Annotated in this window: 35 protein-coding genes and 1 rRNA gene; 35 read left to right on the top strand and 1 reads right to left on the bottom strand. The window is 52.8% G+C overall.

What is annotated here, in order from left to right; genetic code table 11:
* The 3 genes from rrf to ACTUHY_RS09315 all read left to right on the top strand — a co-directional run.
* A 5S ribosomal RNA gene (gene rrf / locus ACTUHY_RS09325) occupies nt 1-96 on the top strand; the annotation flags it as partial.
* A 236-nt stretch (nt 97-332) separates the two neighbouring features.
* On the top strand, nt 333-2,213 hold the full coding sequence (gene ftsH / locus ACTUHY_RS09320; protein WP_278675899.1) for an ATP-dependent zinc metalloprotease FtsH: 1,881 nt from the start codon (nt 333-335) through the stop codon (nt 2,211-2,213).
* Between the two features lie 112 nt (nt 2,214-2,325).
* A complete protein-coding gene (locus ACTUHY_RS09315) occupies nt 2,326-3,921 on the top strand; it encodes a hypothetical protein (protein WP_278675902.1) in 1,596 nt (531 codons plus the stop codon).
* A 48-nt stretch (nt 3,922-3,969) separates the two neighbouring features.
* On the opposite strand, the gene ACTUHY_RS09310 is transcribed toward ACTUHY_RS09315, so the two are convergent.
* Nucleotides 3,970-4,542, bottom strand: coding sequence for a HutD/Ves family protein (locus ACTUHY_RS09310; RefSeq protein WP_442827520.1), 573 nt, complete (start codon nt 4,540-4,542; stop codon nt 3,970-3,972).
* A 205-nt stretch (nt 4,543-4,747) separates the two neighbouring features.
* Here ACTUHY_RS09310 and ftcD point away from each other — a divergent pair, with 205 nt between their 5' ends.
* From ftcD to gcdB, 32 genes are all read left to right on the top strand, one after another.
* Nucleotides 4,748-5,653 (top strand): glutamate formimidoyltransferase, encoded by a 906-nt coding sequence (gene ftcD / locus ACTUHY_RS09305; RefSeq protein WP_297862494.1) that lies wholly within the window; start codon nt 4,748-4,750, stop codon nt 5,651-5,653.
* 26 nt (nt 5,654-5,679) lie between these two features.
* Entirely contained in the window at nt 5,680-7,350 is a 1,671-nt protein-coding gene (locus ACTUHY_RS09300; protein ID WP_442827519.1) for a formate--tetrahydrofolate ligase, read from the top strand.
* Nucleotides 7,351-7,368: 18 nt separating this feature from the next.
* Nucleotides 7,369-7,989 (top strand): cyclodeaminase/cyclohydrolase family protein, encoded by a 621-nt coding sequence (locus tag ACTUHY_RS09295; RefSeq protein ID WP_442827518.1) that lies wholly within the window; start codon nt 7,369-7,371, stop codon nt 7,987-7,989.
* Between the two features lie 111 nt (nt 7,990-8,100).
* Complete coding sequence (locus tag ACTUHY_RS09290) at nt 8,101-9,630, top strand: HAL/PAL/TAL family ammonia-lyase (protein ID WP_442827517.1); 1,530 nt, start codon at nt 8,101-8,103, stop codon at nt 9,628-9,630.
* A gap of 253 nt (nt 9,631-9,883) precedes the next feature.
* The gene (locus tag ACTUHY_RS09285) at nt 9,884-10,345 is read left to right on the top strand and encodes a (2Fe-2S)-binding protein (RefSeq protein ID WP_442827516.1); all 462 of its coding nucleotides are present in this window, start codon (nt 9,884-9,886) and stop codon (nt 10,343-10,345) included.
* On the top strand, nt 10,342-11,178 hold the full coding sequence (locus tag ACTUHY_RS09280) for an FAD binding domain-containing protein (protein ID WP_442827515.1): 837 nt from the start codon (nt 10,342-10,344) through the stop codon (nt 11,176-11,178). The genes ACTUHY_RS09285 and ACTUHY_RS09280 overlap by 4 nt, the downstream gene beginning before the upstream one ends.
* A complete protein-coding gene (locus ACTUHY_RS09275; protein ID WP_442827514.1) occupies nt 11,175-13,427 on the top strand; it encodes a xanthine dehydrogenase family protein molybdopterin-binding subunit in 2,253 nt (750 codons plus the stop codon). The genes ACTUHY_RS09280 and ACTUHY_RS09275 overlap by 4 nt, the downstream gene beginning before the upstream one ends.
* 6 nt (nt 13,428-13,433) lie before the next feature.
* Nucleotides 13,434-14,957, top strand: coding sequence for an HAL/PAL/TAL family ammonia-lyase (locus tag ACTUHY_RS09270; RefSeq protein WP_442827513.1), 1,524 nt, complete (start codon nt 13,434-13,436; stop codon nt 14,955-14,957).
* Nucleotides 14,954-16,504, top strand: coding sequence for a BCCT family transporter (locus tag ACTUHY_RS09265; RefSeq protein WP_442827512.1), 1,551 nt, complete (start codon nt 14,954-14,956; stop codon nt 16,502-16,504). Before ACTUHY_RS09270 ends, ACTUHY_RS09265 begins: the two co-directional genes overlap by 4 nt.
* 156 nt (nt 16,505-16,660) lie before the next feature.
* Nucleotides 16,661-17,620: an XdhC family protein gene (locus tag ACTUHY_RS09260; protein WP_442827511.1), complete on the top strand. Its 960-nt coding sequence runs from the start codon at nt 16,661-16,663 to the stop codon at nt 17,618-17,620.
* Nucleotides 17,620-18,600 carry a molybdopterin-binding protein gene (locus ACTUHY_RS09255; protein ID WP_442827510.1) on the top strand — a complete coding sequence of 327 codons (981 nt, stop codon included), beginning with the start codon at nt 17,620-17,622 and terminating at the stop codon, nt 18,598-18,600. Before ACTUHY_RS09260 ends, ACTUHY_RS09255 begins: the two co-directional genes overlap by 1 nt.
* Complete coding sequence (gene moaC, locus ACTUHY_RS09250; RefSeq protein WP_442827509.1) at nt 18,600-19,079, top strand: cyclic pyranopterin monophosphate synthase MoaC; 480 nt, start codon at nt 18,600-18,602, stop codon at nt 19,077-19,079. The genes ACTUHY_RS09255 and moaC overlap by 1 nt, the downstream gene beginning before the upstream one ends.
* A 1-nt stretch (nt 19,080) precedes the next feature.
* Complete coding sequence (locus tag ACTUHY_RS09245) at nt 19,081-20,034, top strand: GTP 3',8-cyclase MoaA (RefSeq protein WP_442827508.1); 954 nt, start codon at nt 19,081-19,083, stop codon at nt 20,032-20,034.
* Nucleotides 20,035-20,472, top strand: coding sequence for an MOSC domain-containing protein (locus ACTUHY_RS09240; RefSeq protein ID WP_442827507.1), 438 nt, complete (start codon nt 20,035-20,037; stop codon nt 20,470-20,472).
* Nucleotides 20,454-20,957 carry a MogA/MoaB family molybdenum cofactor biosynthesis protein gene (locus ACTUHY_RS09235; protein WP_442827506.1) on the top strand — a complete coding sequence of 168 codons (504 nt, stop codon included), beginning with the start codon at nt 20,454-20,456 and terminating at the stop codon, nt 20,955-20,957. The genes ACTUHY_RS09240 and ACTUHY_RS09235 overlap by 19 nt, the downstream gene beginning before the upstream one ends.
* Before the next feature lie 14 nt (nt 20,958-20,971).
* Complete coding sequence (gene modA, locus ACTUHY_RS09230; RefSeq protein ID WP_442827505.1) at nt 20,972-21,763, top strand: molybdate ABC transporter substrate-binding protein; 792 nt, start codon at nt 20,972-20,974, stop codon at nt 21,761-21,763.
* Nucleotides 21,760-22,410 carry a molybdate ABC transporter permease subunit gene (gene modB, locus ACTUHY_RS09225; protein ID WP_442827504.1) on the top strand — a complete coding sequence of 217 codons (651 nt, stop codon included), beginning with the start codon at nt 21,760-21,762 and terminating at the stop codon, nt 22,408-22,410. Before modA ends, modB begins: the two co-directional genes overlap by 4 nt.
* A gap of 1 nt (nt 22,411) precedes the next feature.
* Entirely contained in the window at nt 22,412-23,425 is a 1,014-nt protein-coding gene (locus tag ACTUHY_RS09220) for a sulfate/molybdate ABC transporter ATP-binding protein (protein ID WP_442827503.1), read from the top strand.
* 13 nt (nt 23,426-23,438) lie between these two features.
* Nucleotides 23,439-24,029, top strand: a complete 591-nt coding sequence (locus ACTUHY_RS09215; RefSeq protein WP_442827502.1) for a nucleotidyltransferase family protein — start codon at nt 23,439-23,441, stop codon at nt 24,027-24,029.
* Nucleotides 24,030-24,509: 480 nt separating this feature from the next.
* Entirely contained in the window at nt 24,510-25,814 is a 1,305-nt protein-coding gene (locus ACTUHY_RS09210; RefSeq protein ID WP_442827501.1) for a Na+/H+ antiporter family protein, read from the top strand.
* Between the two features lie 69 nt (nt 25,815-25,883).
* Nucleotides 25,884-27,443 (top strand): histidine ammonia-lyase, encoded by a 1,560-nt coding sequence (gene hutH, locus ACTUHY_RS09205; protein WP_442827500.1) that lies wholly within the window; start codon nt 25,884-25,886, stop codon nt 27,441-27,443.
* A 242-nt stretch (nt 27,444-27,685) separates the two neighbouring features.
* Nucleotides 27,686-29,734: a urocanate hydratase gene (locus tag ACTUHY_RS09200; RefSeq protein WP_442827521.1), complete on the top strand. Its 2,049-nt coding sequence runs from the start codon at nt 27,686-27,688 to the stop codon at nt 29,732-29,734.
* Between the two features lie 84 nt (nt 29,735-29,818).
* Entirely contained in the window at nt 29,819-31,060 is a 1,242-nt protein-coding gene (hutI, locus tag ACTUHY_RS09195) for an imidazolonepropionase (protein ID WP_442827499.1), read from the top strand.
* Between the two features lie 151 nt (nt 31,061-31,211).
* Nucleotides 31,212-34,241: an ATP-binding protein gene (locus tag ACTUHY_RS09190; RefSeq protein ID WP_442827498.1), complete on the top strand. Its 3,030-nt coding sequence runs from the start codon at nt 31,212-31,214 to the stop codon at nt 34,239-34,241.
* Between the two features lie 21 nt (nt 34,242-34,262).
* Complete coding sequence (locus ACTUHY_RS09185) at nt 34,263-34,625, top strand: DRTGG domain-containing protein (protein WP_442827497.1); 363 nt, start codon at nt 34,263-34,265, stop codon at nt 34,623-34,625.
* A 6-nt stretch (nt 34,626-34,631) separates the two neighbouring features.
* Entirely contained in the window at nt 34,632-35,048 is a 417-nt protein-coding gene (locus ACTUHY_RS09180; RefSeq protein WP_442827496.1) for an ATP-binding protein, read from the top strand.
* Nucleotides 35,049-35,083: 35 nt separating this feature from the next.
* Nucleotides 35,084-36,370: a [Fe-Fe] hydrogenase large subunit C-terminal domain-containing protein gene (locus ACTUHY_RS09175; RefSeq protein ID WP_442827495.1), complete on the top strand. Its 1,287-nt coding sequence runs from the start codon at nt 35,084-35,086 to the stop codon at nt 36,368-36,370.
* Between the two features lie 132 nt (nt 36,371-36,502).
* Nucleotides 36,503-38,026 (top strand): succinate CoA transferase, encoded by a 1,524-nt coding sequence (locus ACTUHY_RS09170; RefSeq protein WP_442827494.1) that lies wholly within the window; start codon nt 36,503-36,505, stop codon nt 38,024-38,026.
* A 137-nt stretch (nt 38,027-38,163) separates the two neighbouring features.
* On the top strand, nt 38,164-39,663 hold the full coding sequence (mmdA, locus tag ACTUHY_RS09165) for a methylmalonyl-CoA decarboxylase subunit alpha (protein ID WP_347567759.1): 1,500 nt from the start codon (nt 38,164-38,166) through the stop codon (nt 39,661-39,663).
* 47 nt (nt 39,664-39,710) lie between these two features.
* Nucleotides 39,711-40,034, top strand: coding sequence for a sodium ion-translocating glutaconyl-CoA decarboxylase subunit delta (gcdD, locus tag ACTUHY_RS09160; RefSeq protein ID WP_278673720.1), 324 nt, complete (start codon nt 39,711-39,713; stop codon nt 40,032-40,034).
* Nucleotides 40,035-40,103: 69 nt separating this feature from the next.
* A complete protein-coding gene (gene gcdC, locus ACTUHY_RS09155) occupies nt 40,104-40,547 on the top strand; it encodes a sodium ion-translocating glutaconyl-CoA decarboxylase subunit gamma (RefSeq protein WP_442827493.1) in 444 nt (147 codons plus the stop codon).
* Nucleotides 40,548-40,580: 33 nt separating this feature from the next.
* A complete protein-coding gene (gene gcdB, locus ACTUHY_RS09150; protein WP_442827492.1) occupies nt 40,581-41,708 on the top strand; it encodes a sodium ion-translocating glutaconyl-CoA decarboxylase subunit beta in 1,128 nt (375 codons plus the stop codon).
* Nucleotides 41,709-41,882 lie beyond the last annotated feature (174 nt).

Below are 41,882 nucleotides of genomic sequence, written 5' to 3'. Positions count from 1 at the left end.
GATCCACCTGTTCCCATGCCGAACACAGCAGTTAAGCCCTTATACGCCGAAAGTACTCGACTGGAAACGGTCCGGGAGGATAGGGAGCTGCCGGTTAAGAAAAAGGCCTGCATCGAAAGATGCAGGCCTTTTTTGTGTATGTCAGCGGCCAAAGGAGGAAACCTGCGGTTTGCATTTTTTTTGAGCACGAGTTCGGAGCCATTCAACTTATGGTTGTTGTGTTGGCAATACTTTTTTCACAGAATGTGTTAAAATCCTTCATGTCATTTTGTTGATATATGTTATAATGTTAATTAAACAGTTACAATTTCATCGCAGAAAGGATGGATACTATGGAAAATAAAGATCCGGACAAGCAGTCGAAACGAGTCCGCTTGTATTACATCGCGGCCATTTTGCTGATCCTGGTTATCAATACAATCATCAGCCCTATGTTTTTCCAGCCAAAGGTCCATGAAGTCAGCTATACCAACTTCTTGAACATGGTGGACGAAGGGAAAGCCTCCAAGGTGGAAATCACCAAGGATCGGATCGCTCTTCTCTGCAACCAGGATGGTAAGGAACAGATCTACGTTACGGGGCGGGTGGATGATCCGGAGCTCGTCAGCCGTCTGGTCAAAGCCAAGGTTGAATTCTCCCAGGTCATTCCCAAGCAGGAATCCCCTATTATGAGTTTCTTTAATAACTGGATCCTGCCTTTCCTGCTCTTTATGGTCATCGGTCAGTTGATCATGCGCTATCTGGGACCTAAAATGGGCGGGGGCAACATGATGAGCTTCGGCAAGAGCAATGCCAAGGTATACATTGCTGCTCAGACAGGCAAAACCTTCAAAGATGTGGCCGGCCAAGATGAAGCCAAGGAAGCGCTCCAGGAAATCGTCAACTACCTCCACAATCCAGCCAAATATAAGGCCATCGGTGCAGTGATGCCCAAAGGCGTACTGCTGGTAGGCCCTCCCGGCACTGGGAAGACCCTGTTGGCCAAGGCTGTTGCTGGGGAAGCCAAGGTACCCTTCTTCTCTATCTCCGGTTCCGAATTCATTGAAATGTTCGTAGGGATGGGAGCGGCCCGAGTCCGGGATCTGTTCAAGCAGGCCCAGGAAAAGGCTCCTTGCATCGTGTTCATCGACGAAATCGATGCCATCGGCAAAAAGCGTGACAGTGGTTCTTTTGGCAGCAACGATGAACGAGAACAGACATTGAACCAACTGCTGTCTGAAATGGATGGGTTCGATGGCAGTAAAGGCGTAATCATCTTAGCAGCTACCAACCGTCCGGAAGTCCTGGACAAGGCTCTCCTGCGGCCGGGGCGGTTCGACCGCCGGGTACCAGTGGAGCTGCCGGATCTCCAGGGACGGGAAGCCATCCTGAAAGTCCATTCCCATGATGTGAAGATCGATCCTCATGTGGACTTCCATACCATTGCCCTTGCCACTAGTGGGGCTTCCGGGGCAGAACTGGCCAATATCGTCAATGAAGCTGCTTTGCGGGCGGTCCGGATGGGCCGGACAGAAGTGATCCAGGAAGACTTGGAAGAAAGCGTGGAAGTGGTCATTGCCGGGGCCCAGAGAAAGGGGGCAGTAATCTCCCCTGAAGAGAAAAAAGTCATTGCCTACCATGAAATCGGCCATGCCCTGGTGGCAGCCAGTCAGAAGGATTCTGCGCCTGTCCACAAGATCACCATCATCCCTCGGACTTCCGGAGCCCTGGGGTACACCATGCAGGTGGATACCCAGGAAAAGGTGCTCATGAGCCGGGAAGAATTGTATAACAAGATTGTGACCCTGACCGGAGGACGGTCGGCGGAAGAAGTGGTGTTCCATCTGGTGACCAGCGGCGCCTCCAACGATATCGAACAGGCCACCAAGCTGGCCCGGGCCATGATCACCCGGTTCGGGATGACGGATGAATTCGATATGGTAGCTTTGGAAACGGTGAACAACGCTTACTTGAGCGGGGACACTTCCCTGTCCTGTGCGCCGGAAACAGCGGCCCGGATCGATGAGGCGGTCTTTGCTTTGGTGAAGAAAGCTCATAAGGAAGCCAGGGAAATCCTGGAAGCCCATCGGGAAAAGATGGATGAGCTGGCCCAGTACCTGTTGAAGAAAGAGACCATTACCGGAGATGAATTCATGGCTATCCTCCATGGGACTATGCAAGAGGAAGCACCGGAGACGGCAGAAGCGGAACAAAGTCAGGAGCCGGAAGCCTGAAGCCGGGAGTCCAGACTTAAAAGAGGCTGTTGCGTGTGCAGCAGCCCCTTTTCTATGATATAATGGACTCCCTATGGAATCCACAATCAGTTTTAGAAACAGGATGAGAAATATGGAAATACGTACAAAACCTTGGAAGCAGGGAAAAAGCATATTCGATTATGTCAAGAATAATCTGGATTCGGACGGGTTCTTTACCAAAGAGAATCTGGAAGACCGGTCGGTGGTGGAGAAAGAGAATGGAGAGCTGATGGAACCGGGAGCTGCCGATGCGTTTCTGGCCAGCAGCGATCAGGCCGGTGAAACGGCTGATGTGGTAGGACCTCAGATCTATCAGGTCTTGGAAGCCTATGCAGAGGACCCGACTCCGGAAAATGCTACCATGCTCTATATGGGGATTTCTTCCACTCCCTGCATCCTTTACTATGAATCCCTGGTGGATGCCTTGAGTGAAGAACGCATCCCCCAGCCTTTGTGGGAATTGGCCCGGGAGTGGCTTTATGAGGCTTCCAGCCGGGAAACTGTGAAGCTGGCCATTGTAATCTGCGGCCTTTACATGCTGAATGAACAGGATCTTGTAATCAATTGGCAGCTGAAACGGGATCTCCTGCTCTTGGCACGGTGTGAAGAATTTACCAGCTTTGTCATCTATGCGCTGGAGCTTTCCCATCAGTTGGAACAAAAAGATATGGAGGACATCCTTCGGCATACGTCCGGCTGGGGAAAACTGTGTGCTATACAGGGCTACGATTTTCCGACACCGGAAGAGCAGGCTTGGCTGGTGATCCATGGGTGTGAACTGACCATTACCTATCCGTCGGTCTCTGTACTGATCTTTTCCAAGGTCAATATCCCGGCACTGTTGGATGAACCTCATCTGGAACAGCCACAGTTCGAAGGGATTTGCCGTCTCCTCTTGAATTATCTGGCATTCCTCCTGGGATTCCAGCAGCTGCAGCTCCCCGATGATGACAAACTTCCCGTTATCGATCTGTTTTCTGTCATGCAAAAATTCCTGAAGCATGCGAAGGAATACCAGCGGGATTTGATGGCCGCCGCAGCTCTGACCAATCTGGCAGAAGGATTCCAAACCATGGTGGATGATGAATGCTGGGACTATCTGACGATGAACCAGTGCCATATCCTGATCAGTGAGTTGGAATCTTTGGTCCTTTCTATTGACTGGCTGCCAGAAATCAAAAAAAATCTGGTAGAAGAAGATGGACGGACCAATCTGGTGGTAATCCATATGGCGTATGCACTGGATCTGGACCTCCATAAGGAATTATGGAACCTTCTCAAGAAAGAACCCATGCGGACAGAGCTCTACGAGTTCCTTCTGGATACCCAGGACAAGCGGCGGTTCAATCGGGTCATGAAGTTCGCTCGGGAGCATGCCGATGGATATCTGCAGGAGGAACATGCCATAGAACCCCTCCTGGAGGCTTTGACGGATCATCCGGGAGAAGGGGAAGACCTGCTGGAAAAAGCCCTGACATCTATCTATGATTCCTGTCGGAGTACGGCTTTAGGAGTGCTGGATACTTGGCCGGACAAGAACTGGTCACCCCAGATGCGCCTGGCTCTCCTGAAAGCCAGGGAAATGAGTCAGCACCCCCTGCTGAAACTGCGGGTGGATGTGCTCCTCAAGAAAAGGAGTATGGATTTCGCCAGTTTCCTGGATGTAATCCATGAACATCAAAAGTAAACAAAGGGGATGTGAAAAAATGAAGAATCATTTTTTCACATCCCCTTTTCAATCCGTTATTTCTACGAAAATCACTTCCACTCCGGCAGGCAGCTGGACCGGGACAGGGCCTTCATCTGGAGATAGGACGTACAGGGTGTCCCGTTCCAGGGGAAGGTTTCCGATGGAGGCTCCCTTGAGCTGTCCTTCCGGCAGCAGGGGAACATAGAGAAACCGATGGCCTTGGGAAGGCGGCAGAGTCTGGGATCCTTTCAGCCGTTTGTAGACAGCAGACATCCCCTTTTGATACATTACGTTGAAGTCGACGGCCTTCCCCACCGAATGGGTATGCCAGCTTCCGTCAAAGAAAGCTTCTTCTAAGGGAGCCAGGGTTACCTGCCGGCTGCCATCTTCCGGAAATGTCAGGGTAAATCCACCCTGGAGAGGCGTGATGATCCTATTGTAGCCCTGGACCAAGGTGAAATCGGATTCCGCCAGATCCACTGTGGCAGAACTGATCCGGATGGCAAAATCCCTGTTGGCATAGCTCTTGTCCGGAGGATCGATATAGAATTCCGTCGTGGTTCCCCCTGACCAGTGGGACGTGGATGCTGCAGAACGGGAAATTTTCTGTATACTCATAAAGACCACCTCTCCGTAGGAAGATATCAATTCAAAACTATCCTAGGGAATGAACGTCCAGAAAGTGTCAAAAAATAAAAAAGTCGGAAAAAATTGATTTCAGACGTTTTTTAGGCGAAGAATTCATACTATAATAGCAACTAAGGGCATAGCGATATGCCTTTCAGCTGCTACTAAACTAGAACAGATTGATGGAGGTGCCATTATGGCAAAGAAGTTAGTTGAATTTGTACCGAATTTCAGTGAAGGCCGGGATAAGGATAAGGTTGAAAAGATCGTTGACGAAGCCCGCAAGATCAAAGGGCTGAAGATTCTGGACTATTCCAGCGATGCGGACCACAACCGTTCTGTAGTGACCATCATCGGCTCTCCTGAAGCTGTTACGGAAGCAGCCATCAATATGGCTAAGGTAGCCATCCAGCTGATCGATATGCGGACCCACCATGGGGCACATCCTCGGTTCGGTGCAGTGGACGTGGTTCCTTTCACTCCGGTCATGGGCGTGACCATGGACGAATGTGTAGCCATTGCCAATGCAGTGGGCAAAGCCTATGGGGATATGGGCATCCCTGTCTATCTGTATGAAGATGCCTGCACCAAGGAAGCCCGCCGGAATCTGGCATCCGTCCGGAAGGGACAGTATGAAGGCTTCTTTGAAAAAATCAAGGATCCGGAATGGAAACCTGATTATGGCCCGGCTGTCATGAATGAAAAATCCGGATGCTCCGCAGTAGGGGCCCGTGTACCGCTGGTGGCTTTCAACGTAAACCTGGACTGCAGCGACAAGGCTGTGGCAGACGCTATCGCCAAAAAAGTGCGGAACATCGGAGGCGGCCTCCATTACGTAAAAGCCATGGGAGTCAAACTGGAAGAACGGAATCAGGTACAAGTTTCCATGAACCTGGTCAATTATGAAAAATCCGCTGTTTACCAGGCTTTTGAAATGATCAAGATGGAAGCCCGCCGGTATGGGGTCAATGTGGTAGGCAGCGAAGTCATCGGGACGGTTCCTATGAAAGCCCTGCTGATGGCTGCGGAATATTATCTGCAGATCGAAAACTTCAACATGGATGAAATCCTGGAAAAACGCCTGCTGGAATTGGAAGAATAAGCACTGCCCACAGAGGAGGAAAAGCAATGCTGAGCGATATCGAGATTGCACAAAAAAATGTCATGGAACCCATCAGCAAGATTGCGGATAAAATGGGGATCCTGCCGGAAGAACTGGAACAGTATGGCCATTATAAAGCAAAAGTTTCCCTGGATGTGCTGAAACGCCTGGAAAAGAAACCCAACGGGAAATTGGTCCTGGTGACCGCCATCACTCCCACTCCTGCCGGAGAAGGGAAATCTACCACCAGCATCGGTCTCGCACAGGCTTTGAACCGGATCGGGAAAAATGCTGTGGTCGCCCTGCGGGAACCGTCTTTGGGGCCTGTGTTCGGAATCAAAGGGGGCGCTGCTGGAGGCGGTTATGCCCAAGTAGTTCCTATGGACGATATCAACCTGCATTTCACGGGAGATATGCATGCAATCACCGCTGCCAACAACCTGCTGTCGGCGATGATCGACAACCATATCCACCATGGCAACGAACTGCGGCTGGATGCCCGGCAGATCACCTGGCGCCGGGTCATGGACATGAATGACCGTGCCCTGCGGAATGTGGTAGTGGGCCTAGGGGGCAAAGTCTGCGGCTTCCCCCGTCAGGATGCCTTTACCATTACGGTGGCTTCTGAAATCATGGCCATCTTGTGCCTGGCCAAAGACCTGGAAGACCTGAAGGAACGGTTCGGCCGCATCGTCATCGGCTGCGATCTGGATGGGAATCCAGTCCATGTCCATCAGCTGGGCTGTGAAGGGGCTATGGCCATGCTGATGAAGGATGCCATCAAACCGAATCTGGTCCAGACCCTGGAACATACGCCGGCCATCATCCATGGCGGGCCCTTTGCCAATATCGCCCATGGATGCAACTCCCTGCTGGCCACCAAGATGGCTCTGAAACTGGGAGATATCGCTATTACGGAAGCCGGCTTCGGTGCTGATCTGGGCGCAGAAAAATTCATGGACATCAAATGCCATTATGGCAACCTGTATCCGGATGCCGTTGTGCTGGTTGCCACCATCCGGGCCCTGAAGATGCATGGAGGTGTCGCCAAAGCAGATCTGAGCCAGGAAAATGTCCAGGCTGTCAGCGATGGTTTCTCCAACCTGGCCAAACAGGTTGAAAACATGCGGACCTTTGGCCTGCCGGTACTGGTGGCCATCAACAAGTTCGCTTCCGATACTCCGGCAGAAATCGATATGCTGCTCCAAAAATGCGCCAGCTACGGTGTGGAAGTCAGCTTGAACGAATGCTGGGAAAAAGGCGGCGAAGGCGGCATCGATATGGCCCACAAACTGGTGGGGATGCTGGAAGAACAGAAACCTCAGAAAGTGGAACTGTACGATGTGAACGATTCCATCCCCAACAAACTGAAGGCCATCGTGACCAAGATCTATGGCGGTGACGGCGTGACCTTTACACCCAATGCCAGGAAACAGATCAAACAGCTGGAAGACTGGGGGTTGGATAAGCTGCCGGTCTGTGTGGCCAAGACCCAGTATTCCCTCAGTGATAACCCGGCTCTTTTGGGAGCTCCCAAAGGCTTCAAGATCAATGTCCAGGATGTACGGGTATCCAATGGAGCAGGCTTCATCGTCTGCCAGACCAGCAATATCATGGTCATGCCCGGCCTGCCGAAGAAACCGGCTGCCCTGAAGATGGACATCGACAACAACGGCAAGATTTACGGCCTGTTCTGACAGGGAGGAATGGATCCAATGGAATTACGGAAACTGACTGTAGAAGGTTTCATCAATGAAACCGCTTCTTCTTCACCGGCTCCTGGGGGTGGCAGCATTGCAGCGCTCAATGCTGCTTCTTCAGCAGCCCTGATCACCATGGTTGCCAACCTGACCTTGGGGAAAGAAAAATATGCGGCTGTGGAAGAAGACATGAAAGAAGTGGCAGCCAAGGCCGGAGCTCTGAAAGATGATTTCCTGGCGCTCATCGACGAGGACAGCAATGCTTTTAACAAAATCATGGCTGCCTTCAAGCTGCCCAAGGATACGGATGAAGCCAAGAAGGCTCGGAGTGCAGCCATCCAGGAGGCCACCAAGGGCGCTGCCTTGGTTCCCTTCAAAGTAGGCCAGAAGGCCAATGAACTATTTGCCCTGGCAGAAGAAGTCATCACCAAGGGAAACCAGAACGCCATTACCGATGGTGCCGTAGCGGCCATGAATGCAAGAGCCGCTGTACGAGGGGCTTTCCTGAATGTAAAGATCAACCTGGGCAGCATCAAGGATGGGCTGTTCGTGGAAGACCTGCAGAAAAAGATGGCTGAAATCGAAAACGAAGTGGATGCCCGGGAACAGGCACTGCTGGGTCAAGTGAAACTGTAAGCAAATAGAAGGATAATCCTCAAGGGGTTGCTGTACGTCACCAAGAGAAATGATACGTGCAGCAACCCCATTGTCATATCAAACAGGCGCAGAAAGGAAAGGGATTGGATGATGGCACGGACAATTGGATTGGGATCGCATATGGATCTGCATGATTTTATGGATATAGTCCGGAATCATGCGAAGGTGGAATTTTCTTCCGATTATTGCAAGCGGGTCAATCGTTCCCGCTCTTTGGTGGAAAAATGGGTGGAGGAAGAAAAGGTCATGTATGGAGTCACCACTGGCTTTGGAGCCCTGTGCACCAAAGCTATCAGCCGGGAAGAAACGGCGCAGCTCCAGGAAAACATCATCCTTTCCCATTCGGTTTCTGTAGGAGAACCCTTATCAGAGGAGGCTGTCCGGGGAACTTTGCTGATGATCCTCCAGAATCTGGGGCAGGGGTACAGCGGCGTCCGCCTGGAAGTGCTGGAGCAGCTCCGGCAGTTCTTGAACCGAGATTTGACTCCCTGGGCTCCGGGGGATGGCAGCGTAGGGTATCTCAGTCCGGAAGCTCATATGGCACTGGTGATCACTGGCCGTGGCAGAGCTTATTATCAAGGGAAACTCCTGGCAGGAAAAGAAGCCTTAGAACAGGCAGGACTGCAGCCCCTGTCTCTTGCTTCTAAAGAAGGCCTGGCGCTTGTGTCAGGAACGACTTCTGCCACGGCATTGGCAGCAATAGGGCTCTATGACATGCTCCAGGCTGCCCGGACGGCGGATGTGATCGGGGCCATGAGCCTGGAAATCCTCCAGGGAGTCATGAATGCCTTCGATCCTCGGGTCATGGCGGTCCGTCCTCATCCGGATCAGGCCAAAGTGGCGGAAAACGTCCGGAATCTTCTGGCCGATTCCCAGGTCATTGCAGCTGCTCGGGGCAAACGAGTCCAGGATGCCCTGTCCCTCCGCTGCATCCCCCAGCTCCATGGGGCTGCCCGGAAAACATTGGGAGATGCTTTGCAGACCCTTGAAACAGAGATGAATTCCTGCTGTGACAACCCCATCCTATGGCCGGAACAGGGAAACGAAGCTGTGATTTCTGCCTGCAATGCAGATTCTTCCTATGTGGGAGTGGCTATGGATGCGTCCTGTATGGCAACCACCATGCTGGCCAAGATGTCGGAACGGCGGAACAATCGGCTGATCGATGGGAGCCTTTCCGGTTATCCCTGGTTCCTGATCCAGAATCCAGGTCTCAATTCCGGGGTGATGATCCCCCAGTATACCCAGGCTGGGCTGTTGAACCAGATGCGGATCCTCTGCACTCCGGCGGTGATTGACAATACGCCGACCTGTGGAAACCAGGAAGATTATGTGGCCATGGGCTACAATGCAGCCAAAAAATCCCTAGCCGTGGCAGAAAAACTGGAATACATCCTGGCTATCGAACTGCTTTCCGTCTTTGAAGCCCAGCCTTTTGTGGATCAGAAATTGCAGCGGAGCGGTGCCAGCCGGCAGGTGCTGGAAGAAATCGCCAAAGAAGTGCCGGAAATGAAAGAGGACATGTACCTGTATCCTCACATCGAATTCCTGAAAGGATGCATCCACAGCGGGAAAATCTTGGAATGGGCCGAAAAAGGAATGCAGAAAAAGCTCCTGTAGAGAATAAAAAAGAAAGCATTAGACGATATTTTTCTTAGCTGGGAATTTGGTATACAGTCTAAAAAAAAGAACAACAAAAATCTTCTTTGGGTGTAAGGAATTGACGCTTTATGGACGATAATCCAGTACAATAAAGTCATATTTTCACAATATAAGAGTAATTATAACGAATGACAAAAGCAAATTATATATAAAATATTCAAATATAAATCATAGGAAAATATGATGGAACCTACTGCAGGGAGGGAAACAAGTGAAGCTCAAAGCTGTGATCAACGGGACTGCCGTGGAAAAAGAAACAGACGGGAGCAAGCGTCTGATAGATTTCTTGCGAGAAGATCTGGGATTGACTGGGACCAAGGAAGGCTGTTCGGAGGGAGAATGCGGAGCCTGTACGGTCATCCTGAACGGGGAAGCTGTCCCTTCCTGCCTGGTCCTGGCTGGGCAGATCCAGGGCGGGGAGGTCCTGACCATCGAAGGTCTGGAAAAAAACGGGGAACTGGATCTCCTCCAAAAAAAGTTCATTGCCCATGGGGCCATCCAGTGCGGCTTTTGCACGCCGGGTTTCCTCATGAGCGCCAAAGCTCTTTTCATGAAGGATCCCCATCCTTCCTCAGAAGAAATCCGCCGGGCCATTGAAGGGAATATCTGCCGCTGCACAGGCTACATTAAAATCGTCGAAGCCATCGAGGATGCAGCAAAGGAGATGGAATGATGTTTACTGCTCCTGCTGATGAAAAAGAACTGCAGGCTGCCTTGAACCGGGCGGATGGACGGACTTACTTGATTGCCGGAGGGACGGATCTATTGATCCATCTCCAGAACCGCAAAGAAACCGACTGCAGTTTCATCGATTTGACCAAGGTGAAGGAGTTCCAGGGGATCCGGGAAGAAAAAGACTGGATCGATGTGGGGGCCCTTGTCACCATGACGGAGCTTTGTGCTTCCCCTCTTGTGAAAGAAGAACTCCGGGCCTTGTACCTGGCGGCTTACCATCTGGGATCGGAACAGATCCGGAATCGAGCGACCCTGGGAGGAGCCATTGCCAATGCTTCCCAATCCTCTGACTGCAGCGTTGTACTGTTTGCCTACGGAGCGTTGGTCGAAATCTTATCGGCCCAGGGAGAACGCCGGAAGATCTCCATGGACCAGTTCATCACAGACAGGGAAAAGACCTGTTTGAAACCGGGAGAAGCCGTCAGCCGGATCTTGATTCCCCGCCGGAAAAGAAGCAGTATGTTTGGCAAAGTGGGGGCCCGGAAAGCGGTCACCATTGCCAAGATCAACTGTGCCATGGATTTCCAGTTGGAAGCAGGGTTGATTCAGAAGGCCAGCATCTATCTGGGAGCAGTTGGGGTAAAGCCGGTGGAGGCCGGACTCCTGGAAAATTATTTCCAAGGGAAATCTTTTAAGCAGATTGTTTTGCAGGACGTGGAGGAGTTGGGAAAAGAAGAAGTGGAGAAAGCCATCCCCACCCGTCCTTCCCGTTTTTATAAACGGGTAGCGGTACAAGGATTGCTGGAAGACATGATAGGGGCGTTGCCATGAAACAGTTCAAATATATCGGGAGACGGTTCCAGCGGGAAGACAGTCTGGAACGGGCAGAAGGAAAAACAAAATTCCTGGCAGACTGCAAACGGCTCAATATGCTTTATGGGAAATTGATCCTCAGTGAACATGCCCATGCGGATTTCCAATTGGATACAGAAGAGGCCCTGAAAGTCCCAGGTGTCTACAAGATTTTGACTTATGAAGATATTCCCCATGTTGCCTATAATTCCATGGAATGGTTCACAGGGATCCAGGCCCAAAGGGATGAATACATCCTGAACGAACGGGCTCGCTTTGTGGGGGACCGGATCGGGCTGATTCTGGCGGAATCCAAGGAAGCCTGTGAAAAAGCCTGGTGCAAAGTCAAAGTGCAGTATCAGGATCTGCCTGTGGTTGTCAATCTCCAAACGGCCCAGGAGGATCGGGTCCTGGTCAGAGGGAAGACCAACCTGGCGTATGAAAAAAATATCGGGTATGGAAATCTTTCCAAAGCGGAAGCCGAAGCCGATTTCATTGTGGAAGACCGAGGTTCTACACCCCGGACTCACCATCTGGCCATCGAACCCCATATTGCCATGGCGGAAGTGGATGATTTTGGAAATCTGATTGTATACAGTCCTGGACAAGTGGTCTTTGCGGCCCAGATGCAGCTTTCTCGGATTTTGCATCTGCCCTATGCCCGGATCCGGGTCATCAAGTGCAATATGGGGGGATCCTTCGGCGGGAAACAGCAGCCTCTGCTGGAATTGACTGCAGGGGTCGCCGCTTGGCTGACTCGGCGGCCGGTCCAGGTTTACATGAATCGGCGGGAAAGCATGATCGGTACTTTTACCCGGAACGGTACGGAGGCAAAGGTCGTCACAGCTGTCCGGAAAGATGGAAAGATCCTGGGACGCAAAGTGGACACTTGTTTTGATGGCGGAGCTTACGACACCAATAACACCAGCATCGTGAATGCCTATGCCAAGAAACTGTTCCGGCTGTATCGGATCCCGGCCCAGGAGTTCCATGGTCGTGCCTATTATACGGATAAGACACCGGGGGGCGCCTGCCGAGCCTATGGAGGACCCCAGAACCATGCCGTCACGGAAGTCAATATGGACCACGTGGCCCGGGTCATCGGCATGGATCCCTGTGAATTCCGCCTGAAGAATTTGGTAGAACCCTATGATGCAGACCCGGTGGGAGGCCCGAATCTGGGGAAAGCGGCGGTGAAGGAATGCCTCCGGAAAGGGATGGAAGCCTTCCAGTGGAAAGAAAAATATGCCCACATCCGGGAACAGAATGATGACCGCTATGCCTATGGAGTCGGAGTCGCCTGTGCCGATCACGGCAATGGTTATTTTGGGGCTTTTCCAGAATTCACCAATGTGGAGATGATCCTCCATCCGGACGGGACGGCTCTGGTCAAGATCGCTGTCCATGAACAGGGCTGCGGGACGCTGGATTCCCTGCGGTTGGCAGCGGCGGAGGCCTTGGATCTGGACCCGGAGAAAATCACCATCACGGAAGCGGATACGCTCCTGACCCCTTATGATTCAGCGGGGACCCAGGCCAGCCGGGTGACCTTTGTTTCCAGCGGAGCCATCTTGCAGGCGGGGACCCAGCTGCGGGAAAAAATCTTCCAGACCCTCCATGCTGTGGAGAAAATCGAGCCAGATCTCCTTTATACGGATAATGGGACTGTCAAAGTCAAAGGGTCTGATAAGACTTATACCTATGGAGAGATTGCCACCCTGCGGGAGAAAAAATTGTTCGATCCGCTGAGTGTCTATATCCATTATGAACCTCATTCCAATCCGGCTGCTTATGCCGTTTCCTTCGCCCAGGTGAAAGTGGACAAGAAAACCGGACTGGTGGAGGTCCAAAAATTGCTGGCCGTCCATGATATCGGCCAGGCCGTGAATCCCACCTTGGTAGAGGGACAGATCCAGGGCGGGGCCCAGTTCATCCTGGGTATGGCACTCAGTGAAGAAATGCTCTATGACAGCCAAGGAAATGTGAAGAACAGCAGCCTGTCCAAGTACCATACCCTCAACGTGCAGGATATGCCGCCAGTGGATATCATCTTGGTGGAAAGCCATGACGAAAGTTCTCCTTTCGGCGTCAAGAGCGTAGGGGAAATGTCTGCAGTAGCGCCAGGACCGGCGGTGGTCAATGCTATCAATCATGCTTTGGGGACAGAACTGACAGATTATCCTCTGACCCCAGAGCGGATCATAGAAGCCTTAGAACAGAGAGGATGAAGAGTCATGGAAAGCTTAGTGCTTACAGGGGAACCATTGTCATTGGAAGATGCGTACAGTGTCGTTTACGGCAACCGCAAGGTAGAAATCGCGCCAGAGGCGGCAGAACGGGTCCGTCAGGCCAGACAGGTCCTGTTTGACATGGCGGGGGAGGGAAAGCCTGTCTATGGACTGAATCGCGGCGTGGGTTGGAACAAGGACAAGGAATTTGACGAAGATTTCTTTGCCCAATACAATCGGAATCTGCTCAACAGCCATTGTCTGGGGATCCCTCCCTACCATCCGGATGATCAGGTACGGGCCATCCTGCTCCTGCGGCTGCAGAAAGCTCTTACCGGGCATACGGGCCTTTCTTTGGAATTGCTGGACCATTACCGGGATTTCCTGAATTATGGGATCTATCCTCGGATTCCCATGCGGTCTTCTATCGGGGAAGGGGATATCACCACCATGTCCCATGTAGGCCTGGCTTTCATCGGGGAAGAAGATGTGACGTACCAGGGAAAGGTCATGAATTCTAAGGAAGCCATGGACAGGGTCGGGATGAAGCCGGCGAAACTGGGACCGAAGGATGGTCTCAGTATTGTGTCCAACAATGCCCAGGGCGAAGGGATGACCTTAGTGGTGTTGCGGAAAATCGCCCAGCTGGTGAAGATGAGCAACCTGATTTTCTGTTTGAGCCTGGAAGGGCTGGACGGCGTGGTGGAATCCCTGCGGGAAGATGTGAATACGGTCCGAGGCATCAAAGGGCAGGCCAAGGCAGCCACCATGTGCCGGGATTTCCTGGAAGGCAGCTATCTCTATGAACCCAGTCCCGAGCGGGCCCTGCAGGATCCCTTAAGCTTCCGGTGCGCCCATGCCATCAATGGGGCCCTGTATGATGCCATGGATTATGTAAAGGAACAGCTCTTAGCCAGTATGAACCATACGGATGATAATCCTTGCATCCTCTTGGACAAACATTCTTCCTTTGTCAGTGCCAACTTCGAAATCACTTCCCTGGCCATTGGGGTAGAGATGCTGGCCAGCGGGCTGGCCCATCTGTCCAAGAGTTCCTGTTACCGGATGATCAAGATGGCGGATCCCAATTTCACCCATCTGAACCGGTTCCTGACTCCGGAAGACGTGAAGACCATCGCTTTTGGGACCATCCAGAAGACCTTCACCATGCTGGATACCCAGAACCGGGGCCTGGCTAATCCTTCTTCCATGGACTTCTATGCACTGGCTGGGACCATCGAGGACCATGCCAGCAACCTGCCCCTGATCTGCTATAAATTGTTCCAGATGCTGGACAACATCTACTATATCATCGGTATCGAAGCCATGCATGCCTGCCAGGCCATCGACCTGCGGAAACAGAAGAGACCGGAGATCCATCTGGGCAAAGGGACCGGCAAGGCTTATGAAATCATCCGCAGGACCCTGCCTTTTTATGACAAAGACAGGAACCAGAGCCGGGACATCCAGAAGGTCTATCACATCGTGAAATCCGGAGAACTGCTGCAGGTAGGAGGAGATTCCTTATGAACGAGAAAAAGAAAAACGAGATCCGATGGGCCGTATTCGTCCCTGCTTTTGCCTTGACCTTGCTGGCGGCTGTGGTGGGAATCGTCAGCAATAAGACGCTGACCACCCTTTCCAATAAATTCTTTACCTGGTCTTTGGATTCTTTTGGCTGGCTGTACCAGATCATTTCCCTGGTCGTCCTCCTGGTCACCTTGGTGATGCTGTTCTCGAAAGTCGGGGACATCACCCTGGGCGGGAAAGAGGCAAAACCGAAATATCCTTTCTGGACCTGGTTTGCCATGACGCTGACCGGTGGGGTTGCTACCGGGATCGTCAGCTGGGGGGTCAATGAGCCTCTGATTTATTTTGGCAATATCTATGGAGAACTGAAACAGCTGGGTATCGAGCCATTTTCGGCAGAGGCTGCCCGGTTTGCCATTGGACGCTGCTTCTACAACTGGACCTTCATCCCTTATGCCATGTATGCCTTGACCGGTGTGCTGGTGGCCTACATGTATTTCAACAAAAAGCAGCAGCTGAACGTGACGTCTACCCTGGTCCCTCTCTTCGGGGAAAAAATCAAGACCGGCTTTGTTTCCGATGTAATCGATACCTTATCCATGCTGGCCATCATCTTGGGATTGACTTCCGGTCTGACCATGTGCATCGTCCTCTTGACCACCGGACTCACTTCTTCTTATGGGATCCCGTCCACACTGCCTTTGTTCATCGGGCTGGGGGTCGCTATCATCGCTATGTTCACCCTGTCTTCCTATGTGGGGCTGGATAAAGGACTGCAGAAATTGTCCGGGATCAATGCTTGGTTCTATTATGGCCTGCTGATCCTGCTGTTCGTCCTGGGGCCCACCCTATTCATCCTGCGGAATTCTACGGCCGGGATGGCAGTCTGGCTGCAGAATTTCTGGCAATGGGGGCTGGACCCCATCGATATCGGCGGGGCACCGCTGACCCGGTCCTGGACCTTGTTCGACTGGGCTGTCTGGATTGCCTATGCTCCGGTTACGGGGATCTTCCTGGGGCAGATCTCCTATGGACGGACCGTCCGTCAATGCCTGATCGTCAACCTGATCCTGCCGGCTGTTTTTGGCATCATCTGGTTCTCTGTCTGGGGCAATACGGCGCTGGGGATGCAGATCAGCGGCCAGCTGGACTTGGTTGCTACTATCAAGAATTCCAATGCGGTCATGGCACTGTTTGAATTCATCAAGAACATGCCATTCGGGCTGGGCATCATCCTGGTCCCAATCAATCTGTTCGTCATCCTGATTTCTTTTGTGACGGCAGCTGATGCCACTTCCAACAACGTGGCTTCCATGTGCATCAAGAACATCCCCATCGGCTCGGAAGCTCCTGGGTATCTGAAGGTGCTGTGGGGGGCGACCATCGGAGCCATTGCCATCATTATGGCTGCTTTTGGCGGCGGCGTCCAGGGAGTGGACGGCGTAAAGGCACTGGCAGCAGCCGGCGGCTTTGTGGTGCTGTTCATCTTTATCCTCCAGGTATTTGCGGCCATCAAAGTATTCTTTATCGATAAGACGGAAGAGTAAGAAAGAAATAGAATGCTATAATCCCAAAGGAGGTGTGGAATTTTTCTTCACACCTCCTTTCTTTCCATGCAAAAGAAAAATCTTGCGTTATAATAGAGTCATCTATCTTTAAAATAATAGTTCTGGCTCAGCCAGGCTGATTGACAGGAGAACGGTATGCGAGAAATCATCTGCAAGGCAAGGGAATTGCTGGCACAGCACGTATCCTTTGTCATGGCAACCATAACTTTTAAACACGGATCAGCTCCCCGGGAAGTGGGAGCCACTATGCTGGTGACTGCCGACGGCCTCTACGCCGGGACCATCGGAGGGGGAGAAGAGGAATACCAGGCCATCCAGCATGCCCAAAAGGTCCTGGGAACAGGGCAGTCCGATCTGGTGTCCTATGAAATGACCCGCAGTGATGCGGCCAAAATGGGCCTGGTCTGCGGCAGCCATAATCGGGTCCATTTCCAGTATGTTCCTGGGACGGATACCCAGGCAGCTCATTATTTCACTCAAATGGTAGAAAAAGTAGAAACCCATGAAGTGTACTGGCTGTTCGATCTCCAGGCGGACCATGGGATCAGCATGAAAGTGGACGGGGAAATCTATCCTTTCAGCCGGGATGGTGCACTGCCGGAAGCAGAGGAACTTTTCCAGGTGAAGATCAAAAAACCTATGAAAGTCTATATCTTCGGAGGCGGCCACATTGCCAAAGCGGCGGCAGCTCTGCTGCATTTCCTGAAATTGGAAGTGACGGTGGTGGATGACAGGCCAGAATATCTCACCCCGGAAGAATTCCCTCACGTCCATCGCCTCCTCCATTCTCTGGAAGATCTGTCCGATCTGCCCATTGGGAACAGCGATTATGTCTGTGTCATGACTCGGGGCCATGCCAATGATATCCAGGTCCTGAAGGGCATCCTGCCCAAGGATCCCTATTATGTGGGAATCGTGGGCAATAAGATGAAAGCAGAAAAATATCCCCAGCATTTCCAAGGGACTCCCTTATATGAAGTTTATCGGAAAAAAGTCCATCTGCCGGTGGGCTTGCCCATCCGGGCGCTGACCCCGGAAGAAATCGCTGTGAGCATTGCCGGCGAAATCATTTTGTCTTATAGGAGCAACTGCTGATGAATACGGTTAAGAAAATCTCTGTGCAGGAAGCAGTGGGGCAGATACTGGCCCATGATATGACCCAGATCATCCCTGGTGAGCGGAAAGGCCCCCGTTTCAAGAAAGGCCATATTGTCCAGCCGGAAGATATCCCGGTGCTCCTTTCCATGGGAAAGGAACACATCTACACCTTGGAACTGGATGGATTTACTTATCATGAGAATGAAGCGGCGGAACATCTGGCTGACATCTGTCAGGGAGATCATTTGGAACGCTCCGAGATTTCCGAGGGGCGGATCAACTTGAGAGCCGCTGTAGATGGTCTGCTCCGGGTCAATGTACCCCTGCTGGACCGGATCAATCTATATGGGGAAGTCATGATTGCCACCAAACAGAATGGGACGCCTGTTACCCAGGGGACCGTGGTGGCTGGGACCCGGGCCATCCCTTTATGGATCGCTAAAGAAAAGATCCGCCAGTGTGAAAAATTGGCTGGCGGAGAAAAAGTGCTGTCCATCCGGCCTTTTGTGCCCCAGAAAGCGGGAATCTTGACCACGGGCAGTGAAGTCTGCAAAGGGCTGGTAAAAGATGGCTTCCGGGAAGTGCTGCCGGCTAAGCTGAAGCCTTATGGATTCACCATCGTGGACCACCACTATACCATGGATGACAAGGAAAGCATCGTCCGTCAGCTCCGGGAGATGATCGCAGAAAAGCTGGATCTGATCCTTTGTACAGGGGGGATGAGCGTGGATCCGGATGACAATACCCCCGGAGCTATCCAAGAGGTCAGTACCCAGGTGGTGACCTATGGGACCCCGGTCCTGCCTGGAGCCATGTTCATGGCGGCCTACCATCACCAGACGGTAATCTTAGGATTGCCAGGGTCCGTCATGTCCCATCCTCGGACAGTCTTTGATCTGATCCTGCCCCTGGCTGCAGCTAAAGAACCCATTACTCGGGAATACATTGCCAGGCTGGGCCATGGAGGGCTCCTGTGATGCCGGGCTGGAACCACTTCGACGGACGGGGAAATGCCCGGATGGTGGATGTTTCTGAGAAAGCGGTGACCTGCCGGATCGCAGAAGCTTCCGGAATCATCACCATGAGCCGGGAGGCTCTGGAACAGATCCAGCAGAAAAAAATCAAAAAAGGCGACGTGCTGACGGTGGCACAGGTGGCCGGGATCATGGCGGCCAAAAGGACTTGGGAACTGATCCCCATGGCCCATCCCCTTCCTTTGGGCGGGATCGCCCTGACTTTTTCTGTGGATGAAGAGAATTGTACCATTGTGGCACACTGCCGGGTAAAGATCGAAGGCAAAACAGGTGTGGAAATGGAAGCCCTTACAGGAGTTTCCGTAGCGCTGCTTACCATCTATGATATGACCAAGGGAATCGACCGAGGCATGGTTCTGGGCCAGATCCGTCTGGAACATAAGGAAGGCGGCCGGAGCGGGATCTATGACAGGGAGCCGTGAAATGGAAGATCAATGGGGAAGGACCATCGACTATCTGCGGCTTTCAGTCACGGCTTCCTGTAATCTTGGCTGCCTCTACTGCAGGTTGCCAGGATGCAGTCCGCTCCAGCAGGAACCCCTGACAGATGAGGAAATCTTCCGGGTGTTGTCCTGTTTTCGGGAACTGGGTATCCGAAAATTGAAGATCACTGGTGGTGAACCGCTGCTGCGGCCGGGAATCGGATCCTTTCTGGAAAGACTGTTGGACAGGGAATGGTTTTCTTCTGTGACACTGACTACCAATGGACAGTATCTGGAGCGGTATTGGCCGATCCTTTCCCATTTGGACAGCATCAATGTTTCCCTGGATTCTCTCCAGGATGGAACCTACCAAAAGATGACCCGGGGCGGGGATCTGGCTCCCGTCTGGGAAGGTTTGCAGCATGGGATCGCGCAGGGCTATCAGGCCTTTAAACTGAATGTGGTCCTGGTGAAAGGATACAATGACCGGGAAATCCCTGCTTTTTTACAGCTGGCGGCACAATATCCCTTGGCTGTCCGGTTCATCGAGCTGATGCCGCTGGGAGAAGGGAACCGTTACCAGGGCATTCCCCGGGAACGGGTCCTCCAGGAAGTGGATCGGCTGTATCCGGACTGGAAATGGAGCCTGTCCAGAGGAAATGGCCCGGCTCGGTATCTGGAGCTTCCCAGGACCCCAGGACGGATCGGATTCATCGATGCAGTGGGCCATCCCTTTTGCAGCCAGTGCAATAGGATCCGGATGGATGCGGCGGGGAAAATCTTCCTTTGCCTGGAACAGGAGGCTGCACTGGATGTGGAAGCGTTCCTCCAAGGTGATCTGTCCCGGGAAGCGTTCTTGCAGCAGATGAGAGAGGCTGTCTGGCAGAAACCGGAGAGGAATCATTTTGCCTCCCGACCTTGCCCGGGCCGAAAGATGTACCAGATCGGAGGATAAATGGGAACCATTATTTCTATCAATCTCAGTGAAAATAAAGGAACGGTGAAGCTGCCAGTGGCAGAAGCAGAAATCCGCACAGACTGGGGAATCGTCGGCGATGCCCATGCTGGGCATTGGCATCGGCAGGTCAGCCTGCTGTCTCTGGAAAGCTTTCAGCAATTCCAGCAGGACAGCGGCTGCCAACTGGAATTTGGCGCCTTTGGAGAAAATCTCCTGGTCCAGGGACTTCCCCTGGAAAAGATGCAAGTGGGGGATCGGCTATACAGTGGAACCTGCTGCCTGGAAATCACCCAGATCGGGAAAGAATGCCACCAGTCCTGTGCCATCCGGCAGCGGGTGGGAAAATGCATCATGCCCCAAAAAGGCATATTTGCCAAAGTGATCCAGGGCGGTGTGGTCAGAACGGGGGATGCCATATGTACAGAGTCTGTTTGATCACGGTCAGCGACAGCAGCGCTCTCCAGGGGAAAAAAGATCTGACTGGACCAGCAGTGGCTGGACTGCTCACCCATGAAGGGTATCAGATCACAGAACAGGCAATCCTTCCTGATGAACGGGAGCTGTTGGCGGAAAAAATGCGGCAAATCGCTGATGGAGGGAAGGTTGATCTACTTTTGACCCTGGGAGGAACGGGATTGAATGAAAGAGATGTGACTCCGGAAGCCACAGGGGAGATCATTGAGAAAACAGTTCCGGGTTTTCCTGAATTGATGCGACGGAAAAGTTTCGAAGTAACTCCCAACGGAATCCTTTCCCGGGGAATTTCCGGGATCCGGAAACACTGTCTGATCATCAATCTGCCGGGGAGCCCCAAAGCGGCCGTAGAGAATCTTTCCTTTATCCTCCAGCCCCTGGATCATGGCCTGCAAATGCTGACTCGAGCCAAGAACGACTGTGCCCATATGGACGCACTGCGTTAGAAAGGAGGAAAAACATGAAGAAAGCCCTTGCTGGACTGTTGGGTTCCTTGGCAGTCTTTTTGATCTTTGGCTGCGGAAACAGTGCGCCCCAGCCGAAAGCAGCCCAGGAAGAAATCTATATTTCTGCAGCCGCTTCCATGGCGGATGCCGTAAATGAAATCAAAGGGGAGTATGAAAAAAAGCATCCGGAGGTGGCCATCCGGACGAATTATGCCGGGTCAGGCACATTGATGAATCAAATCATGGAAGGGTCTCCGGCGGATCTATTCATTTCTGCTTCTGATAAACAAATGGATACCTTAGAAAAAAAGCAGCTGGTTGACGGATCCAGCCGGGTGGAACTGTTGAAGAACGAGCTGGTGCTGATCGTTCCGAAAGCGTCTTCTTTGGCACTCAGCAGTTTCCAGGATGCAGCAGGAGACAATGTGACGAAAATCGCTATTGCTGACCCTGCTTCGGTGCCCGTGGGACAGTACAGTGAAAAACTGTTCCAGAACATGGGGATCTGGGATCAGGTAAAGCAGAAAATGGTCCTGTCCCAGGATGTTCGGCAGAGCCTGGAATGGGTCGCTTCCGGGAATGTCCCGTGTGCTCCGGTCTACCGCACCGATGCAGCCATTGAAAAAGACCGGGTACGGATCGTGGCTGTGGCGCCTGGGGGAATCAATCAGGGCATCTTTTATCCCTTGGCAATCTTGAAAAAAAGTGGAGAAAAACCAGCCGTCAGGGATTTTTATCAGTACTTGAAATCTCCGGAGGCTCAGAAAGTCTATGAAAAATATGGCTTTGTGGTGAACGTGCAATGAGCGGATCTCCAATGAGCCTTTCCTTGCAGGTAGCACTGGTAGCGACCGTCGTCACCTTTTTCCTGGGTATCCTGGCCGCCTATGGGGTCAGGATACTCCGTCGGGGCAGCGGCTTCTTCGATGCGGTATTCACGCTCCCTTTGGTGCTTCCGCCCACCGTTGTGGGTTTCCTGCTGCTGGTCCTTCTGGGGAACTACGGACCATTCCAGGGAATTTATGAATGCTTCCATTTCCATATCGTCTTTACCTGGTGGGCCAATGTGATCGCGGCCATTGTGGTTAGTTTTCCCCTGATGTACCGGACGACTTATGGGACCTTTCTCCAGGTCAACGAAGAATACCTGCAGGTTGCCCGGACCTTAGGGATGTCGGAAAGCAAGATCTTCTGGAAGATCCTCCTTCCTCTTTCCCGACAGGGCCTGATTTCAGGGGTCATCCTGACTTTTACCCGTTCCCTGGGAGAATTCGGAGCGACCATGATGATTTCCGGGAATATCCCTGGCAAGACCCAGACCATTTCCACCGCCATTTATTCTGCCGTACAGGCAGGACGGAAAGAGCAGGCTTTTGCTTGGGTGGGAGCCGTAATGGCACTGAATCTGCTCTCCATCATCTGTCTGCATATACTGACACAAAGGGGAAAGTGATATGAGTCTGGCGGTCAATGTGGAAAAGAAGCTGCACCATTTCACCCTGCAGGCCGATTTTTCCATCGGCAATGAGAATCTGGCAGTGGTAGGAGCTTCCGGAAGTGGGAAATCCATGCTCCTGAAAATGATTGCAGGCATCGAAAAACCGGACTGGGGAACCATTGCCATCAATGACAGGATCTGTTTTGCCCACGGAAAAATCAATCTGGCTTGTCAAAAGAGAAAAGTGGGTTACCTTTTTCAAGATTATGCCCTGTTCCCCCATTTGACCCTATGGGAAAATCTTACTGTCGTCATGGATGGGAATCGGAGGGATAAGAAAGAAAAAGCAGGAAAGCTTCTGCGGCGGTTCCGTCTGGAACCTTTGATGGATGCTTATCCGGAGACCCTTTCCGGGGGCGAGAAACAGCGGGCAGCCTTGGCACGGATGCTCTGCGTGGATCCTCAGGTCCTGCTGCTGGATGAACCTTTTTCTGCGCTGGATACGAACCTGAAATGGCAGATGGAAAACGATTTGGTCAGCGTCCTGGACACCGTGCGGAAGACCGTGGTACTGGTCACCCACAGTATGGAAGAGGCGCTGCGGATCTGCAGCCGGATCCTGGTCTTGGATCAGGGCCGGATTGTAGATTTCGGTGAAAAAGAACAGGTGCTAGAGCATCCTCGGACACTGGTCTCGGCCCAGCTGGCAGGGTATAAGAACTGCTTCCGGAAGGAAGAGACCCCGGAACTCTTTGCCCAGCTGCCGGAAGAAACGGCGGCAGGGAAAGAAGTCTTGGTGCTGGATGCTGGAAAATTCACTTACGCAGCCCGGGAAAAGACGCTGCGGCTGTCATTGCGTTTCTGCTATCGGATGGCAGACCAGCAGAAAGTCTATGATATCTATCAGTTGATTCCTCAGAGTCTCACGGTGACCTGGGAATGGGAAAAATCATCTCAGAGAGTACCCGACATCCGGGCAGGACAGATGATTTTTGCGTATTATCCTCTAGAAGGGATCCTGTTGTTTTGAAGGGGAGGGAAACATGAAGATTGCAGGAATCATCCTGGCTGCAGGATTTTCCAGGCGACTGGGAAAAAACAAATATCATCTCCTGCTGGGAGACCGGGAACTGTATCAATATGCGGCAGATCTGCTGGAAAAGCTACCTTTGGCCAAACGGGTCATCGTGACCAATGATACAGATATAGCCCTCTATTGTGCCGCCAAAGGGATCCAGCCAGTCTCCAATAGGGATGCGGCGGAAGGCAAGGCTTCTTCCATCCGGGCTGGAGTGGATGCGGCCGGGGAGGTGGACGGTTATTTTTTCCTGACGGCTGACCAGCCCTTGGTCTCTGCAGCCAGCTGCCAGCAGCTCCTGGAAGCTCAGGAGGTCCATCCTGCCTGTATCATCCAACCTGTTTACAGAGGACAGAAAGGGATGCCTGTCTGTATCCCGGCCCATTATGCCCCTGCCTTGCAGCAATTGACAGGAGAGGAAGGCGGGAAAAAGTTGATGACCGCGGAAAACACCAGGCAGGTGGCCATCGACCGGGAAAAAGAACATCAAGATCTGGATACTTGGGCGGATTATGAAAGACTGGGGCAATGGATCAAAGAAAAAGATCTTCCATGATTTTTTTTGCCAAAACCACCAAAATTGACTCTTTATGGACGGGTGGAGGATACAATGACAACATCTAAAGGATTTTATGACAATTTTACTTTATCACAATATAGCGATAGCGTGATAAAACGATCACTCCAGATGGTCATTCCTGCGCAATGAAATCCTTTAGATCCATTTCAGTATCCCATAAAATAGAATGGATCCTAGGAGGGCCTCTGCCTGTCTCGAAGGAGTGCTGCGCCGAACGTGCAGCACTCTCTTTTTGTGTGTCCAAAAAACGTCTTTCGCTTTAGCACAATAGCGGAGTAAAAAACGACAAAAAAGAACCCTTCTGCAAATAAAAAGAAAATTCAAAATCATATTATAAAACCGAAACTTTTGACTTTCTTTTGACCTTTTAACAGTACAATAGACCTGTAAAAAGTCGGGGATTGCGCAGGAATCCCCGCAAACGGAAAAGTGAATAAGAAAAGGAGTGATCAATGTATGGAAATCTTAACCAACCCCATCGTCGTTTCCGTCATCGTCATGTCCGTGCTCTGTCTGCTCAAGATGAATGTGCTCTTTGCCATCCTGATAGCAGCTATTGTAGCCGGAGCCACAGGCGGACTGGCCATTGACAAAACGGTCAGTATCCTGATCGGCGGTATGGGCGGGAACTCAGAAACCGCTCTGAGCTACATCCTGCTGGGAACGTTGGCCGTTGCCATCGGGCGGTCCGGGCTGGCAGACATCGCTGCACGGAAAATCACCAAAATCGTGGGAAACAAAAAAGCCGCCTTCGTATTCCTTATCGCTTTTGTCTCCTGTTTCTCCCAGAACCTGATTCCTGTGCATATTGCCTTCATCCCTATTTTGATTCCCCCACTGCTGGTGGTGATGAACCATATGAAGCTGGACCGGAGAGCGGTTGCCTGCGCACTGACTTTCGGCCTGAAGGCTCCCTATGTTTCGCTGCCAGTCGGGTTCGGTCTGCTGTTCATGACCATCATCAAGGACCAGATGGTAGCCAACAATGTCCAGGTCACCATCAGTGATGTTTCCTCCGTTATGTGGATCGGCGGTGCGTCCATGCTGGTGGGCCTGATCCTTTCTACTATTTTCTACAGCCGGGATCGGGAATACAAGGACCTGCCTATTATGGGTCAGGATGAAAAAGCCGGAGAAACCGAAATGAATGCAGACTGCTGGAAGGCGCTGGCCGGTGCGGTGGCTGCCTTCGTGGCACAGCTGTATTTCAAATCCCTGCCTATCGGTGCTATGTGCGGCCTTCTGGTGATGCTGGTCACCGGTTCCATCAAATGGAACAAGATGGATGATATGGTCAGCGGCGGGGTCCAGATGATGGGCTTCATCGCCTTCGTCATGCTGGTGGCTGCCGGCTATGCCAACGTACTCCGGGAAACTCATTCAGTGGAAGCTCTGGTCATGGCTACGACGGCTGTCATTAACACCAAACTCAGCGGGGCTATCCTGATGCTGGCTGTGGGTCTCTTGATCACCATGGGTATCGGGACTTCCTTCGGGACCATCCCGGTCGTGGCTTCCATCTATATCCCCATGGGCCTGAAACTGGGCTTCAGCATCCCTTCTATCATCCTGCTGATCGGGATCGCTGCGGCTTTGGGCGATGCAGGATCTCCGGCTTCCGATTCCACCCTGGGACCGACTTCAGGGCTGAACGCGGACGGACAGCACAACCATATTTGGGATACCTGTGTACCTACTTTCATCTTCTTCGATGTGACCCTGTTCATCGGCGGTGTAATCGGCGCCATGATCCTGGGCTAATTGGATAAATAAACAGGGGCTGCCAGACAGCCCCTTTCTATGGAACTGATTTGTAAGGAGGATACTGAAATGTTGAAAGATGTAAAAGCCATCAAAGAAGTCGTCCTGACCGGAAATGATCTGTCTCTGGAACAGCTGATCGCTGTCAGCCGGTATGATGCCAAACTGTCTTTTGATCCGGATGCAGTGGCCCGTATCAAAGCTTCCCGGGCCCTCATCGATGATATCGTCAACAGTGACCGGGTGGTCTACGGGGTCACCACAGGGTTCGGCTCTCTGTGCCGGGTCCATATTTCCAAAGAAGATTGTGCCCAGCTCCAGGAAAACCTGATCCGTACCCATTCCTGCGGGTATGGGAAACCTCTCAGCCGGGAAGTGACCCGGGCCGCTATGACCATCCGGGCCAATGCCCTGGTGAAAGGGTATTCCGGTATCCGCTTGTCCACCCTGCAGACCCTGGTGGATATGATCAATAAAGGGGTCCATCCTTACATTCCGGAAAAAGGGTCTCTGGGGGCTTCCGGTGACCTGGCCCCTCTGGCCCATATGGTCCTGCCCATGCTGGGCTTGGGAGATGCTGAATATCAGGGCACAGTGATGCCCGGCAAGGAAGCCATGGAAAAGGCCGGGATCCCCATCATCCACTTGGAAGCCAAGGAAGGCCTGGCCCTCATCAACGGTACCCCGATCCTCACCGCCATGGGCGTGTTCGCCCTGTGGGAAGGCATGTCCCTGCTGAAACAAAGCGATATCGCTGCTGCACTCTCTATCGAAGCCCAGCGGGGCATCATCGATGCCTTTGATGAACGGCTCCATGTGATCCGTCCCCACAGAGGCCAGCTGGATACCGCCTACAATATGCGGAACCTGCTGTCCGGCAGTACCTATGTGACCCATCAGGGCCAGCTGAAAGTACAGGATGCCTACTGCCTGCGCTGCGTGCCCCAGATCCACGGGGCCAGCAAGGATGCCTTAGGCTTTGTGAAAGAGAAAGTGGACATTGAAATCAATGCCGCTACTGATAACCCCATCGTCCTGCCGGATGGGGACGTGATTTCCGGCGGGAACTTCCATGGCGAACCCATGGCTCTGCCTTTCGACTTCCTGGGCATCGGGATCTCTGAAATCGCCAATGTGTCCGAACGGCGCCTGGAACGGCTGATCAACAATTCCCTCAGCGGATTCCCGTCCTTCCTGGTGAAACATTCCGGCCTGAACTCCGGCTTCATGATCACCCAGTATGCGGCGGCTGCCCTGGTCAGCGAAAACAAGGTCCTGGCCCATCCGGCTTCCGTAGATTCCATCCCCTCCTGCGAAAACCAGGAAGACCTGGTCAGCATGGGCGCCCATGCTGCTCGGAAAGCTGGGGAAATCGCCTTCAACGCCCGCCGGGTGGTGGCTACGGAAATCTTGGCCGCCTGCCAAGCTATCGACCTGCGGGAAGGAGAAGGATTCAAACTGGGGACTGGTACCCAGGCTGCTTATGATGCCGTCCGGAAATCCAATGATTTCATTGCCTACGATAAGGACATCGAGATGTTCAAGGAACTGGAAAAAATCACGGATCTGGTCCAGGCAGGCGGAATCCTGGAAGCCGTAGAAGACAAAGTCGACCTGAAATTCTTCTGATCGGCCACACATATCCATCCCTTGGGGGGGGCTGTACGAAAAGGTACAGCCCCCCCTGCTGATTTTCTTTTGACGGTATTTGCTGAAAACGTCCAGAAACGACAGCTGAAAAAACTGAAAAATTTTTCAAAAGATGGCTTGATTAGACGTTTTTTAGATGAAAGTCTTTTACAATAGAAGCATGAAGTCAAGAAAATCGAAGTCCTGCACGAAGGCATTATGCAAAGGAGTGGTATACCATGATGAAAAATGAAGAAATCGGAAAAGCCATGACCATCAAATTGGAGTTCCCCAACGGACTGCCCAAACCGAAACCTTTCCAAGAAGGCATCCGTCGGGCTCCGGACCGTGGCTTCCGCCTGACTCCGGCACAGACTGAAATCGCGCTGAAAAACGCTCTGCGTTATATCCCGGAAGAATATCATGAAGAACTGATCCCCGAATTCTTAGAAGAACTGACCACACGGGGCCGGATCTATGGCTACCGGTTCCGTCCGGAAGGCCGGATCTACGGGAAGCCCATTGATGAATACAAAGGCAAATGCACCGAAGGCAAAGCCTTCCAGGTGATGATCGACAACAACCTGGACTTTGAAGTGGCACTGTATCCCTATGAACTGGTGACCTACGGGGAAACCGGCAGTGTCTGCCATGACTGGATGCAGTATCTGCTGATCAAACGGTACCTGGAAGAAATCACACCGGACCAGACCCTGGTCATGGAATCCGGCCATCCTCTGGGCCTGTTCCATTCTAAACCGGAAGCGCCCCGGGTCATCATCACCAACGGTTTGATGATCGGGGAATATGACAACCTCCATGATTGGGAAATCGCCGAAGAAATGGGCGTAGCCAACTATGGTCAGATGACGGCAGGCGGCTGGATGTACATCGGACCGCAAGGAATCGTCCATGGGACCTTCAACACCATCCTGAACGCCGGCCGTATGAAACTGGGGATCCCGGAAGATGGGGACCTGGGCGGCAAGCTGTTCGTCACCTCCGGTCTGGGCGGCATGAGCGGTGCCCAGGGCAAAGCCGCGGAAATCGCCAACTGTACGGCAATCGTGGCAGAAGTAGATGCTTCCCGGATCAAGACTCGTCTGGATCAGGGCTGGATCTCCGGCGTATCCGATTCCCTGCCGGAAGTCATTGCTATGGCCCAGAAATCCATGGCGGAAAAGAAGGGCAAATCCTTTGCTTACCACGGCAATATCGTAGATTTACTGGAATACATCGTGGACCACAACATCCATGTGGATCTGGTTTCCGACCAGACTTCCTGCCACAACGCTTACAACGGCGGGTACTGCCCGCAAGGCCTGACCTTCGAAGAACGGACCAAGATGCTGGCAGAAGACCCGGCCAAATTCCGGGAGCTGGTGGACAAGACCCTCCATGCGCACTTTGCCGCACTGAAGAAGATCACCGCCCGGGGCGTGTACTTCTTCGACTATGGCAACTCTTTCATGAAGGCTGTGTTCGATTCCGGCGTCAAAGAAATCTCCAAGAACGGTGTGGACGACAAAGACGGTTTCATCTGGCCTTCCTACGTAGAAGACATCATGGGACCGCAGCTGTTCGACTACGGTTATGGACCGTTCCGCTGGGTCTGCCTGTCCGGCAAGCCGGAAGATCTGCATAAGACCGATATGGCCGCTATGAGCTGCATCGACGTGAACCGCCGGTACCAGGATCGGGATAACTACAACTGGATCCGGGATGCGGAAAAGAACAAGCTGGTGGTAGGTACCCAGGCTCGTATCCTGTATCAGGATGAGGTGGGCCGTGTGAATATCGCCCTGAAGTTCAACGAATTGGTCCGTAACGGTGAAATCGGGCCTGTGATGATGGGCCGTGACCACCACGATGTATCTGGCACGGATTCTCCGTTCCGGGAAACTTCCAACATCAAAGATGGTTCCAATGTGATGGCTGATATGGCTGTCCAGTGCTTCGCCGGCAACGCAGCCAGAGGCATGAGTCTGTGCGCTCTCCACAACGGCGGTGGCGTGGGCATCGGCAAGGCCATCAATGGCGGGTTCGGGCTGGTCCTGGATGGCAGCCATCGGGTGGATGAAATCATCCGCAGCTCCCTGAGCTGGGATGTGATCAGCGGTGTGGCCCGCCGGTCCTGGGCCCGGAATGAACATGCTATGGAAACGGCTGTAGAATTCAACAAGACCCGTCATGGCATCGGGCAGATCACCCTGCCGTACCTGACGGATGAAAAACAGATCAAGGACGCGGTGGCCAAGGTATATCCGAAGGCTCATGTGATCAAAGACTGATCGAGAGGAATCATACAGAAAGAAAGGGCTGCTGCACAGATCCTGTGCAGCAACCCTTTTGTGGCCCATAAAGGAGGCAAAGCAATGGTTGACAGACTACTCATCAAGAATGCGGCCCAGATCGTGACCCCGGAAGGGAATACGGCTCGGCACGGCAGGGAAATGAAACAACTGAAAATCTATGAGAACCAGTCCATCCTGATCGAAAATGGCATGATCCGCAGCATCGGGAATCAGCCGGATTGGGAAAAACTGGTTCCTGCGGATAAACAGATTGATGCCACCGGCAAAGCGGTGCTTCCGGGATTCGTAGATTCCCACACCCATCTGGTGTTCGGAGGCTACCGGCCTGATGAATTCCTCTGGCGGATGGGCGGCATGAGCTATATGGAGATCATGGAACGGGGCGGGGGCATCCTGAACACCATGAAGGCTACCCGGGAAGCAAGCCGGGAAGAGCTGGTGGATCACAGCATGGACTTCCTGAAGAAAATGCTGGCCATGGGGGTCACCACCGTGGAGGCCAAAAGCGGCTATGGCCAGGATCACGATACGGAAATCAAGCAGATGGAAGTGGTCCAGGACCTGAATGAAAAGCAGCCCATCGAGCTTGTGTCCACTTTCCTGGGGGCTCATGCGGTACCTCCGGAATTCAAGGGACGGGGCGATGCTTTCATCGAGTTCCTGCTGAAGGATGTCATGCCGGAAGTGGCAGAGAAACACCTGGCGGAATTCTGCGACGTGTTCTGCGAAAAAGGGGTATTTTCCATCGAACAGAGCCGTCATCTCCTGACGGAAGCCCGGAAGATGGGTTTCAAACTGAAAATCCATGCCGACGAAATCGTCAGCCTGGGAGGGGCTGAATTGGCAGGAGAACTCCATGCCACCAGCGCCGATCACCTGCTCCATGCTTCTGATGCGGGAATCCGGGCCATGGCAGACAACGGGGTGGTCTCCACCCTGCTGCCCACCACCGCCTTCTGCCTGAAGGAACCTTTTGCCCGGGCTCGGGAGATGATCGATTCCGGCTGTGCCGTAGCTTTGGCCACCGACTTCAACCCTGGCAGCGGTTTCACTTTTTCCGTTCCTCTGATGATCGGGCTGGCGGTCATCTATATGAAAATGACCGCCGAAGAGGCCATTACGGCTTTGACCCTGAATGGGGCTGCCGCGGTGGACCGGGCTGACCGGATCGGTTCCCTGGAACCGGGGAAGCAGGCAGACCTGGTGATCCTGCAGTATCCTTCCTACAAATTCCTGCCTTATCATACCGGCATCAATATCGTGGAGACCGTTGTCAAGAAGGGCAAAGTGGTATTCCGGTGACCATGCAGTCCAGCGGGCGTGCAGCATCGCACGCCCGGCTTTTTTTTAAGAAGATTTTATACTATAATAATACTGATTGCTATGATAATTTTGAGGGGACCGCACAGGAGTTGATCGAGTAACGGAAATTTTCAGTGATGAGGTGTGAACGATGACAAGTCTGATCCAAGCGCGTTTTTTGGGCGCTCCTGTAATCAAAAAAGATGGCAGGGAAATCTTTTTCCCCTACAATAAGGTCAATGCATTGGTGTATTATATCCTGGTCAAAGGGACCGTACTGCGGGATGAACTGAGCGGCGTGCTGTGGGCAGACAAGCCGGATGCCATTGCCCGGAAAAATCTGCGCAATGCCATCTATGAGACCAAGAAGATCCTGGGACCGGATGTCTTCATTTCTCCCCGCAAGGCCATCATCAAGGTCAATCCGGCCATACCCGTCCAAGTGGATGTGAAGGAGTTCGAAGCGGATCCGGGACGGAATCTGGAACTGTACCAGGGGGCCTTCCTCCAGGGATTTTTCATCAAAGATGCAGCAGAATACGAAAACTGGTACCTGACGGAACGGGACCGTCTGGAAGGCATGTACATGGATGCTCTGCTGCAGAAGCTGAAAGAAGCAGTGGCTGTGAAGAACCTGGGGAAAGTGACCTGGTATGGACGGATGCTGATCGCCCATGATCCCTATGATGAATCCATCTACACCCTGCTGCTCCGGACGTACTGTGAGCAGGGAAATATGAAACAGGCCACCGAACTGTATGAAGAGATGAAGAAACTGTTCCGGGAGGAACTCCAAAGCAATGTGCCTCCTGAAATCGAAGAACTGATGAAAAAGAACCTGCACCAGGGGAAAAGAGAGCAGGGACTGCAACTGCGTTCCCAAGGCGCATTCACCGGCCGGGAAAGCGAATTGCAGCAGGTCCGGCAGATGCTGGACCGGTTCCTCCAGGGCAGCAGCAGTGAAGCATTGCTGATCCGAGGCGAGGCGGGCTGCGGCAAGACCATCCTGAAAGATACACTGGTCAATGAACTGCCTTCGGAAGTGGCCGTGATCCAATCCAACTGCTTTAAACCGGAACAGAATATCCTGCTGCGGCCTTGGACAGGGATCGTAGAAGGCTTGGGGAACCTCATCCGCCGGGAGAAGATCCCAGTCCCCAATATGGACCCGGGCAAACTATATGAATTGTTCCCCCAGATGGACATGAGCGGGGACCGGGAAGCGGGCCTGGCGGAAATCAAGGACCTGCTGAAATTCGATGCTATTTTCCATACCTTGTATACGGTGATGGAAACGGCTGCCGAAAGCAAACGGATCCTTTTCATCTTTGAAGATCTTCAGTGGATGGATCCCCTGAGCCTTTCCCTGCTCAGCAGCCTGATCCTCCATCAGAAATCCCGGCGCTTCATGTTCCTTTTAACGGCTCAGCCTTCCCGGGATAAGAATTACCAGAAGTTCGAGACCTCCGTATCCATGTATCACAAACTGCAGATGTTGGACCTGAAACCCTTGGATCGGGAAACCATCCGCCTCTTCGCCCAGCATGTGGATCTGCCTGTTCCGGTAGATGGGCCTCTGGTGGATCGGCTCCAGGAGGAATCAGAGGGGAACCTGTTCCTGCTCCGGGAATGCCTGGTGGCCTTGAAAACCACCGGCAGCCTGGACAATCTCACCGAGAATATGCGGAACATCTTTAAATCCAACTGCTTTGCCCTTACCGACGATCAGCAGAAAATCTTGGATTTCATTTCTTTGTTCTATGATGGTGCACCTCTGGCTATGATTTCGGAATACATGCATATGAACAGTCTCCAGGCGCTGGAAAACCTGGAAGTGCTCCGGAAGAACAATTTCATCCGGCCAGTACCTCAACAGCCGGAAGTCATCTATGAAATCGTCCAACAGAAGCTGAAGGAATACATCCATCAGCAGATTTCTCTGGAAAAACAGAAGATCCTCCACAGCTATATCGCTGGGCTCTGGGAAAAGCGGCTGACCCATTCCCCCCAGGACATCCGCCTGTATCACCATTTGGAGTACCATTACCAAGAGGCAGGGGAATTGGTCAATATGGGACGTTACAAGCTGAAGATCCTCATGTATTATTTGAATTTCAGCAACGAGCTGTTCCCCGTGCTTAGCAGTGCGGATATCACTCCCGATGATGATAAGAGCCGGTTCATCGAGACCAATCTGGGGCAGTTTTTGGCAGAAGTGGATGAGATGATGCATGCCATCAGACGAAATTGCGGAGAGACTCCGGAAGTCCGGGATCTGGAGATGAATTACCTCCATCTGATGGGGCGGCATTATATCCGGATGGGCGAATATGAAAAGGGCGTCCGGAACATCCTGAGCCTGATCGAACAGGCTGCGGAAGTCCATAACCGGGACTATATGCTCATGGGCTATAAACAGATGATCTTCTATGATATCCAGATCGGCAATACGGAGGAAATGAAGAACTATCTGGAGGTGGCCTTGAACCTGGCCGATGAGTGCAATTACCATAAGGAAATGGGGATCCTGCTCCGGCTGAAGGGACTGAACATGATCATGCAGGGAAATTTCCCAGAGGCAGAACGGCTGCTGAAGGAATCCATCTCTACTTTCATGGTGACCCAGAATGTGCAGCGGCGCTATGCCCTGAATATTGCCGGCGCTTACAATTATCTGGGAGAGATCCGGCGGGGAGAAGGCAAGTTCCGGGAGGCGCTGGATTACTATGATAAAGCACTGGACTATGCCAGAGATCAGGAAGCCTACAGCTCTTGGGTGGTCTTTTCCTGCAATGCAGGGGTAGCCTGCTACAACCTGGAGCAGTATGAGCGGGCCAAGCAGTACTTCATGCAGGCCTATGAATTGTTCCCCCGCTATGTGTTCTACTGGCGGCATCCTATCGTAGAATCCTACCTGGCGCTTCTGTCTATGAGGGAAGGAAAAGAAAAAGAAGCCATCCGGTTTTTGGACGATGCGCTCCACAAGCTGGGGAATATGAACAATCCCCGGGAAGCCGGTTATGTATATATGGCCATTGCGCTGCTGAAGAAGCAGCATCCGGACAGCGGGATCTCCCGCCACTATGAAGGCAGCCTGAGCTCCTATGCTACTCGGGCTCTGCAGGTCCTGGATCCCTACCGGGATGCTTGGGAACGGAAGCAGATGGAAGCTTTGTTTTAAGATCTTAAAGGAGGGGTTGGAATGGTAACATTGAAGAAAGTGGCAGACGTGTTGGAAGCCCAGGTGGTTTCCGGACAGGAAATGCTGGACAGGACGGTGAAACAGGCTTGCGGCAGTGACATGATGAGTGATGTACTGGCCTATGCCAAGGAGGATTTCGTATTGCTGACAGGATTGCTGAACATCCAGGTGGTACGGACGGCAGATGTGAGTGATGCAGCGGCCCTGATCTTCGTCCGGGACAAACATCCGGAACAGGAAGTACTCCTGGCTGCTCGGAATAAAGAGATCCCAGTGCTGTATACCCGCTGCACCATGTTCGAAGCCTGCGGACGGCTGTATGATCTGGGACTCCGGGGCTGTTCTGGCAAAGATCGGAAGTAAAAAGGCATGGAAGAGATCTATACTGTGATCCCTGATGATTTCGAACGGGCCGGGGCTGCTTCTACTTCTTTGAAAGATTTGCTGAAAAAGCTGGGACTGTCACCAGAACTGATCCGCCGGATCGCCATCGGGACCTATGAGGGAGAGATGAACTGCCTGATCCATGGAGGAGGGGGGCAGATCCAGGCAGAAATCGGTCCCCGGGATATCCGGGTGAGCATCGAAGACCATGGGCCGGGGATCCCCGACGTGGAAAAGGCTATGCAGGAAGGCTGGTCCACAGCCTCTGCCAAAATCCGGGCCATGGGGTTCGGAGCCGGCATGGGGCTGCCTAACATGAAAAAAGTTTCTGATGAAATGCAGATCGCTACCCAGGTGGGGAAAGGGACCCGGGTCACCCTGGTCTTCCATCTCCCTGCCTGAAGGATCCAGTTGTCCAAGGAATCAGGTGAAAGCCTTTGCGTGAAACCTATCTCAATTCTGTCAGAGTCAACGCCAGCCGCTGTACTGGCTGTCTGATCTGTGTGAAGGACTGCCTGGTCCAGGCTATCCGGGTACGCAGTGGCAAAGCTGTCATCCTTTCCGACCGCTGCATCGACTGCGGGGAATGTATCCGCTGCTGTCCCACCCGGGCCATGGAAGGCTGGGCCGATCCTTTGAGTGAACTGAAAAAGTACAAAGTGAATATCGCCCTGGCCACTCCGTCTTTCTATGCCCAGTTCGACGGCAATGTAGCTGCTTCCGTGATCTGGGAAGGCCTGCGGGAGCTGGGGTTCGATACGGTCTTCGATGTTGCCCTGGCAGGAGATTATATCAGTGATGAGATGGAGCGGTACATCGCCCATTACAAAGGACCGTTCCCTCTGATTTCCTCCGCCTGTCCTGCTGTCCTCCGCCTGATCCAGACCAAATATCCGGAACTGGTGAAGCAGGTCCTTCCCGTGCTGGCTCCAGCAGAAGCGGCGGCCATCTACACCCGTCGGGAAACCATGAAACGGCTGAATCTGGCTCCTGGACAAGTGGGGATCTGGTTCATTTCCCCCTGTCCGGCCAAGGGGACCAATATCCACCAGTCCGTGGATGTGGCTCATACTGCTGTGACCGGTTCCTTCACCATTGCTTCTATCTATGGCCCGCTGACCCAAGCCATCAAACATGTGCAGGAAACCCGCTATGAAGTCCCCGAGGCGATCCTGGGATCTTCCTACAGCCTCAGCTGGGGGAGCTGGCAGGGAGAACTGGAATCCACCGGTATTACCGATGCCATTGCCGCTCAAGGTCCGGAAGAAGTGGATGAACTGTTGGAACAGATCAGTATGGCCAAGCTCAGCGATGTGAGGTATGCTTGCTGCTACAGTTGTGCCGGCGGCTGTATCGGAGGGCCCTGTGTAGCTGTCAACAAATATGTGGCGGCCAAGAATCTCCGGGTGCGGGTGGAACGGCGCCGGAGCCGGGAAGAAGGCAATCGGGCAAGCGCCATGCAGCGGTGCCGGATCATTGAAGATTTCCCTGCTTCCTGGCGGTATATCAAACCGCTGGAGCCGCGGCCCCATCCCCCTTTGGCCAGCGATTTCGGGACAGCCCTGGAAAAAATGGCAGAACTAAAGGCCCTGGAACAGAAATTCCCCCAATTGGACTGCGGAGCCTGTGGAGCTCCCACCTGCAAAGCCTTTGCGGAAGATGTGGTGCGGGGATTTGGAAAAAAAGAAGGCTGCATCTTCTTGCGGAAGGGAAAAGAGAAATAGGGGAGGAAAGACCTTTTTCTTGCATGTTGGATGAAATATTGGTATTATTTATGACGTAGATTCTATTTTTAAATATTCAGATAGAGTCAAGAAGAGAAGCCCGGATCTTCGGGCAAACAGGAGGAAGAGCAAATGATCGATATTACGGATCGAGTCCATTGTGCTGCAGCACTCAGCAAAATCACCACAGCTGAAAAAGCGGCAGAAATGATTCAAGACGGTATGAACCTGGGCATGAGCGGATTTACCCCTTCCGGTTATCCGAAAGCGGTACCCCTGGCTCTGGCTGAAAGAGGCAAGGAACATCCCTTTAAAGTCAATGTCTGGACCGTACTTCCTGGACCTGAAATCGATACAGCCATGGTCAAGGCCGGTATCGTAGGCAATCGGATGCCGTATCAGACGGATAAAAACTGTCGGACTGCCATCAATAATGGACAGATCCGCTACCTGGATACCCATATCAGCACCTTCAACCAGATGGCCCGGTTCGGGTTCCTGCCGGAACACCGGGATGTGGATGTGGCCATCATCGAAGCCTGCTCCATCAAAGACCTGGGCAAAGGCAAGATCGGAATCATCCCCACTACCAGCCTGGGAGGCAGCTGCGGTTATGTGCAGAGTGCCAAGAAAGTCATCATCGAGGTGAACGTGACCCAGCCTCTGGGATTGGAAGGCATGCATGACTGCTATGTGCCTCTGGATCCTCCTTACCGGAAGATCATTCCCATCGAGAAACCGGAAGATCGGATCGGCACCCCTTATATTCCCTGCGATCTGGAGAAAGTGGCAGCCATCGTTCCCTGTGATATCCCCGATACCCCCAGCAAACTGGCGGCCATCACCGATGACGCCCGGGCTATGGGGGGCAACCTGGTAGAATTCCTGAAAAACGAAGTGAAAGCCGGTCGGCTGCCCAAGAACCTGCTGCCGCTGCAATCCGGGGTGGGATCCGTAGCTAACGCGGTGATCAACGGGCTGGTCCATTCTGATTTTGAAGATCTGACGGTTTATACGGAAGTGATCCAGGACGGGATGTTCGACCTGATCGATGCTGGGAAACTGCGGGTCGCTTCCGGTGCTTCCCTGACCATGTCTGCGGAAGTCCAGAAGAGATTCTACAGCAACCTGGACAAATACAAATCCCATCTGATCCTGCGTCCCCAGGAAATTTCCAACAACCCTGAAGTGGTTCGAAGAATCGGAGTTATTGCCATGAACACCGCTATTGAAGTGGATTTGTATGGCAATGTGAACTCTTCCCATATCAACGGGACCAATTTGATGAACGGAATCGGCGGCAGCGGCGACTTTGCCCGGAACGGCTACCTGTCCATCTTCTTTGCGGAATCGGAACGGAAAAACGGACAGATCAGCTCCGTCGTGCCCTTCTGCTCCCATATCGACAACAACGAGCACGATGTGGATGTGATCGTTTCCGAACGGGGCGTAGCCGACCTGAGGGGGCTCTCCCCGAAAGAACGGGCTCCAATCATCATCGATCAGATCGCCAGCCCCAGATATCAGCCTATCCTGCGGGATTATTTCGAACGGGCCTGTGCAGCCTGCCACAATAGCCAGACACCCCATATCTTGTCCGAAGCCTTCTCCTTCCACGAAAGGATGCTGAAAACCGGTACCATGGAAGTGAAATAAAGGGAGTTTTCGACGAAATTTTCCATAAATCGGTGGTAACAGGGTGATATTTATGTTACAATTACCGTGTTTTAGTTTCGTTGTATTATCCCAGAAGGAGGTGCGTATTTTTGACGACACAAGAAAAAATCCAAGATATGTTCGACCGCTATGAAAAGATCGAAGCAGGCGGCGGCGCAAAAAGAGTCGGGAAACAGCATGATGCGGGTAAAATGACAGCCCGTGAACGGATAAACTCGTTCTTAGATGAGGGAAGTTTTGTAGAACTGGATAAATTTGTAGAACATCGCTGCTCCAACTTCGGCCAGGAAAAGAAATATTTAGCAGGAGATGGGGTAGTGACGGGCTACGGCACGGTCAACGGACGGACCGTATTCGTCTTTGCCCAGGACTTCACCGTAGAGGGCGGATCCTTGGGAGAGATGCATGCCAATAAGATCGCCAAGGTCCAAGCTATGGCCCTGAAGACGGGGGCTCCCATCGTGGGCATGGCAGATTCCGGCGGTGCCCGGATCCAGGAAGCTACGGATGCCCTGGCTGGTTTCGGCAAGATGTTCAAGCAGAACACCCTGTCTTCCGGGGTGATCCCTCAGATTTCGGCCATCATGGGGCCTTGCGCTGGCGGCGCGGTATACAGCCCGGCGCTGACGGATTTCATCTTCATGGTGAAGAAGAATTCCAAGATGTTCATCACCGGGCCGGAAGTAGTGAAGACCGTGACCGGCGAAGAAGTGGGCCAGGAAGATCTGGGTGGTACTTTTACCCACTGCACTCGCAGCGGCGTGGCTGACTTTCCGGCTGAAAACGATGCAGACTGTTTGGAACAGATCCGTTATCTCCTGAGTTTCCTGCCTTCCAACAACCGGGAGAACCCGCCTGTCTACGATACCGGAGACAGCGCCTACCGGATGGATGAAAGCCTGAATACCATCATCCCTGACGGCTCCCAGATGCCCTACGATATGTATAAAGTGATCCGCAGCATCGTGGACAACGGAGAATATGTGGAACCCCATCGGATGTATGCTCGGAACATCATCACCTGCCTGGCCCGGATGGATGGCTCTACCGTGGGCATCATCGCCAACCAGCCCCGGATCATGGCCGGCTGCCTGGATATCAACGCTTCTGACAAAGCAGCCCGGTTCATCCGGTTCTGTGATGCGTTCAAGATTCCTCTGATCAATATCGTCGATGTTCCTGGTTTCCTGCCAGGGACGGATCAGGAATACGGCGGCATCATCCGCCACGGGGCCAAGATGCTTTACGCGTATTGTGAAGCTACGGTTCCCAAGATCACCCTGGTTACCCGGAAAGCCTACGGCGGGGCTTATCTGGCCATGTGTGCCCAGGATCTGGGGGCAGACCATGTCATCGCCTGGCCGACTGCAGAAATCGCCGTCATGGGTCCCCAGGGAGCTGCCAAGATCATCTTCCGGAAGGATCCGGATGTGGAGCAGAAGACCCAGGAATACATCACCAATTTTGCTACGCCCTACTATGCGGCGAAGCATGGAATGGTAGAAATGGTCATCGAACCCAAGACCACCCGTCCCATCCTGATCAAAGCGCTGCGTATGTTAAAATCAAAGCAGGAAGACCGGCCGACGAAGAGACACGGCAATATTCCTCTGTGATTTTGATATAAACCATTCATCATTTAGGGAAGAGAGGTGAAACATTCATGACAGAAAATCCTTGGCTGATTATGTTGATCAATATGACCATCGTATTCGGCGTGCTGATTGTGCTGGGAATCCTGATGGTGCTGATCCATGCCGTCGACCCCACCAAGAAAGTGCAAGGAAAAAAAAAGCCTGTAGTTGCTAAGCCGGCCGCTTCTGCTGCAGCCAGCAAACGGCAGGACGAGGAGAAAGTGGCTGCAATGGCAGCGGTCCTGGCATTGGTCCAGGATGAGGACGATATGATCGCGGCTGCTTTGACCGCTGCGATCGCCGAACACAAAAAGAAGATGGAGCCCATGGCTCTGCCCCATCATTTCTTTTGACAGACTGTTGAGGGACAGCCTGTACCCAGTAGATCTTACAGTTTAAAAACATTTTAGGAGGGTATTCTCATGAGAAAATTCAATGTTAACGTTAACGGCACTGTTTACACGGTAGAAGTTGAAGAAGTCGGCGGCGCTGTCACGGCAGCTCCTGCTGCTCCTGCTGCTCCGGCTGCTGCTGCTCCTGTGGCTGCTCCTGTAGCTGCCCCCGTGGCCGCTCCGGCTCCTGCCGCTGCTCCGGCTCCCGCTCCCGCTGCTGCTCCGGCTCCTGCCGCTGCTAAACCGGCTGCTGCTCCTGCTGGTGCCATCACCGTGGAAGCTCCCATGCCCGGGAAGATCCTGTCCGTCAACGTGAAACCCGGCGATAAAGTAGAAGCCGGCGATGTCCTGCTGATCCTGGAAGCTATGAAGATGCAGAACGAAATCATGGCTCCTGAAGATGGTACGGTTTCTGAAGTCCGCGTAAACGCTGGCGATACCGTAGCCACCGGCGACGTAATGGTCATTCTCTAATTGCGTCTCCGAATATAAAGGAGGATTTGTTACATGGATGCTTTTGTGGTAGCCCTGACCTCTGTCATCCAAGACAGTGGGTTTGTGGCTTTTACCGGGGGCAATGCCGTCATGATGCTGGTAGGGTGCATCCTGCTCTACCTGGCCATCGTGAAGGGCTTTGAACCCCTGCTGCTGAGCCCGATCGCCTTCGGGTGCATTCTGGCCAATGTGCCCCGGACCGGTTTCGAGACCGATCCTGGCGTAATGCAGCTGATCCTGGGCGGGATCAAATATGAAATCTTCCCTCCGCTGATTTTCATGGGCGTAGGGGCCATGACGGATTTTGGTCCGCTGCTCGCCAACCCCAAGACCCTGCTGCTGGGCGCGGCTGCCCAGATCGGCGTATTCGTGGCCTTGCTGGGTGCTATGCTGCTGGGCTTCAATGTGAAGGAAGCTTCTGCCATCGGGATCATCGGCGGTGCTGACGGCCCGACTTCCATTTACCTGGCTTCCAAGATGGCTCCCCATCTGCTGGGGGCTATCGCCGTAGCTGCCTACTCTTACATGTCCCTGGTGCCGCTGATCCAGCCCCCTGTGATGAAGCTCTTCACCACGAAAGAAGAACGGAAGATCAGAATGGCTCAGCTGCGTACGGTGACCCACTTCGAAAAAGTGGTGTTTCCTATTGTCACCACCATTTTCATCTCCCTGCTGCTGCCTTCCGTCTGCTCTTTGATCGGGATGCTGATGCTGGGGAACCTGTTCACGGAATCCGGCTGTATGGACCGCTTGTCTGATACGGCACAGAATGCCCTGATGAACAGCGTGACCATCATGCTGGCCACTGGTACCGGCCTGACTATGAAGGCTGAAAGCTTCCTGACGGTCCAGACCATCGAGATCATCTGCCTGGGCCTGGTCGCCTTCATCGGCGGCACTGCCGGCGGTGTCATCTTCGGCAAGCTGATGAGCAAGTTCGATGGCGGCAAGACCAACCCGCTGATCGGTTCCGCCGGTGTATCCGCAGTGCCTATGGCTGCCCGTGTGTCCCAGGTTGTGGGACAGCAGGCTGACCCTGGCAACTTCCTGCTGATGCACGCCATGGGCCCCAACGTGGCTGGGGTTATCGGTACGGCTGTTGCAGCCGGTACCATGCTGGCCATGGTGGGCGGCAAATAAAAAACAGAAGTTTTTTGAGCTGTTGCTTCGGCAGCAGCTCTTTTTTTTGGTTCTTTGTCAAATGTTGGGGTAAGCTCCAATTCATCTACCACACACGGACGTGAGCGATTTTTGCTCATGTCTGTTTTTATTTTAATTTCACCATCGAAAGCAGTAAAATCCGAGAACGGAATC

Source organism: Acidaminococcus nyctereutis (assembly GCF_052216985.1).
Taxonomy (GTDB): domain Bacteria; phylum Bacillota; class Negativicutes; order Acidaminococcales; family Acidaminococcaceae; genus Acidaminococcus; species Acidaminococcus fermentans_A.
Note: the sequence above shows the minus strand (reverse complement) of the source record. Positions and strands in the feature narration are given on the sequence as shown.

Excerpts from the sequence above, each read along its gene's own strand:
- ftsH (WP_278675899.1), top strand. The coding sequence starts at position 333 with ATGGAAAATAAAGATCCGGACAAGCAGTCGAAACGAGTCCGCTTGTAT.
- ACTUHY_RS09315 (WP_278675902.1), top strand. The coding sequence starts at position 2,326 with ATGGAAATACGTACAAAACCTTGGAAGCAGGGAAAAAGCATATTCGAT.
- ACTUHY_RS09310 (WP_442827520.1), bottom strand. The coding sequence starts at position 4,542 with ATGAGTATACAGAAAATTTCCCGTTCTGCAGCATCCACGTCCCACTGG.
- ftcD (WP_297862494.1), top strand. The coding sequence starts at position 4,748 with ATGGCAAAGAAGTTAGTTGAATTTGTACCGAATTTCAGTGAAGGCCGG.
- ACTUHY_RS09300 (WP_442827519.1), top strand. The coding sequence starts at position 5,680 with ATGCTGAGCGATATCGAGATTGCACAAAAAAATGTCATGGAACCCATC.
- ACTUHY_RS09295 (WP_442827518.1), top strand. The coding sequence starts at position 7,369 with ATGGAATTACGGAAACTGACTGTAGAAGGTTTCATCAATGAAACCGCT.
- ACTUHY_RS09290 (WP_442827517.1), top strand. The coding sequence starts at position 8,101 with ATGGCACGGACAATTGGATTGGGATCGCATATGGATCTGCATGATTTT.
- ACTUHY_RS09280 (WP_442827515.1), top strand. The coding sequence starts at position 10,342 with ATGATGTTTACTGCTCCTGCTGATGAAAAAGAACTGCAGGCTGCCTTG.
- ACTUHY_RS09275 (WP_442827514.1), top strand. The coding sequence starts at position 11,175 with ATGAAACAGTTCAAATATATCGGGAGACGGTTCCAGCGGGAAGACAGT.
- ACTUHY_RS09270 (WP_442827513.1), top strand. The coding sequence starts at position 13,434 with ATGGAAAGCTTAGTGCTTACAGGGGAACCATTGTCATTGGAAGATGCG.
- ACTUHY_RS09265 (WP_442827512.1), top strand. The coding sequence starts at position 14,954 with ATGAACGAGAAAAAGAAAAACGAGATCCGATGGGCCGTATTCGTCCCT.
- ACTUHY_RS09260 (WP_442827511.1), top strand. The coding sequence starts at position 16,661 with ATGCGAGAAATCATCTGCAAGGCAAGGGAATTGCTGGCACAGCACGTA.
- ACTUHY_RS09255 (WP_442827510.1), top strand. The coding sequence starts at position 17,620 with ATGAATACGGTTAAGAAAATCTCTGTGCAGGAAGCAGTGGGGCAGATA.
- moaC (WP_442827509.1), top strand. The coding sequence starts at position 18,600 with ATGCCGGGCTGGAACCACTTCGACGGACGGGGAAATGCCCGGATGGTG.
- ACTUHY_RS09245 (WP_442827508.1), top strand. The coding sequence starts at position 19,081 with ATGGAAGATCAATGGGGAAGGACCATCGACTATCTGCGGCTTTCAGTC.
- ACTUHY_RS09240 (WP_442827507.1), top strand. The coding sequence starts at position 20,035 with ATGGGAACCATTATTTCTATCAATCTCAGTGAAAATAAAGGAACGGTG.
- ACTUHY_RS09235 (WP_442827506.1), top strand. The coding sequence starts at position 20,454 with ATGTACAGAGTCTGTTTGATCACGGTCAGCGACAGCAGCGCTCTCCAG.
- modA (WP_442827505.1), top strand. The coding sequence starts at position 20,972 with ATGAAGAAAGCCCTTGCTGGACTGTTGGGTTCCTTGGCAGTCTTTTTG.
- modB (WP_442827504.1), top strand. The coding sequence starts at position 21,760 with ATGAGCGGATCTCCAATGAGCCTTTCCTTGCAGGTAGCACTGGTAGCG.
- ACTUHY_RS09220 (WP_442827503.1), top strand. The coding sequence starts at position 22,412 with ATGAGTCTGGCGGTCAATGTGGAAAAGAAGCTGCACCATTTCACCCTG.
- ACTUHY_RS09215 (WP_442827502.1), top strand. The coding sequence starts at position 23,439 with ATGAAGATTGCAGGAATCATCCTGGCTGCAGGATTTTCCAGGCGACTG.
- ACTUHY_RS09210 (WP_442827501.1), top strand. The coding sequence starts at position 24,510 with ATGGAAATCTTAACCAACCCCATCGTCGTTTCCGTCATCGTCATGTCC.
- hutH (WP_442827500.1), top strand. The coding sequence starts at position 25,884 with ATGTTGAAAGATGTAAAAGCCATCAAAGAAGTCGTCCTGACCGGAAAT.
- ACTUHY_RS09200 (WP_442827521.1), top strand. The coding sequence starts at position 27,686 with ATGAAAAATGAAGAAATCGGAAAAGCCATGACCATCAAATTGGAGTTC.
- hutI (WP_442827499.1), top strand. The coding sequence starts at position 29,819 with ATGGTTGACAGACTACTCATCAAGAATGCGGCCCAGATCGTGACCCCG.
- ACTUHY_RS09190 (WP_442827498.1), top strand. The coding sequence starts at position 31,212 with ATGACAAGTCTGATCCAAGCGCGTTTTTTGGGCGCTCCTGTAATCAAA.
- ACTUHY_RS09185 (WP_442827497.1), top strand. The coding sequence starts at position 34,263 with ATGGTAACATTGAAGAAAGTGGCAGACGTGTTGGAAGCCCAGGTGGTT.
- ACTUHY_RS09180 (WP_442827496.1), top strand. The coding sequence starts at position 34,632 with ATGGAAGAGATCTATACTGTGATCCCTGATGATTTCGAACGGGCCGGG.
- ACTUHY_RS09170 (WP_442827494.1), top strand. The coding sequence starts at position 36,503 with ATGATCGATATTACGGATCGAGTCCATTGTGCTGCAGCACTCAGCAAA.
- mmdA (WP_347567759.1), top strand. The coding sequence starts at position 38,164 with ATGTTCGACCGCTATGAAAAGATCGAAGCAGGCGGCGGCGCAAAAAGA.
- gcdD (WP_278673720.1), top strand. The coding sequence starts at position 39,711 with ATGACAGAAAATCCTTGGCTGATTATGTTGATCAATATGACCATCGTA.
- gcdC (WP_442827493.1), top strand. The coding sequence starts at position 40,104 with ATGAGAAAATTCAATGTTAACGTTAACGGCACTGTTTACACGGTAGAA.
- gcdB (WP_442827492.1), top strand. The coding sequence starts at position 40,581 with ATGGATGCTTTTGTGGTAGCCCTGACCTCTGTCATCCAAGACAGTGGG.